The sequence below is a fragment of the Pelomonas dachongensis genome, from assembly GCF_043555865.1.
In the GTDB taxonomy this organism is placed as follows: Bacteria; Pseudomonadota; Gammaproteobacteria; order Burkholderiales; family Burkholderiaceae_C; genus Pelomonas; species Pelomonas dachongensis.
In genome coordinates, this window is the sequence record NZ_JBIGHY010000002.1 from 970,202 (window position 1) to 1,021,674 (window position 51,473).

47 protein-coding genes and 1 pseudogene (1 of these 48 cut by a window edge) are annotated in these 51,473 nt (G+C 67.6%); 13 read left to right on the plus strand and 35 right to left on the minus strand.

The window, feature by feature from the left end:
- Together ACG02S_RS08995 and ACG02S_RS09000 are read left to right on the plus strand one after the other, a co-directional pair.
- Positions 1-938, plus strand: partial view of a quinone-dependent dihydroorotate dehydrogenase gene (locus tag ACG02S_RS08995; protein WP_394470098.1) — the 3' portion only. 103 nt of this gene lie to the left of the window's left edge; 938 of the gene's 1,041 nt are visible here — the last part of the coding sequence; the start codon falls outside the window, past its left edge; it ends in the stop codon at positions 936-938.
- Between the two features lie 8 nt (positions 939-946).
- The gene (locus ACG02S_RS09000) at positions 947-1,453 is read left to right on the plus strand and encodes a hypothetical protein (protein ID WP_394470099.1); all 507 of its coding nucleotides are present in this window, start codon (positions 947-949) and stop codon (positions 1,451-1,453) included.
- A gap of 165 nt (positions 1,454-1,618) precedes the next feature.
- Here the strand turns inward: ACG02S_RS09000 and ACG02S_RS09005 are convergent.
- The 7 genes and pseudogenes from ACG02S_RS09005 to ACG02S_RS09035 all read right to left on the minus strand — a co-directional run.
- Positions 1,619-2,068: pseudogene (locus ACG02S_RS09005) on the minus strand (FxDxF family PEP-CTERM protein); the annotation flags it as partial.
- A gap of 208 nt (positions 2,069-2,276) precedes the next feature.
- The gene (gene parC / locus ACG02S_RS09010; RefSeq protein WP_394470100.1) at positions 2,277-4,631 is read right to left on the minus strand and encodes a DNA topoisomerase IV subunit A; all 2,355 of its coding nucleotides are present in this window, start codon (positions 4,629-4,631) and stop codon (positions 2,277-2,279) included.
- Positions 4,628-5,287, minus strand: a complete 660-nt coding sequence (locus ACG02S_RS09015) for a lytic transglycosylase domain-containing protein (protein WP_394470101.1) — start codon at positions 5,285-5,287, stop codon at positions 4,628-4,630. The genes parC and ACG02S_RS09015 overlap by 4 nt, the downstream gene beginning before the upstream one ends.
- Complete coding sequence (locus ACG02S_RS09020) at positions 5,284-5,811, minus strand: GNAT family N-acetyltransferase (protein ID WP_394470102.1); 528 nt, start codon at positions 5,809-5,811, stop codon at positions 5,284-5,286. Before ACG02S_RS09020 ends, ACG02S_RS09015 begins: the two co-directional genes overlap by 4 nt.
- Complete coding sequence (locus tag ACG02S_RS09025; protein ID WP_394470103.1) at positions 5,808-6,224, minus strand: PIN domain-containing protein; 417 nt, start codon at positions 6,222-6,224, stop codon at positions 5,808-5,810. The genes ACG02S_RS09020 and ACG02S_RS09025 overlap by 4 nt, the downstream gene beginning before the upstream one ends.
- On the minus strand, positions 6,221-6,472 hold the full coding sequence (locus ACG02S_RS09030; RefSeq protein ID WP_394470104.1) for an AbrB/MazE/SpoVT family DNA-binding domain-containing protein: 252 nt from the start codon (positions 6,470-6,472) through the stop codon (positions 6,221-6,223). The genes ACG02S_RS09025 and ACG02S_RS09030 overlap by 4 nt, the downstream gene beginning before the upstream one ends.
- Positions 6,473-6,515: 43 nt before the next feature.
- Positions 6,516-8,510 (minus strand): DNA topoisomerase IV subunit B, encoded by a 1,995-nt coding sequence (locus tag ACG02S_RS09035; protein WP_394470105.1) that lies wholly within the window; start codon positions 8,508-8,510, stop codon positions 6,516-6,518.
- 76 nt (positions 8,511-8,586) lie between these two features.
- Between ACG02S_RS09035 and ACG02S_RS09040 the strand changes: the two genes are divergently transcribed.
- From ACG02S_RS09040 to ACG02S_RS09070, 7 genes are all read left to right on the plus strand, one after another.
- On the plus strand, positions 8,587-10,023 hold the full coding sequence (locus ACG02S_RS09040) for an amidohydrolase family protein (RefSeq protein ID WP_394470106.1): 1,437 nt from the start codon (positions 8,587-8,589) through the stop codon (positions 10,021-10,023).
- Positions 10,024-10,036: 13 nt separating this feature from the next.
- Positions 10,037-11,251, plus strand: a complete 1,215-nt coding sequence (locus ACG02S_RS09045) for an MFS transporter (protein ID WP_394470107.1) — start codon at positions 10,037-10,039, stop codon at positions 11,249-11,251.
- Positions 11,248-11,373: a hypothetical protein gene (locus tag ACG02S_RS09050; RefSeq protein ID WP_394470108.1), complete on the plus strand. Its 126-nt coding sequence runs from the start codon at positions 11,248-11,250 to the stop codon at positions 11,371-11,373. The genes ACG02S_RS09045 and ACG02S_RS09050 overlap by 4 nt, the downstream gene beginning before the upstream one ends.
- Positions 11,370-11,876 (plus strand): class I SAM-dependent methyltransferase, encoded by a 507-nt coding sequence (locus tag ACG02S_RS09055; protein WP_394470109.1) that lies wholly within the window; start codon positions 11,370-11,372, stop codon positions 11,874-11,876. The genes ACG02S_RS09050 and ACG02S_RS09055 overlap by 4 nt, the downstream gene beginning before the upstream one ends.
- 30 nt (positions 11,877-11,906) lie before the next feature.
- Complete coding sequence (gene dapA / locus ACG02S_RS09060) at positions 11,907-12,788, plus strand: 4-hydroxy-tetrahydrodipicolinate synthase (protein ID WP_394470110.1); 882 nt, start codon at positions 11,907-11,909, stop codon at positions 12,786-12,788.
- A gap of 76 nt (positions 12,789-12,864) precedes the next feature.
- The gene (bamC, locus tag ACG02S_RS09065) at positions 12,865-14,046 is read left to right on the plus strand and encodes an outer membrane protein assembly factor BamC (protein ID WP_394470111.1); all 1,182 of its coding nucleotides are present in this window, start codon (positions 12,865-12,867) and stop codon (positions 14,044-14,046) included.
- A gap of 28 nt (positions 14,047-14,074) precedes the next feature.
- Positions 14,075-14,863, plus strand: a complete 789-nt coding sequence (locus ACG02S_RS09070) for an MBL fold metallo-hydrolase (RefSeq protein WP_394470159.1) — start codon at positions 14,075-14,077, stop codon at positions 14,861-14,863.
- Between the two features lie 118 nt (positions 14,864-14,981).
- On the opposite strand, the gene ACG02S_RS09075 is transcribed toward ACG02S_RS09070, so the two are convergent.
- The 3 genes from ACG02S_RS09075 to ACG02S_RS09085 all read right to left on the minus strand — a co-directional run bounded on the left by ACG02S_RS09075 (position 14,982) and on the right by ACG02S_RS09085 (position 17,579).
- Positions 14,982-15,125 carry a hypothetical protein gene (locus ACG02S_RS09075; RefSeq protein ID WP_394470112.1) on the minus strand — a complete coding sequence of 48 codons (144 nt, stop codon included), beginning with the start codon at positions 15,123-15,125 and terminating at the stop codon, positions 14,982-14,984.
- A gap of 847 nt (positions 15,126-15,972) precedes the next feature.
- Positions 15,973-16,467, minus strand: coding sequence for a hypothetical protein (locus tag ACG02S_RS09080; protein ID WP_394470113.1), 495 nt, complete (start codon positions 16,465-16,467; stop codon positions 15,973-15,975).
- Positions 16,464-17,579 carry a JmjC domain-containing protein gene (locus ACG02S_RS09085; protein WP_394470114.1) on the minus strand — a complete coding sequence of 372 codons (1,116 nt, stop codon included), beginning with the start codon at positions 17,577-17,579 and terminating at the stop codon, positions 16,464-16,466. Before ACG02S_RS09085 ends, ACG02S_RS09080 begins: the two co-directional genes overlap by 4 nt.
- A gap of 31 nt (positions 17,580-17,610) precedes the next feature.
- Here ACG02S_RS09085 and ACG02S_RS09090 point away from each other — a divergent pair, with 31 nt between their 5' ends.
- Positions 17,611-18,129 (plus strand): FKBP-type peptidyl-prolyl cis-trans isomerase, encoded by a 519-nt coding sequence (locus ACG02S_RS09090; RefSeq protein WP_394470115.1) that lies wholly within the window; start codon positions 17,611-17,613, stop codon positions 18,127-18,129.
- Between the two features lie 31 nt (positions 18,130-18,160).
- Here the strand turns inward: ACG02S_RS09090 and dut are convergent, their stop codons facing one another.
- The 12 genes from dut to ACG02S_RS09150 form a co-directional block, all read right to left on the minus strand.
- Positions 18,161-18,610, minus strand: a complete 450-nt coding sequence (gene dut / locus ACG02S_RS09095) for a dUTP diphosphatase (protein ID WP_394470116.1) — start codon at positions 18,608-18,610, stop codon at positions 18,161-18,163.
- A gap of 3 nt (positions 18,611-18,613) precedes the next feature.
- Positions 18,614-19,825 carry a bifunctional phosphopantothenoylcysteine decarboxylase/phosphopantothenate--cysteine ligase CoaBC gene (coaBC, locus tag ACG02S_RS09100; RefSeq protein ID WP_394470117.1) on the minus strand — a complete coding sequence of 404 codons (1,212 nt, stop codon included), beginning with the start codon at positions 19,823-19,825 and terminating at the stop codon, positions 18,614-18,616.
- Complete coding sequence (gene trmB, locus ACG02S_RS09105) at positions 19,825-20,532, minus strand: tRNA (guanosine(46)-N7)-methyltransferase TrmB (RefSeq protein ID WP_394470118.1); 708 nt, start codon at positions 20,530-20,532, stop codon at positions 19,825-19,827. The genes coaBC and trmB overlap by 1 nt, the downstream gene beginning before the upstream one ends.
- Positions 20,532-21,842, minus strand: coding sequence for a thymidine phosphorylase (gene deoA / locus ACG02S_RS09110; protein WP_394470119.1), 1,311 nt, complete (start codon positions 21,840-21,842; stop codon positions 20,532-20,534). The genes trmB and deoA overlap by 1 nt, the downstream gene beginning before the upstream one ends.
- Before the next feature lie 2 nt (positions 21,843-21,844).
- Positions 21,845-22,609 carry a deoxyribose-phosphate aldolase gene (gene deoC, locus ACG02S_RS09115; protein ID WP_394470120.1) on the minus strand — a complete coding sequence of 255 codons (765 nt, stop codon included), beginning with the start codon at positions 22,607-22,609 and terminating at the stop codon, positions 21,845-21,847.
- Positions 22,606-23,442, minus strand: a complete 837-nt coding sequence (locus tag ACG02S_RS09120) for a purine-nucleoside phosphorylase (RefSeq protein ID WP_394470121.1) — start codon at positions 23,440-23,442, stop codon at positions 22,606-22,608. The genes deoC and ACG02S_RS09120 overlap by 4 nt, the downstream gene beginning before the upstream one ends.
- An 8-nt stretch (positions 23,443-23,450) precedes the next feature.
- Positions 23,451-23,867: a cytidine deaminase gene (gene cdd, locus ACG02S_RS09125; protein WP_394470122.1), complete on the minus strand. Its 417-nt coding sequence runs from the start codon at positions 23,865-23,867 to the stop codon at positions 23,451-23,453.
- 10 nt (positions 23,868-23,877) lie between these two features.
- Entirely contained in the window at positions 23,878-24,852 is a 975-nt protein-coding gene (locus tag ACG02S_RS09130) for an ABC transporter permease (protein ID WP_394470123.1), read from the minus strand.
- Positions 24,852-25,964, minus strand: a complete 1,113-nt coding sequence (locus ACG02S_RS09135; RefSeq protein ID WP_394470124.1) for an ABC transporter permease — start codon at positions 25,962-25,964, stop codon at positions 24,852-24,854. The genes ACG02S_RS09130 and ACG02S_RS09135 overlap by 1 nt, the downstream gene beginning before the upstream one ends.
- Before the next feature lie 85 nt (positions 25,965-26,049).
- Positions 26,050-27,594 carry an ABC transporter ATP-binding protein gene (locus ACG02S_RS09140; RefSeq protein ID WP_394470125.1) on the minus strand — a complete coding sequence of 515 codons (1,545 nt, stop codon included), beginning with the start codon at positions 27,592-27,594 and terminating at the stop codon, positions 26,050-26,052.
- A gap of 78 nt (positions 27,595-27,672) precedes the next feature.
- Entirely contained in the window at positions 27,673-28,656 is a 984-nt protein-coding gene (locus tag ACG02S_RS09145) for a BMP family lipoprotein (protein ID WP_394470126.1), read from the minus strand.
- 80 nt (positions 28,657-28,736) lie between these two features.
- On the minus strand, positions 28,737-30,086 hold the full coding sequence (locus ACG02S_RS09150) for an MATE family efflux transporter (protein WP_394470127.1): 1,350 nt from the start codon (positions 30,084-30,086) through the stop codon (positions 28,737-28,739).
- 98 nt (positions 30,087-30,184) lie between these two features.
- Here ACG02S_RS09150 and acnA point away from each other — a divergent pair, with 98 nt between their 5' ends.
- Positions 30,185-32,884, plus strand: coding sequence for an aconitate hydratase AcnA (acnA, locus tag ACG02S_RS09155; protein ID WP_394470128.1), 2,700 nt, complete (start codon positions 30,185-30,187; stop codon positions 32,882-32,884).
- A 106-nt stretch (positions 32,885-32,990) separates the two neighbouring features.
- Complete coding sequence (locus tag ACG02S_RS09160; protein WP_394470129.1) at positions 32,991-34,142, plus strand: mechanosensitive ion channel family protein; 1,152 nt, start codon at positions 32,991-32,993, stop codon at positions 34,140-34,142.
- A 94-nt stretch (positions 34,143-34,236) separates the two neighbouring features.
- On the opposite strand, the gene ltrA is transcribed toward ACG02S_RS09160, so the two are convergent.
- The 5 genes from ltrA to ACG02S_RS09185 all read right to left on the minus strand — a co-directional run bounded on the left by ltrA (position 34,237) and on the right by ACG02S_RS09185 (position 39,620).
- Positions 34,237-35,628 carry a group II intron reverse transcriptase/maturase gene (gene ltrA / locus ACG02S_RS09165; RefSeq protein ID WP_394470160.1) on the minus strand — a complete coding sequence of 464 codons (1,392 nt, stop codon included), beginning with the start codon at positions 35,626-35,628 and terminating at the stop codon, positions 34,237-34,239.
- A gap of 464 nt (positions 35,629-36,092) precedes the next feature.
- Positions 36,093-36,458 (minus strand): hypothetical protein, encoded by a 366-nt coding sequence (locus ACG02S_RS09170; RefSeq protein WP_394470130.1) that lies wholly within the window; start codon positions 36,456-36,458, stop codon positions 36,093-36,095.
- Between the two features lie 107 nt (positions 36,459-36,565).
- Entirely contained in the window at positions 36,566-36,853 is a 288-nt protein-coding gene (locus ACG02S_RS09175; protein ID WP_394470131.1) for a hypothetical protein, read from the minus strand.
- Between the two features lie 131 nt (positions 36,854-36,984).
- A complete protein-coding gene (locus tag ACG02S_RS09180; protein ID WP_394470132.1) occupies positions 36,985-38,637 on the minus strand; it encodes an ATP-binding protein in 1,653 nt (550 codons plus the stop codon).
- Positions 38,638-38,645: 8 nt separating this feature from the next.
- Complete coding sequence (locus ACG02S_RS09185) at positions 38,646-39,620, minus strand: hypothetical protein (RefSeq protein ID WP_394470133.1); 975 nt, start codon at positions 39,618-39,620, stop codon at positions 38,646-38,648.
- Between the two features lie 197 nt (positions 39,621-39,817).
- Here ACG02S_RS09185 and ACG02S_RS09190 point away from each other — a divergent pair, with 197 nt between their 5' ends.
- Positions 39,818-41,929, plus strand: a complete 2,112-nt coding sequence (locus ACG02S_RS09190) for a TonB-dependent receptor plug domain-containing protein (RefSeq protein WP_394470134.1) — start codon at positions 39,818-39,820, stop codon at positions 41,927-41,929.
- On the opposite strand, the gene ACG02S_RS09195 is transcribed toward ACG02S_RS09190, so the two are convergent.
- The 8 genes from ACG02S_RS09195 to ACG02S_RS09230 all read right to left on the minus strand — a co-directional run bounded on the left by ACG02S_RS09195 (position 41,926) and on the right by ACG02S_RS09230 (position 51,214).
- The gene (locus ACG02S_RS09195) at positions 41,926-42,762 is read right to left on the minus strand and encodes a citrate synthase family protein (protein ID WP_394470135.1); all 837 of its coding nucleotides are present in this window, start codon (positions 42,760-42,762) and stop codon (positions 41,926-41,928) included. The two genes, ACG02S_RS09190 and ACG02S_RS09195, sit on opposite strands and share 4 nt — an antisense overlap.
- The gene (locus ACG02S_RS09200; RefSeq protein ID WP_394470136.1) at positions 42,759-43,562 is read right to left on the minus strand and encodes a citrate synthase family protein; all 804 of its coding nucleotides are present in this window, start codon (positions 43,560-43,562) and stop codon (positions 42,759-42,761) included. Before ACG02S_RS09200 ends, ACG02S_RS09195 begins: the two co-directional genes overlap by 4 nt.
- A complete protein-coding gene (locus tag ACG02S_RS09205; RefSeq protein WP_394470137.1) occupies positions 43,559-45,403 on the minus strand; it encodes a thiamine pyrophosphate-binding protein in 1,845 nt (614 codons plus the stop codon). The genes ACG02S_RS09200 and ACG02S_RS09205 overlap by 4 nt, the downstream gene beginning before the upstream one ends.
- A 310-nt stretch (positions 45,404-45,713) precedes the next feature.
- Positions 45,714-46,964, minus strand: coding sequence for a M20/M25/M40 family metallo-hydrolase (locus tag ACG02S_RS09210; RefSeq protein WP_394470138.1), 1,251 nt, complete (start codon positions 46,962-46,964; stop codon positions 45,714-45,716).
- Positions 46,913-47,947 (minus strand): DUF6929 family protein, encoded by a 1,035-nt coding sequence (locus ACG02S_RS09215; RefSeq protein ID WP_394470139.1) that lies wholly within the window; start codon positions 47,945-47,947, stop codon positions 46,913-46,915. Before ACG02S_RS09215 ends, ACG02S_RS09210 begins: the two co-directional genes overlap by 52 nt.
- Before the next feature lie 51 nt (positions 47,948-47,998).
- Positions 47,999-48,439, minus strand: a complete 441-nt coding sequence (locus ACG02S_RS09220; RefSeq protein WP_394470161.1) for a hypothetical protein — start codon at positions 48,437-48,439, stop codon at positions 47,999-48,001.
- Positions 48,440-48,969: 530 nt separating this feature from the next.
- Positions 48,970-49,842, minus strand: coding sequence for a GTPase family protein (locus ACG02S_RS09225; RefSeq protein ID WP_394470140.1), 873 nt, complete (start codon positions 49,840-49,842; stop codon positions 48,970-48,972).
- A gap of 445 nt (positions 49,843-50,287) precedes the next feature.
- On the minus strand, positions 50,288-51,214 hold the full coding sequence (locus ACG02S_RS09230) for a hypothetical protein (protein ID WP_394470141.1): 927 nt from the start codon (positions 51,212-51,214) through the stop codon (positions 50,288-50,290).
- Between the last annotated feature and the right edge of the window lie 259 nt (positions 51,215-51,473).

Genomic DNA, 51,473 nt, shown 5'->3' on the forward strand with positions numbered 1-51,473 from the left:
CGCCGCTGCAATGCCTGTGGAGCGGCGCCCGCGTCAGCGACCCGGTGACCGTCGCCGGCCTGCGCTTCCCGAACCGGATCGGCCTGGCCGCGGGCCTCGACAAGAACGGCCGCTGCATCGACGGTCTGGGCGCGATGGGGTTCGGCTTCATCGAGGTGGGCACGGTGACGCCCAAGGGCCAGCCCGGCAACGACAAGCCGCGCATGTTCCGCCTGCCGCAGGCCAACGCGCTGATCAACCGGCTGGGCTTCAACAACGAGGGGCTGCAGAGCTTCATCGCCAACGTGCAGCGCGCGCGCAGTTTCCGCGCCGCCGGCGGCGTGCTGGGCCTGAACATCGGCAAGAACGCCGCGACGCCCATCGAGAACGCCGCCGACGACTACTTGCTGGGGCTGGCGGGTGTGCACCCGCATGCCGACTACATCACCGTCAACATCTCCAGCCCCAATACCAAGAACCTGCGTGCCCTGCAGAGCGACGCCGCGCTGGACGCGCTGCTGGGCACGCTGCAGAGCGCCAAGCAGCAGCTCGACGCGCAGAGCGGCCGGCGCGTGCCGATGTTCGTCAAGATCGCGCCCGACCTGGAGGAAGACCAGGTCGCCGTCATCGCCAAGACGCTGACCGCCAACGGCATCGACGGCGTCATCGCCACCAACACCACCATCGCGCGCGACCAGGTGCAGGGGCTTGCCCATGCCGAGGAAACCGGCGGCCTGTCCGGTTCGCCGGTGTTCGAGGCCAGCAACCGCGTCATCCGCCTGCTGCGCGCCGCGCTGCCGGCGGGCTATCCCATCATCGGCGTGGGCGGCGTACTGAGTGGCACGGATGCGCGCGCAAAGATCACCGCCGGCGCGGACCTGGTACAGGTCTACACCGGCCTCATCTACAAGGGTCCCGCGCTCGTCACCGACTGCGCCCGAGCCCTCGCCGCGCGCTGAAGCACACCATGCGATTCGCCGCCCTCGCCTCGATCACGCTGTGCACCGCGCTGCTGCTGACCGCCTGCGCCACGCCGGACCGCGACGCGCGACTGCAGCCTGGCGTCAGCCGCGGCGAGGACGTCATCGCGCTGTATGGCACGCCCACGCGCATCTGGCCCGAGGCCGACGGCGGACGCACGCTGGAGTACGCCACGCAGCCGCGCGGCGAGCATTGCTACATGGTCCGATTGGCGCCGGACGGGCGCCTGATGGGCATCGAGGACGGCCTGTCCTATGCCAACCGAGCCCGCATCGTGCCGGGCATGACGCCGGAGCAGGTCAGCCGCATCCTCGGCACCGAGCGCAGCCGCGTGTTCTACAAAAACAGCGGCGAAGACGTCTGGGACTGGACCATCAAGCCCGACATGACCGGCTACGGCATGCGCTTCAACGTGCACTTCAAGGACGGCGTGGTGCTGAAGGCCTCGCAGAGCATGGTGTTCCCGAACCGGCTGTTCCCGTTCGACGACTGAAGGCTTCCCTCTATCGGGTGCAAGCACTGGTTCAGGGAGGTGGCAGCCAACCCTGACTGCCCCGGCCCTCCCCAGACGCAAAAACGCCCCGGTGCCTGCACACCGGGGCGCTCAAAGGTCCGTCTTGCCTGGGACCTCCGACAAGGCGGAGATCCCCGGCTTCGATCAGTCCTGGCGACGACGACGCGAGGCCACGAAACCGACGATGCCCAGACCGGCAGCCAGCATGGCGTAGGTCTCGGGTTCCGGCACCGGAGCGGCGACAGCGCTCGAAGCGATGGCGTAGCCACCCGCCGAGAACGCGTTGCCGGAGACAGCGTAGTAGTAGCTGCCGGCGCCCAGCGTCAGGCTGGTCGTGCCACCGAAGGCGGCGCCGCCGATGCCGAAGTCATCGGACGTGCCGATGTTGCCGTCGCTGCCCTTGTCCCACAGGGTGAAACCGCCGATCAGGCTGCCGAAAGACTCGACCTTGCCGGTCACGATGGACTGAGCGCCCAGCGTGAAGGAGAAGGTGTCGAAAAACGAACCCGACGGCAGGGTCTTGATTTCGAGTTCCAGCGGGGCGTGAACACCCCAGGACGCGTCGGCGGCCTGGCTGCTGATTGCGGTGAGAGCCGCCACAGCGGCGACGATGGTTTTGAACTTCATTGCGTTAGCTCCTGACTTTGGGACGGTCAAGCACAACCGCCGATGGTCATTGTGCAGTGCAGCGAAGCCGCGTGAATTGAGTCACACCCTTTGGTTTAGGGGGGAACAGGCGGTTACTTGTAGCCGCATGTAAAGCCGTAGTTACCCGGTGTACCTTCTTGGGGCGACAAGAGGCTCATTCGGTGCTCAGACGCACCACTTTCTGCAGCCCTTCGACCGCCTTGCCCTTGCGCGCGCGTTTGCCGGCGTGGGCGGCCAGCGACTGGTTCTTCAGCAGCTCGTCACGCGGCTTGGCGCCGCGGCCAGTGCCGTGCACGCGCAGCTGTGTCGAGCAGCAGGCCAGCGACAAGACCTGATCCTCGGCCTCCAGGTCCATCAGCATCAGACCGCGGCCGCCCTTGGGTTGGTGCTTCAGCTCGTCCAGCGGGAAGGTCAGCAGCCGCCCCTGGACACTCAGAACACCCAGTTGCAGGCTCAGCGCGTCGCCCGGCACGGGCGCCAGCAGCGGCACCTCGCCGGCCTCCAGCGCCAGGAAGGTCTTGCCGGCCTTCTGACGGCCGACCAGATCCCCCAGCTGGGCGATGAAGCCGTAGCCGCCGCTGCCGGCCATCACCAGGCGCTGACCTGCGGCCCCGGCCAGGTAATGGGCGATCTGCGTACCGGTCTCCAGCTCGATCATGGTCGTGATGGGCTGGCCGTCGCCCCGACCGCCAGGGAGCGTCGACACCGGCACGGAGTACACCCGCCCGGTGCTGCCGACGACGATCAGCGGGTCGACGCTGCGGCAACGGAACGCGCCCCACAGGCTGTCGCCGGCCTTGAAGGTCTGCGCGGCGACGTCCACCTCGTGGCCCTTCAGCGCCCGCACCCAGCCCTTCTGGCTGACGATGACGGTGACCGGCTCGTCGACGATCTTGACCTCGGCGACGACGCGCTTCTCGGCTTGGATCAGCGTGCGACGGTCGTCGCCGTACTGCTTCGCGTCAGCCTCGATCTCCTTGATGACCGTGCGGCGCAGCGCGGCGACGGAGCCGAGGATGTCCTCCAGCTTGGCGCGCTCGTCGCGCAGCTTGGACAACTCCTGCTCGATCTTGATGGCTTCGAGCCGCGCCAGCTGGCGCAGGCGGATTTCGAGAATGTCTTCGGCCTGGCGGTCCGACAGGCTGAAACGCTCGATCAGCGCCGCCTTGGGCTCGTCCGACTCGCGGATGATGCGAATCACCTCGTCGATGTTCAGCAGCACCAGTTGCCGGCCTTCCAGCACATGGATGCGCTCGTTGACCTTGGCCAGCCGGTGCTCGGTGCGGCGGCGCACCGTCGTTTGCCGGAAGCCCACCCACTCGGTCAGCACCTCGCGCAGGCTCTTTTGCGTGGGCCGGCCATCGGCGCCGATCATGGTCATGTTGACGGGCGCACCGCTCTCCAGGCTGGTGTGGGCCAGCAGCGTGTTGATCAGGTCCTGCTGCTCGACCGTGCGGCTCTTGGGCTCGAAGACGATGCGCACCGCGGCGTCCTTGCTGGACTCGTCGCGCACGCCATCCAGCACGGCCAGCAGGCTGGCCTTGAGCTGCAATTGCTCGGGCGTCAGCGTCTTCTTGCCAGCCTTGACCTTGGGGTTGGACAGCTCCTCGATCTCTTCCAGTACCTTCTGCGCACTGGTGCCGTGCGGCAATTCGGTGACGACGAGTTGCCACTGGCCGCGCGCCAGGTCTTCGATCTTCCAGCGCGCACGCAACTTCAGGCTGCCGCGGCCGGAGGTGTAGGCAGCACGGATGTCTTCCGGCGCGCTGATGAGCTGGCCGCCGCCGGGGAAGTCCGGGCCGGGGATCAGGTCGAAAAGCGCGTCATCGGACAGCTTCTCGTCCTTCAACAAAGCCACGGCCGCCGCGGCAACTTCGCGCAGGTTGTGGCTGGGGATCTCGGTAGCCAGGCCCACAGCGATGCCGCTGGCGCCGTTCAGCAGCGCAAAGGGCAGCCGCGCGGGCAACTCGACCGGCTCCTGCGTGGTGCCATCGTAGTTGGGGCGGAAATCCACCGTGCCTTCGTCGATCTCGTCCATCACCAGGCGGGCAATGGGCGCGAGGCGGGCTTCCGTGTACCGCATCGCGGCGGCACCGTCGCCGTCCCGGCTGCCGAAGTTGCCGTGGCCGTCAATGAGCGGGTAGCGCAGCGAGAAGTCCTGCGCCATGCGCACCAGCGCGTCGTAGACCGACTGGTCGCCGTGCGGGTGGAAGCTGCCCAGCACGTCGCCCACGACCTTGGCGCCCTTGACCGGCTTGGCGCCGGACGTACCGCTCCAGCCCAGGCCGAGGCGGTGCATGGAGTACAGGATGCGGCGCTGCACCGGCTTCTGGCCGTCGGCGTAGCTGGGCAGCGCGCGGCCCTTGACGACGCTGAGGGCGTATTCGAGATAGGCCTGCTGCGCGTAGGCGGCCAGCGTCAGCGCATTGGGATCGCCGCCGCCGTCGGCGCCGTTGTCGCCGCCGTCGTTGGGGCCGTTGAAGTCGATGGTGGTCTGTTCGGAACTCATGGATGCAGGGTCAATCGCTGCGCACGGGCCGGCTGGCTCTGCTGCAACAGGGCCCAGTACAGCTCGAGCACGAGATGCACATGGGCCTGGGTTTCTTCAATTTCGGGCATGCGGTTGCCAGCACGGCGCACGCGGCCCTCGCCGGCGTTCCACGCGGCCAGCGCCACGTCGATGGAGCGGAAGCGCCGGATCAGGTCCGCCAGCATGCGCGCGCCGGTGTGGATGTTGATGCGCGGGTCGGTCAGCCGCGAGGCGTCGGCGGGCGTTGCGTAGCGGGCGGCGGTCTCGGGCGTGATCTGCATCAGGCCCATCGCGCCACGCGGCGAGACGGCGTCCTTCTGGTAGCTGGATTCGACCGCAATGATGGCCTTCAGCAAGTCGGCGTCCACACCGTGCTGACGGGCTGCCTCACGCACCCAGGGCTGCACGGCCTTGACCTCGGGCGCGATGTCCAGCCAGGCCAGCATCGTGGCGCCGGTGTCGGTCTTGCCGGGCACGCGGAGCACATCGGTGCCGCTGCCCAGCACCGGCGCGAAACGGGCGTCCAGCTTGCGCGACGCGAAGTGCGCCACGCCCGCGGCGTCCACATAGCCCCACAGCTCGGCGCGCGCAGGCAGCGCCAGCGCCAGCAGCAACATCGCGAACCAGCGCGTCATGCCGCCTCCGACCCCAGCGCCACGCGCGCTTGGTACTCGCGGTCCAACAGCGACATGACGATCAACGAGTCGTAGCCATCCTCGCCGTCGGTGGTGACGCGCACGCTCTCGCGCAGGCGGCCTTCCTCGACGAAGCCCTCGCCCTGGTATAGCTTGAAGGCGCGCGTGTTCAGCGCCTTCACGTCCAGCCAGAAACGGTGCGCCTTCAACTGCGTGAACGCCATCGCCTTCAGCTGGCGCACCGCCGCGCGACCCAGGCCACGCCCCTTGGGCTGCAGCACCAGGCGCTTCAGCTCGACCGAACCATTGGGGTTGCGGCAGCCCTGCAGGATGACAAAGCCGACGCGCTCCAGTTGATCGCCTTCCTCAAGAATGAAATGCCGCGAATCGGGAAAGCGGATGGCACCTTCGTGCTGCGTCCGCTCCCAGGCCGTGATGAAGGGCAGGTTCGCAGCGTCGCGCTCGACCGAGACCACCCAGTCGAGGTCCGACAGCATCGTGGGGCGCAGGCGCAAGGCTGTCATGCGGCCTCGAACGGGTTGACCAGGCGCAGACCGTCGAACGCGCGGCCGCGCTGCATGTCCTCGGTGTAAAGCGTGTGCGCGCCGGCCCGCTGCGCGGCGGCGACGATCAGCGCGTCGTACCAGGGAAGCTGGTGCAGCCGGGCCAGCAACAGCGCCTCCTGGTGCATCAGCATGTCCAGCGGCAACACGTCGCAATGCGCGTGCACGACGGCCAGCACCGTCTCCACCGACTCCCAGTCGAAGCGGAACTTGCGGCGCAGCACCGACACCAGTTCGTTCAGCACCTGCACGCTGACGATACCGCCCTCGCGCAACAGTGCGCCCGCGCGCGCCGAGCGCTGCGGGTCGGCGGAGGCGACGTAGACCAGCACGTTGGTGTCGAAAAACACCGCCGGTGACAGCGAGTTTTTCAACGCGCGGTCGCCCCATCGCGATCACGCCCATTGGCATCCTCGCGGTCGAAGCGAAAATCGGCCGGCAGCTTCTCGCGCAGCGCATGCAGCCTCGCCCACAGCTCTTCGGTTCCGGGTGTGCGCTGCAGCGTCAGTTGACCGTCAGCGGCCTTGATCTGCACCTCATCGCCCTCCTGCAGTCCCAAGGCATCCACCACCGCCGCCGGCAGGCGAACGGCCAGGCTGTTGCCCCACTTCGCGACCTTCATGTTGCGCCCTTGATATACAGAATAAAATTGTATATCCACACCGTCAGATGTCGATCTCCACGGCGTCGCCGTGCAGCTCCATCAGCTCGCGGCGCGAGGCGGCTTCGCCCTTGCCCATCAGCTTGTTGAAGGCGTCCACCGTGGCCGCGAAGTCGAACTGGCCGTAGGCCACGCGCGACAGACGGCGGGTCTCCGGGTTCAGCGTCGTGTCCCACAGCTGTTCGGCATTCATCTCGCCCAGGCCCTTGAAGCGGCTGATGCTCCACGAGCCCTCGCGGGCGCCTTCCTTGCGCAGCTTGTCCAGCGTGGCGGTCAGTTCGCCGTCGTCCAGCGCATACAGCTTGGCGGCCGGCTTCTTGCCGCGGGCCGGCGCGTCCACGCGGTAAAGCGGCGGGCGCGCGACGAACACATGGCCCGTCTCGACCAGCTTGGGGAAGTGGCGGAAAAACAGTGTGAGCAGCAGCACCTGGATGTGCGAGCCGTCCACGTCGGCGTCCGACAGGATGCAGACCTTGCCGTAGCGCAGGCCAGACAGGTCCGGCGTGTCGTTCGGGCCATGGGGGTCCACCCCCAGCGCCACCGAGATGTCGTGGATCTCGTTGTTCTTGAACAGCAGGTCGCGCTCGACCTCCCAGGCGTTGAGCACCTTGCCGCGCAGCGGCAGGATGGCCTGCGTCTCCTTGTCGCGGCCCATCTTGGCGCTGCCGCCAGCGGAGTCGCCTTCGACGAGGAAGACCTCGTTGTGCAGCAGGTCGCGGCTCTCGCAGTCGGTCAGCTTGCCGGGCAGCACGGCCACGCCGGAGCCCTTGCGCTTCTCGACCTTCTGGCTGGCGCGTTGCCGCGTCTGCGCCTGCTTGATGACCAGCTCCGCCAGCTTCTTGCCGTGGTCCACATGGTGGTTCAGCCACAGCTCCAAGGCGGGCTTCACGTAGGCAGACACGAGCCGCAGCGCGTCACGCGAGTTCAGCCGCTCCTTGGTCTGCCCCTGAAACTGCGGGTCCAGCACCTTGGCGCTCAGCACGAAGCTGGCACGGGAAAACACGTCGTCGGGCATCAGCTTGACGCCCTTGGGCAGCAGCGAATGCATCTCGATGAAGCCCTTGACGGCCCCGAACAGGCCGTCCTTCAAGCCCGACTCGTGCGTGCCGCCGGCCACTGTCGGGATCAGGTTCACATAACTCTCGCGCAGCGGCGCGCCGTCTTCCGTGAACGCCACGCACCAAGCGGCTCCCTCGCCCTCGGCGAAGTTCTCGCTCTCGCCAGCGGTCGCAAAGCCCTCGCCCTCGAACAGCGGGATCAGCGGATCGCCGTGCATGGACTGCGACAAATAGTCGCGCAGGCCGGCCTTGTAGAGCCAGGTCGTCGTCTCGCCGGTCTTCTCGATCCTCAGCGTGACGGTGACGCCCGGCATCAGCACGGCCTTGGAGCGCAGCAGGTGCACCAACTCGTGCTTGGGCAGTTCGGCGCTCTCGAAATACTTGGCGTCGGGCCACACGCGCACCGTGGTGCCCTGCTTGCGGTCACCGCTGGCGGCCGGGCGGGTCACGACCTGTTGCACCACATCGCCGTTCTCGAAGGCGATGCCGGCGACCTGTTTGTCACGCCACACAGCCACTTCCAGCCGCTTCGCCAGCGCATTGGTCACGCTGACGCCCACGCCGTGCAGGCCGCCCGAGAAGCTGTAGGCGCCGCCCGAGCCCTTGTCGAACTTGCCGCCGGCATGCAGCCGCGTGAAGACGATTTCGACGACCGGCACGCCTTCTTCAGGGTGCAGGCCGAACGGAATGCCGCGACCGTCATCGGCGATGGAGACCGACCCGTCGGCATGCTGCGTGACATCAATGCGCTTGCCGAAGCCGCCGAGCGCTTCGTCGGCGGCGTTATCGATGACTTCCTGGATGCAGTGCAGCGGGTTCTCAGTGCGGGTGTACATACCCGGCCGCTGTTTGACGGGCTCCAGGCCCTTCAGAACGCGGATGGAGGCTTCGCCATAAGCGGCTGATGCCGTGGCGGGAGTGGCAGGGGAACGGCTGGACATAGGGGCGGGATTCTAAGAAGTAGGATTCGCGGCCCCCGAAGACGAGTTCCGCCGCTTGAGATTCCTGATCGCTTGCTTGGCTCTGACCTGTAGTTTTTCACAGGCCCAGACCTCCCCCTCTCCGCAACAGCCCTACCAGGCCAGCGCGCCGCTGTCGTGGGAGCTGAAGAACGCGCGCTGGTTCGACGGACAGAAGATCCAGCGCGGCAGCCTCTACGTCGAGAACGGCGTTTTCGTCGCGAAGAAGCCCGCCAAGGTCAACCGCAAGATGGACTTGCGCCACCAGCAGGTGCTCATCAACCCGCTGGCCGAGGCGCACAACCACAACCTGCAGACCGCCTGGGGCTGGGGCCAGTTCGCCGACAAGTACATCGACGAAGGCGTGTTCTACGCGGCCATGCTGTGCGGCGATCCGGCCGGCGTCGCCGAGGTGCAACCGCTGGCCGCCTCGCCCGCCGCGCCGGACGTCAGCTTCGTCACCGCCTGCATCACGTCGCCCGACGGCTACCCGCTGGCCGCCGTGCTGCCCGAGCCCAGCCCCGAGGCCGCCGCCGCGCAGCGGCAGATCGTCCTCGTCGGCAGCCCGGAGCAGGCGCGCGACCAGTGGCCGGCCATCAAGGCCCGCGGCGGCGCCTGGATACGCGTGGTGTTGGCCCACAGCGAGCGGCCTGAACTGCGCCAGCAGCCCGGCATGTTCGGCCGCCTCGGTCTGACGCCCGAGACCGCCACCGAGTTGACGCGGCAGGCTCATGCCGACGGGCTGCGCGTGGTGGCGCACGTGGAGACCGCCGCCGACTTCGCCGCCGCGCTGGCCGCAGGCGCCGATGCCATCGCGCACCTGCCCGGCTATGCCAACACGCTGAACGAGCCCGCGGGTACGTTCGCCATCTCCGAGGCCATCGCCGCGCAGGCCGCCCGACAGCGCACCGCCGTCATCACGACGACCGCCGCAGCGGGTCTTTTCAAGCTGGAGCCTGACGCGCAGGCCGCCCTGCGCGAGGTGCAGCGCACCAACCTGTCCCGGCTACAGGCCGCCGGTGTGGCGTTGCTGGTGGGGTCCGATGTCTTCGTGGGCACGGCACGCGTGGAGTTGCACGCGCTGGACGATCTCGGCCTGGACCGAGCCACGCTGCTGCGCCTGGCCACGCAGGACACGCCGCGGGCGCTGTTCCCGGGCCGCAAGATCGGCTGCTTCGAGCCCGGCTGCGAGGCCAGCTTCCTGGTGCTGGGCGACGACCCGCTGACCGACATGGACACGCTGGACATGCCGCTGCTGCGCGTCAAGCAGGGCCGGTTGCTGACTCGCCTGGCCGAGGTGGCCGCGTCCAGTTCGCAGGCCAGCGCCTCCACCGCCGATGTGCCGGTCAAGAAGGCGGCTGCGAAGAAGAAGGGCAGCGCCAAATCCAAGGCATCGAGCAAAGCGCCGGCCAAAGCGTCCGGCAAGAAGGCGACCCAGGCGGGCAAACCCGCCAAAGCGCAAACCAAGGCGACAGGCAAGGCCAAGCCGCGCTGACTACAGTCCGCAGATGAACACGCCCCGCCCGGCCCCAGCCGGCTTGTCCGTCCAGCAGGTGCTGCTGTGCGGCGCCCTCATCGTCACGCTGTCGATGGGCATCCGCCACGGCTTCGGCTTCTGGCTGCAGCCCATCATCACGGAGCGCGGCTGGACGCGCGAGACCTTCTCGTTCGCGATGGCCGTCCAGAACCTCGCCTGGGGCATCGCAGGCCCCATTGCGGGCATGGCGGCCGACCGTTTCGGCGCATGGAAGGTGCTGATCGCGGGCGGCGTCTGCTACGCGCTGGGCCTGCTGGCGATGGCCGTCACCAGCCACCCGCTGACCTTCACGCTGGGCGCGGGCGTGCTGATCGGCATCGCGCAGTCAGGCTCCACCTACGCCGTCATCTACGGCGTGCTGGGTCGCACGGTGTCGCCCGAAAAACGCTCCTGGGCCTTCGGCGTGGCGGCCGCCGCAGGTTCGCTCGGCCAGTTCGTCATGATCCCGGTCGAAACCTGGCTCATCAGCCACCTTGGCTGGCAGGCGGCGTTGTTCCTGCTGGCCGCCACGGCGCTGCTCATCGCCCCGCTGGCGCTGGGCATCCGCGAACGACAGGCGCAGGGAGCGTTCACCGGGCACCAGAGCATCGGCCAGGCGCTGCGTGAGGCCTTTGGCTATCGCAGCTTCCAGTTGCTCATGCTGGGCTACTTCGTCTGCGGCTTCCAGGTCGTGTTCATCGGCGTGCATCTGCCCAGCTACCTGAAGGACCACGGCCTGGGCATCGAGGTGTCCACCGGCGCGCTGATGCTGATCGGCCTGTTCAACATCTTCGGCACCTACGCGGCCGGCCTGCTGGGCCAGCGGTACCCCAAGCGCTACCTGCTGTCGGCCATTTACGGGCTGCGGGCCGTGGCCATCCTGGCCTTCATCTCGCTGCCGCTGACACCGCTCAGCGTCTACTTGTTCGCCGCCGTCATCGGATTCCTGTGGCTGTCCACGGTGCCGCCGACCAACGCCGTCGTCGCGCAGATCTTCGGTGCCCAGCACCTGTCCATGCTGGGCGGCTTCGTGTTCCTGAGCCACCAGGTTGGCAGCTTCCTGGGCGTCTGGCTGGGCGGCAAGCTGTACGACGCCACCGGCAGCTACGACGTGGTTTGGTGGCTGGCCATCGCGCTGGGCGTCATGGCCATGCTGGCCAACCTGCCGGTGCGCGAGTCGGCCATCGTTCGGGCGCAACCGGCATGAAATCGCGGCGCCTGATCGTCCCCGTGTTGGTCGCCGCCGTGCTGGCGCTGACCGTGCTGGCCTACGGCCACCCGGCGGTCATGGTCCAGCTCAGCGAGCAGATCTGGGCCTGCTTCGGATGAGCGGCGCACCGTCGGCCTGGCTGCAGCGCTTTGCCCCTGCCACACCGGGCACCGCGCTGGACGTCGCCTGCGGCTCGGGCCGCAACCTGCGCTGGCTGGTCGAGGCCAACTGGCAGGTGACGGGCGTCGACCGTGACGCCGCCGCCACGGCGCCCTTGCAAAGCCTTGCAAAGATCGTCGAGGCGGACGTCGAGAACGGCCCCTGGCCGTTGACCGGGCAGCAGTTCGACCTGGTCGTCGTCTGCAACTACCTGTGGCGCCCGCTGTTCGACACCATCCGGTCAAGCGTCAAGCCCGGCGGCCTGTTGATCTGGGAAACTTTTGCCGATGGCCAACAGGCGATAGGGCGCCCGTCGCGCCCCGATTTCCTGCTGCAACGAGGTGAACTGCTGCGCGTCTGCCACGACTGGCGCATCGTGGCTTACGAAGACCTGTTCGAGGACGGCGTCAACGCGCGCTTCGTCCAGCGCGTTGCGGCCGTCCGGCCGCTGTCAGCGGCCTAAAATCGCCCGAATCCCTCAATACAAACCACCATGAAGCCCATCCTCGGCAGCATCGTCGCCCTCGTCACGCCCATGAACGAGGACGGCAGCATCGACTACCCCGCCCTGCGCCGCCTGATCGACTGGCATGTCGAGTCCGGCACCGCCTGCGTGGGCGTCGTCGGCACCACCGGCGAGTCGCCGACGGTCAGCATGGAAGAGAACCGCGAAATCATCCGTGTCGCGGTCGAGCATGCGAAGGGCCGCATCCCGGTGCTGGCCGGCACCGGCGCCAATTCCACCGCCGAGGCGATCGAGCTGAGCCGCTACGCCAAAGAAGTCGGCGCCGACTGCACGCTGTCCGTCGTGCCTTACTACAACAAGCCGTCGCAGGAAGGCATCTACCAGCACTTCAAGGCCATCGCCGAGACCGTGGACATCCCCATGATGCTCTACAACGTGCCCGGCCGGACGGTCGCAGACATGTCGCCCGAGACCGCACTGCGCTGCGCCTCGCTGCCCGGCGTGTTCGGCGTCAAGGAAGCCACCGGCAACATCGAACGCGCTGCCTTCCTGATCAAGCACGCACCGGCGGGCTTCCACATCTACTCCGGCGACGACGGCACCGCCGTGGCGCTGATGCTGCTGGGCGGGCATGGCAACGTCAGCGTGACGGCCAATGTCGCCCCCGCCGAGATGGCCGAGCTGTGCCGCCTGGCGCTGGCCGGCAACGCGATCGAGGCCCGCAAAATACACCTGAAGCTGCTGGACCTGCACAAGCAGCTGTTCTGCGAACCCAGCCCCGGTCCGGCCAAGTGGGCGCTGTCGCGCCTGGGTCGCTGCGGGGCCGCACTGCGCCTGCCCATCACCCCGCTGACCCCCGTCGGCCAAACCGTCGTCGGTCAGGCCATGGTCGAAGCCGGCCTGCTCTGAGCCCCCGACCGCCTCTGGTCTAATGCGCGGCTGCGCCGGCCAGGTCCGGCGCTCTTGTTCCCCGGAGAGTTCCAGCGTGACGTCCCTTTCCCTGATTCGCTCGCTTCGCCCCACGGCGACCCGTCTGGCCTGCGCGGCCTTCGTCCTGTCGCTCGCCGGCTGCACGTCCCTGAATCCGTTCGCAGCGGACAAGGTCGACTACAAGACCGAATCACGGCAGACCCAGGGCCTGGAAGTCCCGCCCGACCTGACCCAGCTGGCCAAGGACAGCCGCGCCCAGGTGCAAGGCGGCTCCATCACCGCCTCGGCACTGAACGCCAACCGCCCTGCCACGACGCCCGTCGTCGCCACCAGCGCCGCCAACACGGTGGCCCTGAATGCGGCCGGCGATGTGCGCATCGAACGCAGCGGCAACGAGCGCTGGCTGCACACCAACGCCACGCCCGAGCAGCTGTGGCCGGCCCTGCGCAGCTTCTGGGAAGAGCGCGGCCTGCAGCTCGTCAAGGAACAGCCCGAACTGGGCATCATGGAAACCAACTGGGCCGAGAACCGCGCAAAGCTGCCGCAGGACATCATCCGCCAGACCATCGGCAAGGTGTTCGACGGCCTCTACTCGACTGGCGAGCGCGACATGTACCGCACCCGCATCGAGCGCAGCGCCAACGGCACCGATGTCTTCATCAGCCACCGCGGCATGCAGGAGGTCTACACCTCGCAGAGCCGTGACTCGACCTCCTGGCAGCCGCGTCCCAGCGACGCGTCGCTGGAAGCCGAGATGCTGTCGCGCCTGATGCTGAAGCTGGGCGGTCACGAAACCGCGGCCAAGGCCGTCGTTGCCGAGACTCCCGTACAGCCGGCCACCCAGGCTTCCAAGCTGGCCGTGGGCGCCGAACCGAACCGCCCGCGCCGCCCGCTGTCGGAAGTGCCGGACAGCCTCAGCGTCAACGACGCCTTCGACCGTGCTTGGCGCCGCGTGGGCCTGTCGCTGGACCGTCACGGCTTCACGATCGAAGACCGCGACCGCGCCGCCGGCCTGTTCTACCTGCGCTATGCCGACCCCGAGAAGGCCGGCCAGGAAGAGCCCAACTTCTTCCAGCGCCTGTTCGGCGCCAAGGTGTCGGAGCCGGTGCGCTACCGCGTGTCGGTCAAGTCGCAGGGCGACAAGAGCACGGTCAGTGTGCTGAACGACAAGGGCCTGGCCGTCACCGACGACAACGCCAAGCGCATCCTGAACCTGCTGATGGACGACCTGAAATAAGGTCTCCACCCCGAAGAGCGCTGCCGTGATGCGCTTTTGCAGCCTCGGCAGCGGCAGCGGCGGCAACGCCACGCTGGTCGAGGCCAGCCAGGGCATCACGAGCACCCGCGTTCTCATCGACGCGGGCTTCAGCGAGCGCGAACTGACGCGTCGCCTGGCGCGGGCCGGCTGCACGCCGGCCGACGTCGACGCGATCTTCATCACGCACGAACACGGCGACCACGTCGGCTGCGCGCCGAAGTTCGCGCAACGCCACCGCATCCCGCTGATCACCAGCCGCGGCAGCTGGCGCGCCATCGGCGGTGCGAAAATTGCGGATTTCGATGAACGCCTGCTGCGCATCGCGCGCGGTGGCGACGCCATCGCGCTGGGCGATATGGAATTGCAGCCCTTCGCCGTCCCGCACGACGCGAACGAGCCGCTGCAGTTGTGCGTCAGCGACGGCAACGCCCGCCTGGGCGTCATCACCGACCTGGGCAGCGCGCCCGACTCCGTGGCCGCCGCCCTGCAGGCCTGCCAGGCCTTGCTGCTGGAATGCAATCACGACGAGGCGATGCTGCGGGCCGGCCCCTACCCGCCGATGCTGCAGCGGCGCATTCTGGGCACGCATGGCCATCTGTCCAACGAATCCGCGGCCGATCTGCTGTCACGCTGCCGGCATGACGGCCTCGCCACCGTCGTCGCCGCCCATCTGAGCGAGCGCAACAACACGCCAGAACTGGCGCGCGCCGCACTGGCCGCGATCCTGGGCGATCAGCAGGATGCGATCCGCATCGCCGACCCCTTGCTGGGCTTGGCCTGGCTGGACGTGAGCTGAAGCGCAGATCGGGATAGGGGTCAGTCATTGTCGGCTGAGCCCCTCCCACACCACCCGGCATGCGGGTCCGCACCGGGCGGTTCGAGAGCTTGAGGTCCTTGACCTCGCTTCTGGCGAATCACATATGCCCCGCCATCGGCGCGATCAACCCTGTACCTCGATATTCATGAGGCGGGCCGTTGGCTTCGTCGCTGAAGAGATCACCCGCGGCTTCACCGCGCGCTACGCCCTCCCGCCCGGATTGCTCCAGCATCTGACGCATGGCCTCTGACATCCTCATGTCCTTGGTCACTCACTCTCGTTCGGCCCTTCGCTCTTGCCTTGTGGCCTCGTCGGCCTCGGCGCCAGCTACTACGACCTCGGCTGACTTCTCGCTCCGATTTGCACCGTCGCCCTTTCAGGCATGAGGCGAGATCTCCCCAGGTAAGAACGCACTCCTTCGCTGCACGACCGCCGGATTTACGCCGCCTGACCTTTGATCACGAGAGCTTCGCGGTTTCGTGCCCGCTCGCCCTGGTCGGCACCGCCTTCTATCCGGTTCTTGTCCATCGGCCCGCAGCTTCGCTCCACGCTTCCTCCCCACACTCGGTCGCCCTCATGCAGTTGCGCTTCGCTTCGTTCGTCGTGACCAACTTACGGGAGGACTTTCACCTCCAAGAGTGCGCCCATGCTGGGCGCACACGAGAAAAAGCCGTCGCTGCTTGCGCAGCGACGGCTTTCTCGTACGGACGAAGCGATTACTTCGAAGCGGCCGAAGCGGCGTCGACAGCAGCCGAAGCAGCGTCAACAGCAGCGCTGGCGGCGGCCGAAGCAGCATCAACAGCGGCCGAAGCAGCGGGCTCAACCACCGGTGCCGGGGGGGCCGTGACTTCGGGTTCCTTCTTGCTGCAAGCGGTCAGCGCGGCAACAGCAACCAGGGAAGCCAGCAGGATCGACTTATTCATACTTGTCCTCAAACGTTTAAACGACGGTGCACACCATAATTTTGGGGTCGTGCGTCAGTGTTTCTTTGCTCACCAACGGCCGACCCCGACAGAACAAGACGCGGAAAACCTCGAGCGCTTCCCTCGCCTAGCCCGAAATTATAGGGCTATCAATGGCAACAAGTTTCACAGCCCGAGAGTCGTCGGCGCAAATGATTCGCTGGACCGTTGCGCCAGGGCATCAAACCATTCCAGGCAACGTTGGCGCTGCGCCGTCTCCAGGCTGAGTTCGCCACGCCACAGGTGGCGGTCGAACAGCCGCAGGCTCACCGAGCCCTGCGGCCCGAGCGCCAGCAGCAGGCTTTGCGGCGCCTCCTCCAGTCTCAACTCCGGCTCCACAGCGCGGGCCGTCACGCAATGCGCCCAGTCGCGCCGCCAGCGCACGAAGCGGGGGTGCACGCGCACCACGTCGTCGTACTGCAGCGCCAGCAGGTGCAGCTGCCGCCCGGCCCGCGCCCAGGCAGTCAGCGCGGTCAAGGCGTCAGCCTGCGACAGCGGCCAGTCCGCGAAGCTCTCGTCCCACGCATGCAGTTCGCGGCAGCCCTGCTCGGCCGCCCAGCCCAGCGTGGCGATGAGCGCGCGATGGAACTCGGCACGGCCGGCAAAACTCTGTGCGTTCATGGTGTCTGCGGCTGGATCCAGCCATCCTCGGTCCACTGATCCAGCAGTTCGCGAGCCTCGGGCGACAGCCGACCAACCTCTGCGGCCGTCAGCGCGCGATGGTCCGCCAGGCGGCGCATCAGCATCGCATCGCGTCCGCCGGCACGGAAGCTCTCGCCGTTCAGGAACACCTGCGCGTCGTCGTAGAGCATGCGGCTGCGGCGATCCAGCGTGCAGGCCATGCCCGCAGGCAGCTGCTCGCCCGGCTCGAACCAGACATTGGCCTTGGGCTCGGTCAGCGCCTCGCCGAGTGCGCGCTCCAGCGCGAGTGGCCGCTGCACGGCCGCCTCGATGGCGCGGCGGGCGAAGGCCAGCAAAGCGGCTGGCACGCGGGCCGGTTCGGTCGCAGCCTCCTGGCGCGGGTCGGCGTACAGCTTGCCAGCACCGTCGACGTCATCCAGCAGGCGCGGCAACAACTCCGCCGCCAGGCCCTCCAGCGTGGAGGCACGAAAGCCCACCGACCCCGTCACGCAGCCAGGGCCGACGGCGACGCCGTCGTGCGCCCAGCCCGGCGGCAGGTAGAGCATGTCGCCCGCGTCCAGCACAAACTCTTCCTCGGGCTGGAAGTTGGCAATGATCTTCAGCGGCACGTCGTCGCGCAGCACTGCGTCCTTCTGCGCCCCGATGCGCCAGCGGCGCTGGCCGGCCAACTGGATCAGGAAGACATCGTAGGAGTCGAAGTGCGGGCCGACACCGCCGCCGTCGCTGGCGACGGACAGCATCAGGTCGTCGAGCCGCGCCGCGGGAATGAAGCCGAACCGGTCCAGCAACGCTCGCGCGCCGGCCAGGTGCTGGTCCAGCCCCTGCACGAGCAGCGTCCAGCCGGGTTTGCTCATGGGGGGCAGTCGGGCGATGGGGCCGTGCTTGAGCTTCCAGTCGCCGTCGAAGGCCGTGACGAGGCGCGATTCGACATCGTCTCTTGCGGCCAGGGCGGCCAGGTCTTTCAACGAGGCAGGCGGGCTGATGCCGTGAAAGGCCTGGCGCGCCAGCAGCGGCTTCTTCTGCCAGTGCTTGCGCATGAACTGCGCCGGGCTCAGGCCGGCGAGCATGGGGGTCGGGATGTCAATCTGCATGCAGGCATTGTGCCGATGCGAAAATGCGCGGATGCAAGTGACCCGCCCCTGTGTCGTCTCCCTGCGCTGGAGACTCGACGATGCCCAGGGCCAGCTCATCGACGAGCTGGCCGAACCGATGGAATTCCTGCTCGGCGGAGAGGATTTGTTCGCCAAAGTCGAAGCTGCACTGGAAGGCCAGGAAGTCGGCTTCGAGACCGACCTGGCGCTGCAGCCCGAAGAGGCCTTCGGCGACTACGACTCCGGCCTGGTCTGCTTCGAGGCCCGCGCCCTGTTCCCGTCAGACGTGGAGCCTGGCATGCAGTTCGAGGGTCTGCCGGAAGGCGCGGCGACCGAAGCCATGCCGGAGGCGGTCTACACCGTCACCGAGGTCTACCCGGAGCATGTGGTGCTGGACGGCAACCACCCGCTGGCCGGCATCGGCTTGCGCATGCACCTGACGTTGCTGGACGTGCGTCCGGCGACGGAAGCCGAGATCCAGGCCGGCTCGGTGGGCGAGCCCATCTTCATGGTGCAGACCGGCGCACCGCCGGACGAGTCGCTGCACTGAACACCAAAGGCGCCGCACGGCGCCTTTGCTTTCATGCCTTGCCGGTGGAGCCGAATCCGCCGGCACCTCGCGACGACGTGTCGAAGCTGTCCACGCGGCGGAAGGCCGCCTGCACGACGGGCACGATGACCAGCTGGGCGATGCGCTCGAACGGCTGGACGGTGAACTCGGCCTGGCCGCGGTTCCAGCAGCTGACCATCAGTTGCCCTTGGTAGTCGCTGTCGATCAGCCCGACGAGGTTGCCGAGCACGATGCCGTGTTTGTGGCCCAACCCGGAACGCGGCAGGATGATGGCGGCCAGGCCCGGGTCGGCGATGTGGATGGCCAGGCCGGTCGGGATCAGCGTCGTCTGGCCGGGTGCCAGCGTGATCGCTTCGTCGAGGCAGGCGCGCAGGTCGAGGCCGGCGCTGCCGGGGGTCGCGTAGGCGGGAAGCTGCTCGGCCATGCGGGCGTCGAGCACTTGCAAGTCGATCTGGTGCATTGATTAAAGGCGTTTGGAGAGTTCGGCGATCAGCTCGCGCGCCAGGCTGAGCTTGTCCGCACGGGGCAGTTCGCGCTGGCCCTGCTCGTCGATGAGCAGCAGCGCGTTGTCGTCGCGACCGAAGGTGGCCGGGCCCAGGTTGGCGACGATGAGCGGGATGCCCTTGCGGCGGCGCTTGGCCTCGGCGTGCTCGGCGAGCTTCTCGCTCTCGGCGGCAAAGCCGACGCAGTACGGCGGCTGGGGCAGCTTCGCGACGGCGGCGAGGATGTCGGGGTTCTCGGTCATCGCGAGGGTCGGTGCCACACCGCCCAAATTGGCACCGCCTTCCGCCTTCTTCAACTTGTGCTCATGCGTCTGCGCCGGACGCCAGTCGGCGACGGCGGCGCTGGCGATGAAGGCGTGCTGGTGGGCGGCCATCGGCAGCACCGCATCGAACATCTGCTGCGCGGACTGCACGTCGATGCGCCGCACGCCGCGCGGCGTCGGCAGGTGCACCGGGCCGGACACCAGCGTGACCTCGGCGCCCGCCTCGGCCGCGGCACGAGCGATGGCGAAGCCCATCTTGCCGCTGCTGTGGTTGGTGATGCCGCGCACCGGGTCGATGGGCTCGAAGGTCGGGCCGGCGGTGATGAGCAACTTCTTGCCGCGCAACGATTTCGGCGCCAGGAAGGCCTCGAGGTCGTCGAAAATCTCCTGCGCTTCCAGCATGCGGCCGTCACCGATCTCGCCGCAGGCCTGGTCGCCACTGGCGGGGCCGATGACAGTCGCACCATCGGCTGTGAGCTGGGCCACATTGCGCTGCGTGGCTGGGTGGGCCCACATTTCGCGGTTCATGGCCGGCACGACGAGCAACGGGCATTCATCGATGCGGCGGGCCAGCGCCGTCAGGCTGACAAGGTCGTCCGCCCTTCCCTGCGCCAGCGCGGCGATGGCGTCGGCGCTGGCGGGCGCCAGCAGCATCACGTCGGCCTCGCGGCTGAGGTTGATGTGGGCCATGTTGTTGCCGGGCCGCGCGTCCCAGGGGCTGGTGTAGACGGGGCGGCCGGACAGCGCCTGCATCGTAACGGCGGTGATGAAGGCTTCGGCGCCCTCGGTCATCATGACCTGCACGGTCGCGCCGCCCTTCACGAGCAGCCGCGTCAGCTCTGCGATCTTGTAGCCGGCGATGCCGCCGGTCATGGCCAGAAGGATGTGTTTGCCGTGCAGTGGACTCATCAGCGTTTCCTGAACACCAGGTCCCACACGCCATGTCCGAGCTTGATGCCGCGGTTCTCGAACTTGGTCAGGGGGCGGTAGGCGGGCTTGTCAGCGTAACCCGTTGCAGCGGCCGCGGTGTTCAGGAGATGGGGCTCGGCCGACAGCACATCAAGCATCTGCTCGGCGTAGGGTTGCCAGTCGGTGGCCAGGTGCAGGTAGCCACCGGGCTTGATGTGCTTCACCAGGTTGGCCACGAAAGGTGCCTGGATCAGGCGGCGCTTGTTGTGGCGCTTTTTGTGCCAGGGGTCGGGGAAGAAGATGTGCACGCCGTCCAGGGCGGCCTCGCCGACCATGTCGCGCAGCACCTCGACCGCGTCGTGCTGGACGATGCGGATGTTCCCGATCTCGCGCTCGCCAATCAGCTTCAGCAGTGCGCCGACGCCGGGCTCGTGCACTTCGCAGCCGATGAAATCGTGGTCGGGCAACGTAGCGGCGATGTCGGCGGTAGCGGCACCCATGCCGAAGCCGATTTCAAGCACCAGTGGCGCGCTGCGGCCAAAGATCGCGGCGGCATCGAGCCGCTCGACCTTGTAGGGCAGAACAAACTTGGGTCCCAGCTCGGTCAATGCCTTGATCTGGCCCGTGCCCATGCGGCCGGGCCGCGTGACGAAGCTTTTGATCGCGCGGCGTGGCGGCTGGACCTGCTTGACCTCGTCGTCGCTCATCAGCCCACCTCGGCCATGATCATGGGCGTGGCGGCCACGTCGACATCGCCCAGCGTGCAGGCGGCCAGGTAAGCGCCGATGGCGCGGTCGGCAGCGGCATCGTCGGCGGCGTGGATCAGCGCCAGCGGCTGACCGGCCGCCACGCGCGTGCCCAGCGGCTGCACGCCGGAGAAGCCCACGCGCATGTCGATGGCATCGCCCGCCTTGCGGCGGCCACCGCCCAGCTCGACGATGGCCACACCCAGGTCGCGCGTCGACATGGTCGTGATGACGCCGTCACGAGGCGACGGCACGGGCTTCACGACGGGCGCGGCCGTCAGATAGGCGTCCGGGCGTTCCATCAGGTCGGCTGGGCCTCCCAGGGCCACGACCATCTGGGCGAACTTCTCGGCGGCGGCGCCGGAGTCCAGCGCGGCCTGCAGCTTCACGCGCGCGGCGGCGGTGTCGGCAGCCAGGTTGCCCAGCACCAGCATTTCGGCGCACAGCGCCAGCGTGACCTCGTGCAGGCGCGGCTCGCGGTGCTTGCCGGTCAGGTAGTGGATGGTCTCGATGACTTCCAGCGAGTTGCCGACATCGGTGCCCAGGACCTGGTTCATGTCGGTGATCAGCGCACGCGTCCTCAGGCCTGCGCCGCCGGCGACCGCGACGATGCTCTCGGCCAGCTCCTTCGCGAACTCGGGCGTGGACGCGAAGGCGCCGTTGCCGCACTTGATGTCCATGGCCAGGCCTTCGAGGCCCGCGGCCAGCTTTTTGGACAGGATGCTGGCGGTGATCAACGGCACGCTCTCGACCGTGGCCGTCACGTCGCGCGTCGCGTAGAAGCGCTTGTCGGCCGGAGCCAGGTCAGCGGTCTGGCCGATGATGGCGCAGCCGAGGGAACGGACGATCTGGTCGAAGCGCGCCGGGTCGGGCGTCGTCGTGTAACCGGGAATGGCTTCCAGCTTGTCGACCGTGCCGCCGGTGTGGCCCAGGCCGCGGCCGGCGATCATCGGCACATAGCCGCCGCACGCGGCGACCATGGGCGCCAGCATCAGGCTGACCTTGTCGCCCACGCCGCCGCTGCTGTGCTTGTCCAGCACCGGGCCGGGCATGTCCGGCCAGCGCATCACGCGGCCGGAGTTCATCATCGCGCGCGTCAGCAGCACGGCCTCGTCGCGGCCCATGCCGCGCAGGAACACGGCCATGCCGAGCGCGGCGACCTGGCCTTCGCTCCAGCTGTTGTGCGTCAGGCCATCGACGAAGTTCTGGATCTGAAGCGCGTTGAGCGCGTGGCCGTCGCGCTTGGCGCGGATGATTTCTTGGGCAAGCATGGTCAATACGTGGAGTTCGTGGCGACGGAGTCGGCACCGGCGAGGACGGATTCGATGTCGGTCAGCAGGCCGCTGGCGCCGAAGCGCAGGCGCTGCGGGTTCAGCGCCGCGTCGCCGAGAGCAGCGCGGGTCTGCGCGATGTAGCCGGCGGCATCCGCCACGGAGCGCACGCCGCCCGAGGCCTTGAAGCCGGCGGCGGACAGGCCGCTGGCCTTGATTTCCTTCAGCATCGCAGCAGCCGCAGCCGGCGTGGCGCCCACCCGGGACTTGCCGGTGCTGGTCTTGACGAAATCGGCGCCAGAAGCGAGCGCCAGGCGCGTGGCCTGGGCGATGCGGTCGGTCGTCACGAGTTCGCCGGCTTCGATGATGACCTTCAGGGTCAGCGGGCGGCTCGCGAACCGAACTTCGGACAGGAACTCGGCGACGTCGGAGGACTGGTCCGCCAGCAGCGTCCGGTAAGGCAGCACGACATCGACCTCGTCACCGCCGGCTAGGGCGATCTCGGCGATGTCGCCCAGCGCGCGCTGCAAGTCGAGCGCGCCGTCGGGGAAGTTGGCGACGGCTGCCACCTTGATGGACGCCGGCAGGGTTTCACGCGCCTGCGCCACGAAGCGCGGCCAGACGCAGACTGCGGCTACGTTGCCATGGGGCGTCTGCGCGCGCCGGCACAGCGCCTCGATGTCGGCGGCTGTGTCGGCGTCGTTGAGGCTGGTGAGGTCCAGGCAGGCCAGCGCCGTGCGGGCCGCGGACTGCAGGTCGGTGGTCACAGCGCTGCGTCCTTGAAGCTGCTCACCAGCGCGGCCAGGAACGCGGAAGCGCGCTCACCGGACAGCTGCGCCTGCTTGAGCGTCAAGTCATGCGTCAGCGCCTCGGCAGACAGGCCAGCGGCCATGTTGGTCATCAGCGCAATGCCCATGACCTTCAAGCCGGCATGGCGGGCCAGGATGGTCTCGGGCACGGTGCTCATGCCGACGGCGTCGGCGCCCCAGGCCGCGAACATGCGGATCTCGGCCGGCGTCTCGAACTGCGGGCCCAGCGCCCAGCAGTAGGTGCCCTCGCCCAACATCAGATTCTCGTGCTTGGCCAGCGCCAGCGCGTGCTTGCGCAGGTCGGCGTCGTAGGCGTTGACCATGTCGACGAAGCGGTGGCTGCCCTGCTCGCCCACCAGCGGGCTGCGCTGCGGCGCGTTGATGTGGTCGGCGATCAGCATCAGGCTGCCAGGCGGCATGTGGCTGCGCAGCGAGCCGGAGGCGTTGGTCTGCACGAGCAGCTTCACGCCCCAGCGCTTCAGCGAGCGCAGCGCACCGGCCATGCCGGTGCAGTCGCCGCTCTCGTAGGTGTGGGCGCGGCCGCGCAGGAAAATGACGCGCTGCCCGCCGATGTGGCCCACGACGATCTCGTTGACGTGGCCTTCGACCTTGGGCTGCGGGAACGCCGGCAGCTCGGTGTAGGGCAGATGCTTCGCGTCCTGCACATGGCTGACCGCGCCGGCCCAGCCGGAGCCGAGCACGACAGCAACTTCAGGCGCGTGGCCGAACAGGGATTGCAGCTTCTCGACGCTCGCGGTGATCGCGGGGTCGAGGGTCTTGTTGTCGATCATGGGGAACCTCAGATGTTCAAGTGAGCAGGCCCGAAGCTGTGCGGGAGCAGCTCGGCCAGGGTCCAGCGTTGGCGGATACCGCCAGGATCGCCGGCAATGATGACAAGCTCTTCCGGCACGGAGAACTCGCGGAGCTTCTGGCGACAGCCGCCGCACGGCGTGATGATGTCTGGCCCGGGGCCGGTCACCAGCGCCACCCGGGCCTGCTTGCCGCCGGCCATCAGCATGGCCGTCAGCGCCGAGGGCTCGGCGCACCATCCCTGCGGGTACGACGCGTTCTCAACGTTGGCGCCGATGTGGATGCGGCCCTGTTCGTCCAGGATGGCGACGCCGACCTTGTATTTGGAATACGGCGCGTGCGCGAGCTCGCGGGCACGCAGCGACTCGGCGAGCAGGCGATCCAGCAGATCTTGGGAGAGGTCCATCGGCGTTCCTTCACCGTTCTTTGACGTAAGGCCGGCCCAGCGCCCTCGGGGCGATGGCAGAGCCGATGAAGCCAGCCAACAGAACGACCGTCAAGATGTACGGCAACGCCTGGATCAGCTGCACGGGAACTTCGCCCCCGCCCAATGCCGCGGGCAACGCCACGCCCTGCATGCGGATCGCCACCGCATCCAGAAAACCGAACAGCAGGCAGGCGCCCATCGTCGGCAGCGGCTTCCACTTGCCGAAGATCATCGCGGCCAGCGCGATGAAGCCGCGCCCGGCCGTCATGTTGGGCGAGAAGGACGCGTTCTGCGCCAGCGTGAGATACGCGCCCGCCAGGCCGCACAACACGCCGTTCATCAGCAGCGCCCGATAGCGCAGCCCTTGCACCGACATGCCCGCCGCTTCGACCATGGCCGGGTTCTCACCCACCGCACGCAGGCGCAGGCCGGGGCGCGTGCGCTCCAGGAAGAACCACACCGCCGCAACCATCAGGAAGGCCGCATAGACCAGCGCGTTGTGGCTCAGGAAACCGTGGCCAAAGACGGACGCGAACCAGTGGCCGGGCTGCGGCTCGGCAAAGCCGGGCACAACCGCCGTCAGGCGCACGTCGGATTCGATGGGCGGCGTCTGCCCGCCCTGCTGGAACCACGCGATGCCCAGCACGACAGTGAGGCCGGCGGCGATCATGTTCAGCGCGACGCCGGACACGACCTGGTCGCCCCGGTTGGACACGCAGGCGAAGCCGTGCACCAGCGACGCGAGACAGGCCACGCCGACGCCCGCCAGCAAGCCGTAGGCGGTGGAATGCGTGACCGAGGCTGCGGCCGCCGCGGCGAAGGCCGCGAACAGCATCTTGCCCTCCAGACCCAGGTCCACCACGCCGGCACGCTCGGACAGCACACCCGCCATCGCGCACAGCAGCAGCGGCGCGCTGACGCGCAGCGTGGACGCCAGCACCGAGGCGATCAGGACTTCATCCATCAGCGGCCTCCCTCTTTGCGTTTCATGACCGCATAGGCCTTGGCGAACAGCGGTGCGCTGACGGTGGCCATCGCGCCGGAGAACAGCACGATCAGGCCCTGCGCCGTGACGACCATCTCGCGGCTGAAGCCCTGCAGCTCGAACGACACCTCGACGCCGCCCTGGTACAGCACGCCGAACAGCAGCGACGCCAGCACGATGCCGACCGGATGATTGCGCCCCATCAGCGACACGGCGATGCCGGTGAAGCCGGCGCCGGCGACGAAGTCCAGCGTCAGCTTGCCCTGAACGCCGGAGATCTCGTTGATGCCCACCATGCCGGCCAGGCCGCCGGAGATGGCCATGGCCAGCAGCACCTGCAGCCGCGGGCGGATGCCGGCATAGTGCGCGGCGCGCGGCGCACTGCCCACCGCACGCACGGCGTAACCGGCAGCGCTCTTCCACAGGAACCAGCCGACGAACACGCAGGCGACCAGCGCAATAACGAGGCTGAGGTTCAGCGGCGACGACGGCAGCTCGTAGCCCATCGCGGCGGCGATCTGGTGCAGGCCGGGCATGCGCGCCGACTCGGCGAACTCGGCGGACTCGACCGCCATGCTGCCGGCCGGGCGCAGCCAGTTCACCAGCAGGTAGCCGTTCAGACCGGCCGCCAGGAAATTGAACATGATCGTCGTGATGACGATGTGGCTGCCGCGCCAGGCCTGCAGGTAGGCCGGCACGGCGGCCCACAGCATGCCGAACAGCGCGCCGGCGATGACCAGCAGCGGCAGCATGACCGCCGCCGGCAGCGAGGCGCCCAGCCACAACGCCACCAGCGCCACACCCACACCGCCCAGCGTCGCCTGGCCTTCGCCGCCGATGTTGAACAGCCCGGCATGGATGGCGACCGCCACAGCGAGGCCGGTGAAGATGAAGGTCGTCGCGTAGTACAGCGAGTAGCCCAGGCCACGCGCACTGCCGAGCGCGCCGTTCAACAGCACCGTCAGCGCCTGCCAGGGGCTGTGGCCGATGACCATGACGACGAGGCCTGCCACAACCAGCGCTATGGCGAGATTCCACAGCGGCAGCAGGCCGATGTCGATCCAGCGGGGAAGTTGCAACGGCTGGCTCATGTCTGCCCCTCGCCCGCGACTTCACGCAGGCGATTCCCCGAGGGGATACGAGCCAGCTCGGGAGCGGCCCAGCGCTCGGCTCGCTTCATGCAGCAGCCCTTTCTTCTTGTGCGGCCATCAACAGGCCAAGGCGTTTCTCGTCGCACTCGTCGATGGCGAGTTCACCGGTGATGCGGCCGGCGTTCATGACCAGCACGCGGTCGGCCAGCGCCAGGATCTCGTCCAGCTCGCTGCTGACGAGCAGCACCGCGCAGCCGGCGTCGCGCAGCGCGCGCAGCTGGCCGTGGATGAACTCGATGGCGCCGATGTCGACACCGCGCGTGGGCTGGCCCACCAGCAACACGGTCGGCTGCTCGCCGATCTCGCGGGCGAGGATGAGCTTCTGCTGATTGCCGCCGGAGAACTTGGACGAGCCCAGGTTCTCGTCGCGCGGGCGCACATCAAAGCGCTGCTGCATCTGCTTCGTCGCGTCGCGCATCGCGGCGTGGTTCATCGCCGCACCGCGGCGGTACTTGGGCAGGTTCTGGTAGCCCAGGACCGCTGATTCCCAGGCCGGAAAGCTCATGACCAGACCGACCGCGTGGCGGTCTTCGGGCACGTGCGCGAGCCTCAGCCCGCGGGCCTGCGCGGTGTCTAGCCAGGCTTGCGGCGCGAACGGCTGCCCGCCCAGCTCCATGCGACCGCCCTCAGGCGCGCGCAGGCCCGACAACACCTCCAGCAGCTCGCTCTGGCCGTTGCCGGACACGCCGGCCACACCGACGATCTCGCCCGCCTTCAGCGTCAGGGTGACGTCCTTTAGCGCTGGCACGCCGTTGGCATGCTTCAGGCTGAGGCCGGACGCCTGCAGGCGGACCTCGCCGGCACGGACTTCCAGACCCTCGGGCCGGCCCAAGGTGACCTTGCGACCGACCATGGACTCGGCCAGCGCCCCCTCGCTCCACAGCGTGATGTCGCGCGTCTCGACCACCTGACCCGCGCGCATCACCGTCACGGCGCTGCACAGGCTCATCACCTCGCGCAGTTTGTGCGTGATGAGGATGATGGTGGTGCCGCGCTCCTTCAGCTTGCGCAGCGTGACGAAGAGTTGGTCCGTCTCCTGCGGGGTCAGCACCGCCGTGGGCTCGTCCAGGATCAGGATCCGCGCGCCGCGGTACAGCGCCTTCAGGATCTCCAGCCGCTGCAGCTCGCCCACCGGCAGTTCGCTGACTCGCGCGTCCAGGTGCACCTGCAGGCCGGTCTCGGCCATCAGCGCGTCGAGCTGGGTCCTGACCCTGGCCTTGGACGGCGTCAGGAAGAAGCCGCCCTCGGCGCCGAGCATGATATTTTCCAGGCAGGTCAGCGTCTCGACCAGCATGAAATGCTGGTGGACCATGCCAATGCCCAGCTGAATGGCCTGCTGAGAGTTGGCGATGTGGACGGTCTGGCCGTTGACCTCGATGGTTCCCGAGTCGGCCTGGTAGTAGCCGTACAGGATGGCCATCAACGTGCTCTTGCCGGCGCCGTTCTCGCCGACAAGGCCGTGCACGCTGCCCGGCGCGATATCGAAAGACACCTCGCGATTGGCCTGCACGGCGCCGAAGCGCTTGGAAATGCCTTGAAGGCGGACAGCGGGTTGGGCTTGCTCTGGCATGTCAGCGCGAGATCGCTCTTGAGTCAGTTGAGGGCAAGCTGCCGGCGGGTCCGCCGGCAGCTTCGCCCCGCAAGGCCATCAGTACTTGCAGGCGTTGTCCGCCATGTAGTCGGCCACCTTGACCTTGCCGGCAATGATGTCGGCCTTCACGGCGTCGACCTTGGCCTTCAGCGCCGGGTTCAGCAGCTTGGCGTTGTTCTCGTCGACCGCATAGTCCACGCCGCCTTCTTTCAGGCCCAGCACCTGCACGCCGGGCTTGGCGCCCTTCAGCACGTTGTAGACGGCCACGTCCACGCGCTTGACCATCGAGGTCAGCATGACGCCGGGCTGCAGGTGGTTCTGGTTGCTGTCCACGCCGATGGCCAGCTTGCCGGCGTCCTTGGCCGCCTGATAGACGCCCACGCCGGTGCCGCCGGCAGCGGCGAAGACGACATCGGAGCCCTTGGCGAACTGCGCCTTGGCGAGTTCACCGCCACGCGTCGGGTCGTTCCACGCCGTGGACGTGGTGCCGGTCATGTTGGAGAAGACCTCGATCTTCGGATTGGTCTTCTTGGCGCCCTGCTCGTAACCGCACTGGAACTTGCGGATCAGCGGGATGTCCATGCCGCCAACGAAGCCGACCTTGCCGGTCTTGCTGACCATGGCCGCCATGGCCCCGACGACGTAGCTGCCCTCGTGCTCCTTGAACAGCACGGACTGCACGTTGGGCAGGTTCACCTGGGCGTCGATGATGGCGAACTGGGTCTTGGGGAAATCCTTGGCCACCTGCTGCAGCGCCGAGGCCTGGGCGAAACCGATGCTGATGATGGGGCTGGCGCCCTTCTCGGCCATGCGGCGGATGGCCTGCACGCGCTGGGTGTCGTTGCTGATCTCGAACTCGAGGTACTTCTTGCCCGACTCCTTGGCCCAGCGCTCGGCCCCCTGGTAGCCGGCCTGGTTGAAGGACTTGTCGAACTTGCCGCCCATGTCGAAGATCACCGCGGGCTGGGACTGGGCCAGCACCGGGGCGGCGCCGCAGGCGAACGTCAGGGCCAGGGAGAGTCGAGTCAGGGTGGACTTCATGGGGCGGGTGGGGTTGTTCCGGCGAAAGGGGCGCATTGTAGAAAACATCCCTCAAGTTCTACTGGCTAGAAAAATACGGATTACCCTGCCTTCGCCCGACGCAACTTTCGATGCGCCGCACGGGCGTGGGGGAGCCAGCCCAGTGTCGCCCAGCGGCGCCACATCAACAGGCCTCGAATCCATTCGTCAGCAGCATAAGCAATCCACACGCCAACCAGACCCCAGCCCAGGTACACCCCCAGGAACCAGCTTCCCCCGGCCAGCACCAGCGCCATGGAGGCCGCCCCTGCGATGACGGGGTAGCGCGCGTCGCCCGCAGCGCGCAGCGCGTTGATGACGACCATGTTGAAGACCCGCCCCGGCTCCACCAGCACCGTCCACCACAGGAGCGTGCAGCCCAGTTGGATGATGTGAGCGTCGGAGGTGAACTGCCTCAGCAGCCAGGGGCCGGACAGTGCGAACGCGCCGGACACCACCAGCGCAACGACGACGCCCAGCCCCAGCGACTTGCGCACCAGCTTGTGCGCCGCGTGCAGCTGGCCCGCCCCGATCATGTGGCCGACGAGGATCTCCACCGCAAAGGCGACCGCCAGTCCGAACATCAGGATCACGTGCAGAAACTGCATCGTGTAGGCGTGCGTGGCCAGCGCCAGTGCACCAAGCTGGGCCACGGCGGCCAGACTGGTCATGAAGGCCAGGCGCCAGGAGATGTTTTCGGCCGCGCCCGGTATGCCGATGTGCAGCACCGTCGCCAGCGGCGCGCGCTTGAGGCGCCACCAGTCCGGCGCCTTCAGCCGCAGGTTCAGCCGGGCGCGCCACAGCACGATGTGCAGCGCCAGGCCCACGCCACGCCCGCACATGCACGCCAGCGCGTAGCCCACCAGCCCCAGGTGCGGCATGGCCAGCAACGCCACCACCAGCGTGACGACCTGGATGGCGATGACGACGACCAGCGCCTCCCGGCTGCGCAGGTGCGCGCGCATGACGCTGGCCATGGTGGCGTTCCATGCATCCAGCATCAGCGCGGGTGCCAGGGCTTGCAGCAGCGTGGCCGCGAGCGGCGCGACCTCGGGCGGTGCATTGACCAGCGTCAACAACGGCCCCGCGGCCAGCAGCGCCGCCGCGGCACCCCCGACACCCAGCCAGGTGCTGGCGCCCACGCTCGCGCGGGCGACGGCATCGGCCTGGGTGCGCCGCCCCGCCCCCAGCGCCTGCGTGACGGCCACGCTGACACCTGCGCCAATGACACGGAACAGCACGAACAGCGCCGCGAACACCTGGTTGGCCAGCCCGAACGCCGCGCCCGCGTCGTCCGACAGGCGTGCCGCCAGCAGTGTGCCGATGACGCCGATGCCGATGCCCAGCAGCAGTTCGAGCAGCAGCGGCCAGGTCAGCGGAAACAGGCGCGGGCGAGCGGACAAGGCGGTCATGACCAAGGCCTAAAGGCGGAATTCACACAAGTCACGACAAGCTCGCCAGAATGGCCCGGAATCGTATAGGAGTAACCATGCCGAAACCCGAGACCGCTATGCCTTCCCACGCGTTTGCCAGCACCGCCTCCAGCTTCACGACCGCCTCCGGCAAGGCCGGCAGGTTCTATTCGCTGCCCAAGCTCGCCGAGGCGCTTCCCAACGTGGCGCGCATGCCGGTCTCCCTGCGCATCGTGCTGGAGAGCGTGCTGCGCAACTGTGACGGCAAGAAGGTGACGCCGGAGCATGTGCAGCAGCTGGCCAACTGGCAGCCCAACGCCGCCCGCGTGGACGAGATCCCGTTCGTCGTGGCCCGCGTGGTTCTGCAGGACTTCACCGGCGTGCCGCTGCTGGCCGACCTGGCCGCCATGCGCAACGTGGCCGCCGGCATGGGCAAGAACCCCAAGGCCATCGAGCCGCTGGTGCCGGTGGACCTGGTGGTGGACCACTCGGTCATGATCGACCACTACGGCACGAAGAAGTCGCTGGACCTCAACATGAAGCTGGAGTTCGAGCGCAACCGCGAGCGCTACGAGTTCATGAAGTGGGGCATGCAGGCCTTCGACACCTTCGGCGTCGTGCCGCCCGGCTTTGGCATCGTGCACCAGGTGAACCTGGAGTACCTGGCACGCGGCGTGCACCAGGGCAAGGACGGCGTGTACTACCCGGATTCGCTGGTGGGCACCGACAGCCACACGACCATGATCAACGGCATCGGCGTGGTCGGCTGGGGCGTGGGCGGTATCGAGGCCGAGGCCGGCATGCTGGGCCAGCCGGTCTACTTCCTGACGCCGGACGTCGTCGGCTTCGAGCTGACCGGCCAGCTGCGCGAAGGCGTGACAGCCACGGACCTGGTGCTGACCGTCACCGAGATCCTGCGCAAGCACAAGGTGGTGGGCAAGTTCGTCGAGTTCTTCGGCGAGGGCACGCGCACGCTGGCGCTGCCCGACCGCGCCACCATCGCCAACATGGCGCCCGAGTACGGCGCGACGATGGGCTTCTTCCCGGTCGACGAGAAGACGGTCGATTACTTCAGGGGCACCGGCCGCACCCAGGCCGAGATCGAGGCCTTCGAGGCGTACTGGAAGGCACAAGGCATGTTCGGCGTGTCCGGCAGGGGTGAGCTGAACTTCACGTCCGTCGTCACGCTGGACCTCGGCACCGTCGCGCCCAGCCTGGCCGGCCCCAAGCGCCCGCAGGACCGCATCGAGATCACGCACCTGGCGCGCACCTTCGGCGAGTTGTTCAGCAAGCCCGTGGCCGAGAACGGCTTCAACCAGCCTGCAGAAAGGCTGGCGCAGGGCTTCGTCACCGAGTCCGGACTGCCGGTCAAGAACGGCGACGTACTCATCGCGGCCATCACGTCGTGCACCAACACCAGCAACCCCGGCGTGCTGCTGGCCGCCGGCCTGCTGGCCAAGAAGGCGGTGGAGGCCGGGCTCACCGTGTCGCCCCATATCAAGACCTCGCTGGCCCCGGGCTCGCGCATCGTCACCGAGTACCTGGGAAAGGCCGGCCTGCTGCCCTACCTGGAGAAGCTGGGCTTCAACGTGGCCGCCTACGGCTGCACGACCTGCATCGGCAATGCCGGCGACCTGACGGCCGAGCTGAACCAGGTCATCCAGGACAACGATCTGGTGTGTGCAGCCGTGCTGTCGGGCAACCGCAACTTCGAGGCGCGCATCCACCCCAACCTGAAGGCCAACTTCCTGGCCAGCCCGCCGCTGGTGGTGGCCTACGCCATCGCCGGCACCGTGACCAGGGACCTGATGACCGAACCCGTCGGCTACGGCAAGGCGGGCAAGCCGGTGTTCCTCGGCGACATCTGGCCGTCCAGCGACGAGATCTACGCGCTGATGAAGTACGCGATGTCACCCCAGGCCTTCAAGGCCAACTACGACCAGGTCGCCAAGAAGCCCGGCAAGCTGTGGGATGCCATCAAGGGCGTGAAGGGCCAGGTCTACAACTGGCCCAAGAGCACCTACATCGCGCAGCCGCCGTTCTTCGCCGACTTCACGATGGAACCCAAGCAGCTGGTTTCGGGCGTCAAGGGCGCCAAGGTCATGGCGCTGTTTGGCGACTCCATCACCACCGACCACATCAGCCCGGCCGGCTCGTTCAAGGAGACCACGCCCGCCGGCCAGTTCCTCCTTGCGAACGGCGTGCAAAAGGCCGACTTCAACTCCTACGGCGCACGCCGCGGCAACCATGACGTGATGATGCGCGGCACCTTCGCCAATGTGCGCGTGAAGAACCTGATGCTGCCCGCGCTGCCCGACGGCTCGCGCGAGGAAGGCGGCTACACGCTGAAGGGCGGCGTCAAGACCACCATCTACGACGCGGCGATGGCGTACATCCAGGAAGGGACGCCCACCGTCATCTTCGCCGGCGAGGAATATGGCACCGGCTCCAGCCGCGACTGGGCCGCCAAGGGCACGCAGTTGCTGGGCATCAAGGCGGTCGTCGCCAAGAGCTTCGAGCGCATCCACCGCAGCAACCTGATCGGCATGGGCGTGTTGCCGCTGCAGTTCAAGCCGGGCACGAGCTGGGAAAGCCTGGGCCTGACCGGCGCGGAGACTGTCGACATCGCGCTGGCCGACGAGATCAAGCCGCAGGGCGATGCAGTCATGACCGTCACGCGCGCCGATGGCAGCGTGGTGCAGGCGCCGCTGACGCTGCGCATCGACACCGCCATTGAGGTGGACTACTACTTCCACGGCGGCATCCTGCCGTTCGTGCTGCGGCAACTGCTGGCCTGACATCAGCGGCTGTCGGCTTCGGCCCACAGCACCGACGCGCCGCCGGCCGACAGACAGTCGGCGTGCGCACGGCTACGGTCATCGCATTTCAATTCTGTTGACTGCGATGACCTGGGAAGAATTTGTTGATCGTGTCGCCCGCTCCCTGCCCGACGTGGGCTGGGCGGACGTGATGCCGGCCCTGTTTGCCGGGCTGGTGACCGTGCTGGTGCTCAAGCTCGGCTTGAAGTTGCTGATCCGGCGTCTGCAGGTCATATCGCAGCACACGCGCACGACGGTGGACGACCACCTGCTGAATGTGCTGCGCCGGACCAACACCGGCCTCATCGTCGCCGTGGGCGTGCTCGTCGGCGTGGGCCTGTTGCCGCTGGATGACCGCTGGCATGACCGCGTCAGCCAGCTGTGGTTCGTCGTTGTGGCGCTGCAGATCGGCCTTTGGGGCCAGCAGGCCATTGCGCAGGTGCTCGACGCCCAGCAGCACCGGGCCAACGCCGCTGGACCGCTGTCGGCCACCGCCACGTTGATGGGCTGGGGGCTGCGGGGCGCGCTATGGGCCGTAATCCTGCTGGCCGTGCTGTCCAACATGGGCGTCAACATCACGGCGTTTGTCGCATCTCTGGGCATCGGCGGCATCGCCGTGGCGCTGGCGGTGCAGAACATCCTGGGCGACCTGTTCGCCTCGCTGGCCATCGCGGTGGACAAGCCCTTCGAGGTGGGCGACTCCATCACCGTTGGCGACGTCACCGGCACCGTGGAGCGCGTGGGCCTGAAGACCACCCGCATCCGCGCGCTGGGCGGTGAGCAGATCGTCATGAGCAACGCCGAACTGCTGAAGCGCACGGTGGCCAACTTCAAGCGGCTGCAGACGCGCCGCGTGTTGCTGAGCTTCGGCATCACGGCCGACGCCAGCGCCGACCAGGTGGAAGCCATCCCGCCGCTGATCAAGGCGCTGATCACCGCCGACCCCCTGCTGGAACTGGCCCGCGCTCACTTCAAGGGCTTCGGCACCAACTGCCTGAACTTCGAGGTGGTCTACCGCGTGAAGGACGCCAGCTACGACGTCTACATGGACCGCCAGGAGGCGCTGCACCTGGCGCTGATGCGCGCGCTGCAGCAGCGCGGCATTCAGATCGCGTTCCAGACACAGACCGTCAACCTGGTCAGCACGCCGGCCCAGCAGGTCGCCGGTGTGGCGCCGGCCCCCGCCCCGGCACAGCCCACCTCGGGCGCCGGCCAGGCGTCGACCGCGAACGCCTGAGCGGTGATCGGCATAGGGGGCCTCCATCTTAGGAGGCGCCCCTGCCACACCACCCGGCATGCGGGTCCGCACCGGGCGGTTCGAGAGTTTGAGGTCATGAGAGGCGAGGCAGGCCCAGTTGGTCGAACCAAGCAAGGGTGAGCACGCTGTTGAGTCCTGTCGTGCTGTTGCGCCACCAGCGCCGGCTGTTAGCCGCCACTCGGTGAGCCACTTCGGCCCGAGCGCCCATCGACAGCAGTTCGCGGTGCATGGTTGTTCCGCGCTTCCACTGCTTGAGCTGTAGGGCTCTGAGTCGATGGCGCAGCCACTCATCCAGCTCGCGCCAGACTTTGGGCGTTTGCGCCATTCCGAAGTACCCCTTCCAGCCCAGCAGGTAGGGCCTGAGCCCAGCCACCACTTGCGCCATGCTGCGTCCGCCTGAGCGGCCCGTGAGTGCCCGGATGCGCGCCTTGAAGTTGTCCATGGCCTTGTGGGCCACCTTGCACTTCACCTCGCGCCCCTTGGCCACCCACAGCTCGTAGCCCAGGAACTTGCGCCCGAAGGCGCTGCACACGGCACTCTTGGCCTCATTGATCTGAAGCCTCAGCTTGCCGTACATCTTCCTGAGCCACACCATCACTCGCTCGCCGGCTCGTCTGCTGCGGACGTAGACATTGCAATCATCGGCATACCTCGCGAAGCTGTAGCCCCGCGCTTCCAATGCCTTGTCCACCTCGTCGAGCAGCACGTTGGCCAGCAACGGGCTCAGCGGCCCGCCTTGCGGCGTGCCCTGTTGGCGCTCCACCACCACCCCGCCATCCATGATGCCGGCGTTCAGATACGCACGGATGAGCCGTATGACGGCGTCGTCCGGAATGCGTCTCTTGAGCCGATCAACAAGAATGTCGTGGCAAACCCGGTCAAAGAATTTGGCCAAATCCACGTCTACAACTACGCGCTTGCCTGACTGGACGTACGCCCGCGCGGCCTTCACCGCATCGTGCGCCCGCCGCCCCGGCCGGAACCCGTGGCTGTGTTCGCTGAAGGTGGGGTCGATCAGCGGTTGCAGCACCTGCAGAAGTGCCTGCTGGATCAGTCGGTCCGTCACCGTCGGGATACCCAGCTCGCGCTGGCTTCCGTCCGGTTTGGGAATCATCACCCTGCGTACCGGGTTTGGCCGGTACGTCCCCGCCAGCAGCTCTTGGCGGATCTGCGGCCACCTCGTTTGCAGCAGGTGCTGGGTGCGCTCGATGTCGAGCCCATCAACTCCCGCCGCGCCCTTGTTGGCCTTGACCCGCTTCCATGCAGCTTGTAGGTTCTCTCTCGTCAGCGCCGCCTCCAGCAGGGTGCCAGCCCCCGCCTCTTGCATTGCTGACCCTGTGCCCTGGTGTTCCTGGGACGGGCCGCGGGCTTCGTCGCTGGCAGGTTGGAGCGCGGCTTCACCGCGCCCTTCCCCCGCCCGCCCGGATGGCTCCGGCATCTGACGCATGGCCTTTGACATTCCCAGGTCCTCGGTCACTTGCTCTCGTTTGGTCCTTCGCCTCTCGCTGGTGGCCCCATCGGCCCCGCTACCCGGCTACTACGACCGCTGCTGACTCCTCGCTCCGGCATGGCCGTCGCCCTTTCAGGCATGAGGCGAGGTCTCCCCAGGTAATTGCGCACTCCTTCATCGCACAACCGCCGCATCTACGCCGCTTCGCCTTGGTCACAAGAGCTTCGTGGTCTTGAGCCCACTCGCCCTGCTCGGCAGCGCCTTCTATGCGGTTCTTGTTCATCGGCTCGCGATTTACGCTTCACGCTTCCTCCCCACACTCGGTCGCCCTCGTGCAGTTGCGCTTCACTTCGCTCGCTGTGACCAGCTCGCGGGAGGACTTGCACCTCCAGGATGTGCGCCCATGCTGGGCGCACACAAAGCAATGGCCCGGGCACCTCGGCGCCCGGGCCATTGCATTTGGTATTGATGTGTCGGGATCAGGCCGCGTCGAACGCGGCCACCAGGTGCGGGCGACCGCCGGATGTTGCGACGACACGGCGCGGCAGGCAGGTCAGCGGCGTGGTGCCGGCCCGCGTTGCACGCGCGACGGCGGCGCGGGCGGCGTCCAGCAACGCGCCCAGGAGCGGCCGCTCACCACGGCATTTGGAGCGGGGAATGACGAGCGCGAGGTCCATGCTGCTCGCTGCGCCGGCATCCGACGCCGCCACTTCCAGCATGGCTTTCACGACCAGCGTGGACGGCGTGCTGAGGCACAGGTCCAGATCCGCATCGACGACGTCGTCGCACGCCACCGGCAGTGCCTGCAGCGGCGGCAAGGAGGAGGAAATGTTGTTGTATGACATGGGGCGTCATCCTGCTTGTGGGGTCGTGCCGACGCCGTCGGGCGCACTGCTTCGTCAACGTAGGACGAAGCCTATTCCGCGTTTGTGACGGTTGTGGGGTCGCCGGCTCAGCCCCGCGCCGACAAGCGAGGCACCACCCGCACCGTCGGCGCCGCAAACAGCCGGCCGACCAGCCGTCGGGCGAAGAAGTAGTCGTTGCGCAGCCGGTCGCCCAGCGCATCCAGACCCACGCGCCCCTGCGGATCGCAGGGCACGTCCAGGCTGGCCTCGCCGGCCGTCAACGGCTCGAAGTGCAGCAGGTGCGTGGCGGGGGTGTTGCGCTGTTCAGCACCCTGCCCACCAAACGCATCGGGGAGCCGGGCCCAGGCCATCAGTGCGGGCGGATTGCGTGACATCGTGACCTCCATGAGTCATCGAACGCGGTGATATCAATATGCGCTTGCCGGCCACGGCACCCTGTAGGCACGCCCGCGCTGCCGCGGTGTGCGGCACCGCTTGTGTTTGTAGGACAGCCCCTGCAGCAGGGCTAGGCCAGCGGCAAGCTGATCTCGAACCAGAAGCAGCTGCCCTGCCCCAGCCGGCTCTCCAGGCCGATCTCGCCGCCCATCATGCGCACGAGCTGGCGGCTGATGGCCAGGCCCAGGCCCGTGCCGCCGATGCGCTGCTCGGCGCTGCCAGCCTGCTCGAACGGCTCAAACAGCCGCTCGGCCTGGTCCTCCGCGATGCCCACGCCGGTGTCATGCACCTCGAAGCGCAGCGGCACCATGCCGGCCTGCAGGTCTTGCTGCTTCAGCAAGTGCACCTTCAGCGTGACGCCGCCGACCTGCGTGAACTTGACGGCATTGCCCAGCAGGTTCAGCAGGATCTGGTTCAGGCGCTTCTCGTCGACCAGCACGGTGGCCGGCAGCCGGTCGTCCAGTTGCAGGTCCAGTGCAATCTGCTTCTCCTGGGCCATCACGCGCAGGATGTCGACAACAGCGTGCAAACGCGTGGCCAGGTCCACTGGCGCCACGCGCAACTCGGCCTTGCCGGCCTCGATGCGCGACAGGTCCAGAATGTCCACGATCAGCGTCAGCAGGTGCTGGCCGCTGCTGTGGATGATGTCCAGCCCGCTGCGCTGCTTGGGCGTCAGCCCGTTCTCCATCTTCAGGATCTGCGCGTAGCCCATGACCGCGTTCAGCGGCGTGCGCAGCTCGTGGCTCATGCGTGCCAGGAACTGGCTCTTGGCACGGCTGGCGACCTCGGCACGCTCCTTGGCAACGCTCAGCTCCAGCGTGCGGTCGCGCACCAGGTCGCCGAGATGGTCGCGGTGGGCGGCCAGCTCGGTCTCGCGCTCCTGCAGCGAGCCGATCATGCGGTTGAAGGTGTGCGCCATCGCGGCGATGTCGCGCGGCCCGCCCACAGGTGCCCGGGCGTCGCTGTCACCACCCTCCACCTTCTCCATCGCCGCAGCCAGCGCCGCCAGGGGCCGGGTCAGGCGCAGCGCCAGCAGGCGAACGGCGAACAGGAACAGGGTGGCCAGCAGCAGCGCCACGCCGAAGTTGGACAGGAACAGCTCCGCCTGTGTGCGCTTGAGCGTCTCCTTGCTGAGGATGACGCGCACATGGCCCAGCAGTTGCGGCGGGCGCTGCTCGACGTCGAACGGCGACGCCTCGGGGCGGGTCCACACCGGTGCGGCAAACGCCCAGTTGTCGTCGTTCTCCTGGTCCAGCCAGGGCTCGCTGGCGGCACCCGCAGGCGCGACCGGGGCCGGCAGCTTATTGGCGCCGGTGCCCAGTGCCAGCAGCATGCGACCGCGCGTGTCGCGGATCTCGATGCCGGTCACGTCCGGGAAGGCCAGCGACGCGCGCACGGCCTCCTCGGCGTTGTCGGCCGCCGCGTAGATCAGCGCCAGCGTGCTGTTGGAGGCCAGGTTGGCAGCCACGCGGCCGCCCTGCTCCAGCAGCGTGGCGCGCAGCACGCGGCTGCCCTGCCAGGCATTGACGGCCGCCATCAGCAGCGCCAGACACAGCGCCCCCAGCGTGACGGCCACGCTGAGATGCCGCCGGAACGAGGTCTGGCGCAGCCAGCGCACATAGACATTCAGCGGCCACGGCCTGTGGGTGATCGCCTCGGGTGCGACGGCCTCGTCGCGCAGGAGGCGCGGCGGCTGGCTGTCCAGGGGATGGGATGCAGGCAAGGCAGTCCTCAGTTGGACGGGTAGACCAGGTCGAACCCAGACTGCGCCGCCGCCACGTCCATGCCCAGGTGGGCGGCCGTGCGGATGTTGATGGCGGCCAGCGCCTGGCGCAACGGCAGCACCCCGGGCGCTGCCGTGCGGGGCGCCGCAGCGAGCCGCTGCGCTGTGGTGGCGAGGGCGCGGCCCAGCTCGCGGTTGTCAGGGTAGAACGAGAACAGCGCGCCGCGCTTCACATGCGCGACGTGGCTGGAGAACACGGTGATGTTGCGGTTCCAGCCCTCGCGCAGCACCAGCGGCAGCACCGCGTTGTCATCCACGGTGGTTGGGTCCTGCGGCAGCCACAGCGCGTCGCGTGCGGGATCGACCCCCGCCAGCAGCTGGGTGTAGGTGCGCAGCGCATCTGCCTGGTCGTTGGCGTCCTGCGCCATCAGCTCCAGTCCCTCGGCGCGCGCCGCTTCTCGTGCCAGCTTCACCAGCCAGCCGTTCAGCCGCGGGTCGAACACCACATGCACACGCCGCGCTGCCGGCATCAGCCGCTTCAACCTGGACAGCAGCAGCGCCGGGTCGGGCGCTAGCGTGTAGATGGGGAAGGCGCGCGCCTCGGACTCCTGCACGGAGGCGACACAGCCCACCATCACCGACAGCTCGCCGGCCAGAGCGGCAGCGATGCGCATGCCACCGCGGCCCAGGCCGATCAGCACCTTGATGTCCCGCCGGCGCAGATCGTCCGCGACGCTGGCCGGCGTGGCGCTGTTGCGCACCGGCAGGCTTCTCACCGGGCTGCGCAGCCGCTCCTCGATGCCTTCGATGATGCTGGCGAAGATCTGCTTGAACGGCTCACCCAGCTCGGGATAAACGACCGCGACGCCGCTGCCCCCCTCCGCTGCCAGCGCACCGCCGGACGCCAGCACGGCAACGCCACCAGCCACCTGCCTCAGCAGGTCACGGCGAGTCGCGTCGGAAGGGCAACCGGGGGCGTTCAAGTGGGAAGGTCTGACAGGGCTACGCCAGGCGCGGCGTGGCGCATTATGCAGACCGCTACCGCGTGGAACAGGCGCCGCGACCGACCAGGCGCCACCGCGCCGGTCAACCGTCTGCGCGACTTGCACGAAGCCTCGGCGCGCACCTCCGCAGACCGCACAATCGGCGCCCAACACCATCCCACTCGGAGAAGACGGACATGGGTCTTTTGTTGCGCCTGGTGGTTCTTGGCAGCGCGTGCTGGACCGCGGCGCTGCCGGCGGCGCTCGCGCAGGCGGCACCCAGCGAAGAAGAAGAGCTCGCGCAGGTCTACGGCGACAAGTCCACCATCAGCATCGCGACCGGCGCGCCGCTCGCGCTGCGCCGCGCGCCGGCCGTGGCCAGCGTCATCACCGCGCAGGACATCGCGGCCATGGGCGCCACCGACATCGACCAGGTCCTGGCCACCGTGCCCGGCATCCACGTGGGCCGCAACAACGGCGGCTACAACCCGCTGTACGTCATCCGCGGCCTTTACAGCGAGTTCAACGTGCAGACGCTGGTGCTGTTCAACGGCGTGCCGATGACGACAATGTTTGTGGGCAACCGCGGCACCGCCTGGGGCGGGCTGCCGGTGGCCAACATCGCGCGCGTGGAGGTCATCCGGGGGCCGGGCTCCGCGCTGTACGGCGCCGACGCCTACGCGGGCGTCATCAACATCGTCACCAAATCGGCGGCCGACCTGGACGGCCTGGAGCTGGGCCTGCGCGCCGGCTCGTTCGGCAGCCGCGATGCCTGGGCGCAGTACGGCGGGCAGGTCGGCCCGGTGAGCCTGGCGGCCTACCTGCGCACCGGCCGCACCGAGGGCTTCAAGGAGACCGTGCAGGCCGACGCCCAGACTGGCCTGGATGCCGCGTTCGGCACGCAGGCGAGCCTCGCCCCCGGACCGGTGAACACCGGCCATGACGCCATCGACGCGCATGTGGAAGCCCAGTACGACCGCCTGCGCGTGCGGGCCGGCTACCTGCTGCGGGACAATGTCGGCACTGGGGCCGGTGCCGCGGGCGCCCTGGACCCTGTCGGCAGGGGGCGCAACGAGCGCTGGATGGCGAACGCGTCGCTGTCCGATATCAGCCTCGCGCCGGCCCTGAAGCTGACCCTCACGGGCAGCTTCTTCCATTTCGTCAACCGCTTCCCGCAGGCCTTGCAGCTGTTTCCGCCGGGCGCGTTCGGCGGCAGTTTTCCGCAGGGCGTGCGCGGCGCGCCCAACACCTGGGAGCGGCAGCTGCGCACGGCCGCCATCGCTTCCTACACCGGCTGGAGCGGCCACCAATGGCGCGTCGGCGTGGGCCACGACGACCTGGACATGTACCGCACGCAAGAGTTCAAGAACTTCACGCTGATTGACTCGGGGCCGCTGATCGGTGTGCCCATGCCGACGCCCGGCGGCCAGCTGGCCGAGGTGCCCGCCGACAAGTCTTTCGTGACCCCGCAGCGCCGCCGCGTGAGCTATGCCTACCTGCAGGACGAGTGGAGCCTGGCGCCGGACTGGACGCTGACCGCCGGCCTGAGGCGCGACCACTACAGCGACTTCGGCAGCACCACCAACCCGCGCATGGCGCTGGTGTGGGACGCCAGCCTGGACGTGACCGCCAAGCTGCTGATCGGCCGGGCCTTTCGGGCGCCGTCGTTCTCGGAGGAGTACAGCATCAACAACCCCGTCATCCGCGGCAACCCGGGGCTCAAGCCAGAGACGATCAGCACGGCGGAGGCGGTCGTCAGCTGGCAGCTGGGCCATCAGGCGCACCTGCAGGCGAGCGCGTTCCGCTACAACATGAGCGACATCATCCGCTCCGCCCCCATCGGCGGCGGCATCGCCGAGTACAACAACGCCGGCTCCCAACGCGGCCATGGCTTCGAGCTGGAGCTGACGGTGGACGTCACACGCAACCTGCGCCTGGCCACGCACTATGCCTACCAGCGCGCGAAGGACCTCGGCACCGGCACGGATGCCGGCCACGCGCCGCACCAGATGGTGTTCGCGCGCGCCGACTGGAGCTTTGATCGCGACTGGGCGCTGAGCGGCCAGGTCAAGCGCGTGGCTGGCCGGGCCCGTGCGGCGGGCGATGCCCGCCCGGCAGTCGACGACTACACCAGTGCCGACCTGACCCTGCGCACTGGGCTGCGACAAACCGGCTGGGATCTGTCCGTCTCGGTCCGCAACCTGTTCGACGCGGACATCCGCGAACCCAGCCTGGCCAGCACCGGCATCCCCGACGACCTGCCGATGGCCGGCCGTGCGCTGGACGTGCAGCTGGCCTACCGGTTCTAGTCCAGCGAATCAGGTAGAGCGGTGGACTCCGCGCCCCAGCGGCGCGGTGCGGCGCCCTCGTAGCTGATGTTGTCGCAGGCCAGCGGCAGCAGCGTGCCAGCCGGCTTTTCGCTGGCCTCGGTGTAGCAGGGCTGCATGCCCGCGAGGAACGCCGGAAAGCCGTACTGGTAGTGCTGGCGCGGGGTGAAGCCCATGTCGGACGTCAGTGCCGCCGTGAGCGCCGCGTAGTTCATGCGCAGCCGCCAACGCCCCCCCTGCAGGTGTTGCTCGACGGCCAGCGCGGTCTGCACGTGAGCGCCGCCCGCCAGACCTTGCTGCTCGACCAGGCGCAGCATGGGCGCGATGCGCTCGTCACCCGCCGCGATGGGCCGACCATAGCCGGCGATGGCACGGTGGCGCTTCAGCTCCTCGCGCACGCAGTCGTCCAGGCTGTCACCGGCTGCCCTCGCCTGCTGCGCTCGCTGGATGAAGGTGGCGGCGCGGATGTCGATGCCGCGGCCGTAGATCTCGGCCTCCGACACGGCCAGCGCGGCGGCAACGCCCAGGTTGCCCGAGCTGCGCGCGCTGCCGGCCAGCGCGGCCACGCGGTTGTTCCAGATGCGGGCGTCCGGGTAGCTGGTGTAGACCCAGATGGCATGCAGCACCTTCAGCTGGGCCGGCGTGTAGCGCTGGCCAGTGATGCCGAAGACGTACAGCGCCATCCAGTCCATGCCGCCCAGGTCGGCGTGCAGGTCGTGGCCGCGGAACACCGCGCGCTCGCCGACGAAGGCGCCGCCCATGCGGCTGCGCAGCCGCCCGGCGTGGTGCTCGAGCGGAGAGGTCAACGCCGTCATGCGGCCTCCTTCAGTGGGTCGTCCTGCAGTTCGAGCGCGAAAAACGGGAAGTCCTTGTAGCTCGCGCCGCGTTGCTCCAGCGCATGTGCTGCCGCACCCGGCAGGCGCAGCAGCAGGTGCAGCATCTCGCCCTGCTCCGGGCTGAAGCCCAGGTCGGCCAAGGCCGCCGCAGCGACGCCGGACAGCGCCAGCGGCAGCCCCATGGCCGCCTCGACGTCGGCGCGCTGCGCCGCCAGCCAGCACAGCCGCGGGCCGCTCCCGATTGCCGCCAGGCGCGCCAGCGCATCGCGCACGATGCCGGCAGTCACCACGCCGTTGGGCTCGAAGCCCGGTGGATGGTCGGCCTCGGGCCAGATGGCCGATGCCGGCGCGGCGGCCGCAGACCAGGCCTGCGCCCAGGCGGCCACGCTCAACGCATCGGCCTGCGGCGCACGAGCCCAGCACGCCATGGCTGCGGCCACCTCCTGCGCACCGCCGTGCCGGCCGGCGCCCACGGCCAGGGCGGCCATCAGCGCCGCTGCGGCGGGCGAGCGGCCCAGGCCGGCGCACATTGCGGCATGCACCGCGGCGTCGCGCGGCCCCGCGTTGGCCAGCGCCACGGCCAGCGCGTCGAGCAAGGCGGCCTGCGGCGGCGACGGCGCCTCGTCGCGGAACAGCAGCCACAGGACGTCCACCCAGCGGACCTGGCCCAGCAGGTCGTTGTAGACGTCGTAGCCGCGGCAGCGGGCAGCGCGCGTCGCGAAGCGGTCGGCGGGCTCGGGTTGCTCGTCCCAGATGCGGGTTCGGATGGGCGTCGTCACTTCGCCGTCCCCAGCGTCTTCATGCGCACATTCATCGGCGGCGCTTCCTCACCGTCGATGCGCACGTCCAGCAGCGTCGGTCCCGGGCGGCTCAGCAAGGCCTTGAAGTCGAGCGCGTCCAGGTCCTCGGGTGAGCGAATCACATTACCTGGAATGCCCATGGACGCAGCCATCATGGCGAAGTCCACCTGGGGCAGTTCGAAGCCGATGGGCTCGGCCCCCGCCAGGCGCTGGCCGTGCTTGACCATGCCCAATGCGCCGTCATTCAGCACCACGTACAGCACCGGCAGACCCAGCTCCGCGGCGACGGTGATCTCCTGGCCGTTCATCAGGTAGCTGCCGTCGCCGGTCAGGCAGACCACCGGGCAGCGCCGGTTGGCCATCGCGATGCCCACGGCCGAGCCGATGGCCCAGCCCATGGGCGCGAAGTCCATCGTCACGCGCAGCCAGCTGGAGTTGCGCAGGCGCCGCTCCTGGCCGGCGGGCAGGTAGGTGCCGCCCGGCAGGCGCCCGCTGCGCTGTTCACGTGGCGCCAGGTAGTGCACCGCCCACGCCGCGCTGTTACCGGCGTCGGCAACGAAGCGCGTCTGCGGCGGGCAGCGTTCGCCCAGCGTGGCCACCAGGCGCTGCGGCTTGACGGGTGACGCGTCGCTGCGCGCTGCCTGCGCGCTGTCCACCATCGCGCCATACGTCTGGCGCGCCACCTGCGGATGCAGGAAGGGCAGCAGCTGCGCGTCCGGCCCTTGGTTGGCCGGAACCAGCAGCGCGATCAGCTGCTCGCAGACCGACTTGACGTGGCCGCGCACGTGCAGCCTCGCCATCGGCGAGCGCATCAGGTTCTCGTCGCTGTCGTCCACATGCACCAGCCGGCTGTTCAGCAGCGCGCCGGACCAGCCGCCGCTGTTGAACTCGCCGAAGCCCGTGCCCAACGCGATGACCAGGTCGGGCCCGTCCTGCAGCAGTGCCGCCGCGCTGGCGTGGCCGCCGAAGCCGAACACGCCGCGAAAGCGCGGGTGGTGCGGATTGATGAAGCCCTTGCCGTCCGGCGTCGTGATGAAGTGGCCGTCGGTGCGCTGCACCAGCTGCATCAGCTCAAGGGCCGCCTCGCCACAGCCATCACCGATCAACCAGACCGGCTGCTGGGCCGAGAACAGCAGCCGCGCCAGCTGGCGCACGGCCGGCAGGTCCACCAGCGCGGGAGCGCGGCGCAGCAGGCCCGCGAAGTCGGGCGTCTCGATGTCGTCCGGCAGCGGCGTGCGCATGATGTCCACCGGGATGGACAGGTGGCTCGGCCCGCTGGGTGCGCGCTGCGCCTGCATCAGCGCGTTGAACAGCTTGGTGGGCAGCTGCTCGGCATGCGAGACCAGCGAGTTGTAGCGCGTGCACGGGCGGAACATCGCCATCGTGTTGATGCCGGTGCAGCTGGACTCCTGCAGCGCGCCCTTGCCGAAGTTCTTGATCGGCGGCTGGCCGGTGATGACCAGCAACGGCACGTTGTTGTCGTACGCGCAGGCCACACCGGTGATCAGGTTGGTAGCGCCCGGCCCGGAGGTGGCAATGCACACGCCGATCTTGCCGGTCTCGCGGGCATAGCCGTCGGCCATGTAGGCCGCGCCCTGCTCGTTGCGGGCCACGATGGCCTGCGGCCCGCCGCGCCGGCCGCTGCGTGCAAGCGCGTTGTACAGCGGCTCGATGGCGCCACCGGGCACGCCGAACACGTACTCCACGCCCAGCGCGGCAAGGGCATCGACGATGAGGTCGGCGGCGTCGCGCACCTCGTGCACGGGCGTCGGGGCGAGGGTCGGGGCAAAGGTCGGAGCGAGGGCGGTACAGGCTTCCACGGCGTAGCTGGCGATGTCTGCCCACGGCGCGGCCGTGCCACGCCGCTTGGGCGCCGCACCAGCTGTCCGCAGGACGGGGGTGAGAACAGGCCCGTCACGACGGACCCACGAACGGCCTGACGGCCTTGTCTCCCCCTGCGTTCGCTTCAGGCCATAACAAGACCCGGCGAAATCTCTCGTCTGCGCATGAAGCCGTTAGCACCGCGCAGTGGCAGCAACTGTAACGAGGTGAAAGTTCACGACATCCCCGCGAACGCGGGAAAACGACAGCCCCGTGCCGGCAGTTCGTGAACTAGTGCACAACGTGGGGTCAGGGCTTGCCCCGCGCGCCAGTCAGCTGCGCCACGGCGGCCAGCGTCGTCTGCGCGGCGTTCAGGCCCAGCAGGAAATCCTTGTCCGAGTAAGTCGCGTAGAGGTCGGTGGGCTGATGCCAGTGCGGGTTCCAGCCCGCGCCGATCTGCATGCCACGCTCGTTCTCGCGCACGGAGATGGCGGCCACCAGGTCCATGAAGGGAACGGAGTCGGTGTTGGTCATGCGGTTGCCCACCGCGACCGGGTAGTCGGTCGCGTACTTCTCGTTGGCCCCGCGCATCGCCCATGCCAGCTTCGCGGACGCGTCGGCCTGCTTGCTGTTGATCTGGAACTCGACATTCACATCGGCCTCCGCCCGCTGCTCCCGCGGTGCCGTGTAGACCGGCTGCCCGCGCGCGTCCAGCACCGGCTTGCCGGCGGCGTCCAGCTTCGGCGTGGGCATGCCGTGGTCGAACAGCAGCATGTCGTGCTGGATCACACCCAGCCACGTCGGCTCCGGGTAGCGGCCCGACCCCTTGGGCGACTCGATGCCCTGCAAGCCCTGGCGCTGGGCGATGTAGGCATGGGCGCCGTTCAGGCCGGTCTCCTCGTTGTTCCAGAGGATGAAGCGGATGGACCGCTCCGTCGTCACGCCCGGCGCGTTGAACACCCGCGCCAGCTCCATCACCAGCGCCGTGCCCGAACCGTCGTCGTTGGCCGCCTCGCCAAAGCCGATGCCGTCCATGTGGGCCGACACGATGACCATTTCGTCCGGCCGCGTGCTGCCCACCTTCGTGCAGTAGAGGCTCTCGCGCGGCGACGTGCCCAGCGGCGTCTGTTCCGCATTCAGCGCGCGCAGCTTCTCGTCGGGCTGGGCCAAGGGTTCGGTGTTCACGCCGGTGGGCGCTCGCCTGCCGAACAGCGTGCCACCGCCCTGCGCCGCCGGGCCGCCCGCACGCAACGGCTGCAACTGCGCCGGCCCGCGCCTGGCCGGCTCGGTGAACTCGTAGCGCAGCCGCTCGGTGTTCGTGCAGCCGTGAGCCTTCAGCTGCGCCTCGATCCAGTCAAGCGCCGCCCGGTTACGCGCCGTGCCCTGGCGCCGGTCCCCGAACTGCGTCAGGCCCTTGATGGTGGCCTTGTAATTGTCGAGATCGAGCTGGTTGACGAGCGGGGCCACCGGATCGGCGGTGTCGACGGGTGCCAGCTGGGCAAAGGCGGTCAGGCAGGCGGCGGCAAGCGCGGCCGCAGCAAGAGCGTGTTTGGGTTGCATGGTGAGCAAACGGGGTGTGGGGTGCGGCGCATCCTAGGCCCCGTGTCAGCAGCGCCCGGCGGACCTGGTCGAAGGCGCGGATCGGCCAGACTTGCCGACAGCAGCAACGCGGGCTCGTCGCGGTCGTCAGGGTCGGTCACCAGCAGCAGTCGCAGCACACCGTTTTCGACCGTCGCCGCGATGCCCTCCGCCTTGCAGCGCAACGACAGCGGCCACACGCCCAGCAGGCGCCCGTCCGCCGCCACCGCACCGACGGCCGACCCTCGGCAGGGACCGTCCGCATAGTTGTCATCGCTCGCCTCCGCCGCCGCGCAGAACACCCAGCAGCCATCCGGCAGCGCCGCGCCGTCGGTGAAGCACAGCGGCACGCCGTCGATATCGCCGAGGTCATGGCGCGTGGTGGAGAGCGGCTCGGGCGCCTGCCCAGCACCGTCCAGCCAGCCCTGGATCGCCCGCCAGTCGTAGCTGATCAGCCCATTGACCGGGCTGGCCTGGTTGCCCCGCTGCAGCAGGCAGAAGCAATCCGCCACGACAAAGGCGCCTTCGATGTTCAGCTGCGCATGCCGTTCGTGCAGCGGCGCGTACAGCGGCGAGAGGTCGACGTCGCGCACGGCGCCCTGGATCTCACCCGCCGCGTCGAACGCCAGCAACGCCGCACGCTGGCGCTGCGGTCGCGATCCGGAGCCCAGCGCCAGCAGCGCGCCCTGCGGGCAGCGCGGCCAGGGCGGCAGATGGGCCAGCGCTTCCAGGTCGGGCTTGGCGGCCTTGCGGACCTTGGGCTCGTCGGGCAGCTCGCCGCTGAAGAGGCGGTGCCACGTGCCGGGACGCTCGCCCGGCAGGTCAAACACGGCCAGCGTGTGCTCGTCATCGGCAACGACGAACAGCCGCTGCCCCAACCGAACCAGGCCGCTGGCAGCGCTGAGGTGGCTCAGCGCGACATCTGACTCGACGGACAGAGTTCGGACGACTTGGACATCCAGCATGGCAAAGCTCCCGGCAAGCGTGCGAACCTGATCACTGCAAGGTTCAACCTCTCAGACCTTGGCGAGGAAGGCCGCCGCATCACCCGCTTCACACCGCCAGTCGGCGAAGACGCCGACCAGGTTGCATTCCACGCAGCGGCAGGCGATGTAGTACCAGCGCACGTCATGGGTGCCCGGGTACACAGAGACGCCTGACATCAGCTCGAACACCTCGTTCTCGCAAATGCACTCATGCCCTTCTGGCGCGGCATCTTCAACGCGGTAGGCGCTGTCGCCCATCAGGTGTTCCAGCCCGCAGTCGGTGCAGGTGCGGATCGCCACGCCGGCGTCTTCATCCGTCTGCAGCGCGAAGGTCCGGCCCCCGCAATCGCATTTGGACGCGGCAAACCGGACGGCCTCATGGCGATTGGCAACGCTGTAGCTGCGCAGCTCGGCTTGGGTATCGCCAGACGTGGTGCCGTACCAAAACTCGCCCTTCCTCGTCAGTGCCATTGATGCTGCTCCCTGCTCCAAGTTGGACTGCCCGGCAGGCCTGACGCCAGGCTCGCGCCGATCGATTGGATTTTGCACTGGGGGCACGTCGAGTCGTTGTCAGGGAGCCGGGCAAGGCGTGGTCGCGGAAAAGAGCTGCTACGTTCTGCAACGCCAACACGGGAGGTTGTAGCCGCCCACCTCTCTGGATCCCAGCTGCTTCATCGGCCACGCGTCACATGTCGGCCTTGCAGCGGTTGCTGTCCGTCGCTACCACCCGCCGAACTCACTCTGACCGCCATCAAGCGGACGGTGCCGCAGGTGACCGTTGGACGCAGGAGTGGCAGCTATGCGATGTGCAGCGGTCTTTGGCTCCGTTCGCGAAGAACAAGGCCACTCCACCGACCGCTCCTCCGGGTAGCGAACAGGAGCTCTCGACCCGTTGCAGACTTCAGTTTGACCTGAATCACCGCCGGAAAGCGGGCGCTCAACGATTGCGTTGAGCCGCGCCACTAAGCGTCGCCTGGACCTGCGGGTTGGCACCGCTGTATTTAACTGCGCCACCACTTTACGAGCCACTTGACTGCGGCAACTATTTCAGGAATGTATGGCCTGATTTCCGCATATATTTCCTTAACGTAGTTAACGATGCCCTCTACGACGGATATGCGGCTCTTTTCAGTAACCACCTGCTCGTCCATTTGATTCAAAAAACCCAGCTTCTTTTCGTTTGGGACAATGTCAATTATTGCCTCCACCAATGCTCCCATGTTATATTTTTCAAACGCGGAGAGCGCCACAATTTGATCCGAGGGTATCGCAAACTTTCCGGCCGCCCATTGTGTACGCTCACCGATGATCTTCATCTGAGAATGCCCAGGCCTTCTATTGGATTCGTCCCATTCGCGTATGGGGTTTATCTTATCGACTTGATTGATGACTACCAAGAAGGGGGTCTTTGCGGGATCTACGTGCTGTTTGACAATATTTTCGTAAAAGAATTCATCAACGGAAAATGTTCGATCATCTGCACGAATAACCCAAATGACCAAATCAAGTTTTGGAACCCATTGTCTATACAATTCAGAATATTCTGAATCTCGCAGCTTGTCTTCCCCTACGCCGGGGAGATCTATTAGTTTTATGCCGGAGCCGGATTCGCTAATCTTTACGAAAATCTCTTGAGGTTCGCGAGTGCAAGCATTGACATCGTCTACTTTTGCGGTGTCCTTTCCAAATAACGCATTGCAAAGACTGGATTTGCCAACGCCTGTTTTCCCGAAAATGCCAACAATCGGCACGAACGCTCCGAGTTCCGAAATCTTCTCCTCGAGATTTTGAATCATTTCATCCGAAATTTGATTTTTTCGAAATGTTTCAAATAGATCCTTGGTGAGTGCCTGCTTGATTTTCGACTTATTCATCGCCTCTCCTGTTATCGTTGCGGTGATTGAATATATTTGTTCGTGTGCAGTCGTGATGCCTAACTGCCCTGCGCATGCAATTGCTTGTCGCATATAAATATCTTCCACTCTTCCGCGGCGATATCAGATGCAATCTTTCCGAGCAAATGCCACGCCGGAGTGCCGGCCTGTTTGCCGCTTGGATGTTGCCATAACGAGAGGCGATGGCTCACGCGGAGAACCCTGGCCCCGGGTCGTCGCGCCGGGTCTACACCCGGCGGTGACGACGCCAGATCGATCCAAACTTGGGCGTCAGCGGCAAGACGGGCACCTTGAAGCAGCCCGTCGTCAACGGCCGCACCTGCCCGGGAGCCGTCACGCCGCCGGACCAATCGCGCGACGCTGCCTACTCAGGCGACCACAGATGGCGGTGCCATGAAGCCGACGCTCACCGAATAGGGGCGGACTACCAGGCTCTCAGGGAAGCTCCATCCAGCCCCATGGCTTCAAAGCCCAAGTGGGCATGGCGCGAGTGCTCCGGGCAGAAATTAATCCTGCGGTCTGGGTGCGCCAACGGCAAATAGCGCACGACCGAGCGGCCCACGGGAAGGTCCATCACCTTTCCCATCCACTCATTGGACTTTGCGTGCGCCAAGATGCCGAGTGGTGCCGACATCTCTGGAACTCGCCCGGACAAGGCCTCCCAGCTAGGAACACCATAGGATATGAGGTTGACGCATGGGAATCGGTCACATAGCGACTCGAGAGTCGCCATGAATCCCTCCTCAAGCCTGTCGTAGGACTTGGCAAAGTGCCCACTGCTGTAATTTCCTGGAGGCCGATAATCGGGCTTGAAGTTCAAGAAGAGCATCAACTCACGGCCCTCTCTGACGGCCAATGGGAACGCCCCCTTTCGTTCGTACTTGCCGACCTCAAGAATTCCTCCTTGCCTCCGCAGTGGAGCATCTACGGGGTGGAACTTCTTTCCTCTAGGTAGCGGCACGATGGGGTACCAGTCATGCATCACCATAACGGTGATGCGCCCCTTGTGCCGGTTCGCTTCGTAGGTTTGGTGCAGCGCTGCATCTGCATAGGGGTTCAGACCTATGCAAAGTCCGACACCGGCATCGACTGAGGCTTGCTGTAGTGCTTCGCCTCTTTTGACCGGATCAAAGATTGTTCTCTCGATCTCAAGAGCGCGCTTCGTGAGCGACTCGTAGTTCGAAAAGTTTGCTCTATGGAAATCGGAGGGTAACGAGCACCACGGTCGAATCCGATCAAGGTCCCAGTAAGCCCTCAACTCGGGCGTGATCACGGGAAACAGGTCGCGGTAGGCCGTCAGCAATGCCTGGACTTGATCAGTGCTGTAGAAAGTCTTTTCGTCTTTAGTCATCTTCAAAGGCGCGAATTGCGCTTTCCTGCCAAATGCATTGGCGAGAATACCGGTGCGTCACCTCCCCGTCGGCGGATCGTTCTGAAATCCTACCGAGATGCCAGTATCCAGCCGTTCTCCGACGGCCGCTGATGGCCGAGAGCGTACGAGCATCAAGGCGCCAGAAAGCTGACCTTCGTGGGAGCGGGAGCCTGCACGGTCGGCGTCGCAACGGCGCATGCTGATGGACCCTCAACTCGATGGGAGACCATCATGGGAT

Excerpts from the sequence above, each read along its gene's own strand:
- ACG02S_RS09000 (WP_394470099.1), top strand. The coding sequence starts at position 947 with ATGCGATTCGCCGCCCTCGCCTCGATCACGCTGTGCACCGCGCTGCTG.
- parC (WP_394470100.1), bottom strand. The coding sequence starts at position 4,631 with ATGAGTTCCGAACAGACCACCATCGACTTCAACGGCCCCAACGACGGC.
- ACG02S_RS09015 (WP_394470101.1), bottom strand. The coding sequence starts at position 5,287 with ATGACGCGCTGGTTCGCGATGTTGCTGCTGGCGCTGGCGCTGCCTGCG.
- ACG02S_RS09020 (WP_394470102.1), bottom strand. The coding sequence starts at position 5,811 with ATGACAGCCTTGCGCCTGCGCCCCACGATGCTGTCGGACCTCGACTGG.
- ACG02S_RS09030 (WP_394470104.1), bottom strand. The coding sequence starts at position 6,472 with ATGAAGGTCGCGAAGTGGGGCAACAGCCTGGCCGTTCGCCTGCCGGCG.
- ACG02S_RS09035 (WP_394470105.1), bottom strand. The coding sequence starts at position 8,510 with ATGTCCAGCCGTTCCCCTGCCACTCCCGCCACGGCATCAGCCGCTTAT.
- ACG02S_RS09045 (WP_394470107.1), top strand. The coding sequence starts at position 10,037 with ATGAACACGCCCCGCCCGGCCCCAGCCGGCTTGTCCGTCCAGCAGGTG.
- ACG02S_RS09050 (WP_394470108.1), top strand. The coding sequence starts at position 11,248 with ATGAAATCGCGGCGCCTGATCGTCCCCGTGTTGGTCGCCGCCGTGCTG.
- ACG02S_RS09055 (WP_394470109.1), top strand. The coding sequence starts at position 11,370 with ATGAGCGGCGCACCGTCGGCCTGGCTGCAGCGCTTTGCCCCTGCCACA.
- dapA (WP_394470110.1), top strand. The coding sequence starts at position 11,907 with ATGAAGCCCATCCTCGGCAGCATCGTCGCCCTCGTCACGCCCATGAAC.
- ACG02S_RS09070 (WP_394470159.1), top strand. The coding sequence starts at position 14,075 with ATGCGCTTTTGCAGCCTCGGCAGCGGCAGCGGCGGCAACGCCACGCTG.
- ACG02S_RS09075 (WP_394470112.1), bottom strand. The coding sequence starts at position 15,125 with ATGCGTCAGATGCTGGAGCAATCCGGGCGGGAGGGCGTAGCGCGCGGT.
- ACG02S_RS09080 (WP_394470113.1), bottom strand. The coding sequence starts at position 16,467 with ATGAACGCACAGAGTTTTGCCGGCCGTGCCGAGTTCCATCGCGCGCTC.
- ACG02S_RS09085 (WP_394470114.1), bottom strand. The coding sequence starts at position 17,579 with ATGCAGATTGACATCCCGACCCCCATGCTCGCCGGCCTGAGCCCGGCG.
- ACG02S_RS09090 (WP_394470115.1), top strand. The coding sequence starts at position 17,611 with ATGCAAGTGACCCGCCCCTGTGTCGTCTCCCTGCGCTGGAGACTCGAC.
- dut (WP_394470116.1), bottom strand. The coding sequence starts at position 18,610 with ATGCACCAGATCGACTTGCAAGTGCTCGACGCCCGCATGGCCGAGCAG.
- coaBC (WP_394470117.1), bottom strand. The coding sequence starts at position 19,825 with ATGAGTCCACTGCACGGCAAACACATCCTTCTGGCCATGACCGGCGGC.
- trmB (WP_394470118.1), bottom strand. The coding sequence starts at position 20,532 with ATGAGCGACGACGAGGTCAAGCAGGTCCAGCCGCCACGCCGCGCGATC.
- deoA (WP_394470119.1), bottom strand. The coding sequence starts at position 21,842 with ATGCTTGCCCAAGAAATCATCCGCGCCAAGCGCGACGGCCACGCGCTC.
- ACG02S_RS09120 (WP_394470121.1), bottom strand. The coding sequence starts at position 23,442 with ATGATCGACAACAAGACCCTCGACCCCGCGATCACCGCGAGCGTCGAG.
- cdd (WP_394470122.1), bottom strand. The coding sequence starts at position 23,867 with ATGGACCTCTCCCAAGATCTGCTGGATCGCCTGCTCGCCGAGTCGCTG.
- ACG02S_RS09130 (WP_394470123.1), bottom strand. The coding sequence starts at position 24,852 with ATGGATGAAGTCCTGATCGCCTCGGTGCTGGCGTCCACGCTGCGCGTC.
- ACG02S_RS09135 (WP_394470124.1), bottom strand. The coding sequence starts at position 25,964 with ATGAGCCAGCCGTTGCAACTTCCCCGCTGGATCGACATCGGCCTGCTG.
- ACG02S_RS09140 (WP_394470125.1), bottom strand. The coding sequence starts at position 27,594 with ATGCCAGAGCAAGCCCAACCCGCTGTCCGCCTTCAAGGCATTTCCAAG.
- ACG02S_RS09145 (WP_394470126.1), bottom strand. The coding sequence starts at position 28,656 with ATGAAGTCCACCCTGACTCGACTCTCCCTGGCCCTGACGTTCGCCTGC.
- ACG02S_RS09150 (WP_394470127.1), bottom strand. The coding sequence starts at position 30,086 with ATGACCGCCTTGTCCGCTCGCCCGCGCCTGTTTCCGCTGACCTGGCCG.
- acnA (WP_394470128.1), top strand. The coding sequence starts at position 30,185 with ATGCCTTCCCACGCGTTTGCCAGCACCGCCTCCAGCTTCACGACCGCC.
- ACG02S_RS09160 (WP_394470129.1), top strand. The coding sequence starts at position 32,991 with ATGACCTGGGAAGAATTTGTTGATCGTGTCGCCCGCTCCCTGCCCGAC.
- ACG02S_RS09170 (WP_394470130.1), bottom strand. The coding sequence starts at position 36,458 with ATGTCATACAACAACATTTCCTCCTCCTTGCCGCCGCTGCAGGCACTG.
- ACG02S_RS09175 (WP_394470131.1), bottom strand. The coding sequence starts at position 36,853 with ATGTCACGCAATCCGCCCGCACTGATGGCCTGGGCCCGGCTCCCCGAT.
- ACG02S_RS09190 (WP_394470134.1), top strand. The coding sequence starts at position 39,818 with ATGGGTCTTTTGTTGCGCCTGGTGGTTCTTGGCAGCGCGTGCTGGACC.
- ACG02S_RS09195 (WP_394470135.1), bottom strand. The coding sequence starts at position 42,762 with ATGACGGCGTTGACCTCTCCGCTCGAGCACCACGCCGGGCGGCTGCGC.
- ACG02S_RS09210 (WP_394470138.1), bottom strand. The coding sequence starts at position 46,964 with ATGCAACCCAAACACGCTCTTGCTGCGGCCGCGCTTGCCGCCGCCTGC.
- ACG02S_RS09215 (WP_394470139.1), bottom strand. The coding sequence starts at position 47,947 with ATGCTGGATGTCCAAGTCGTCCGAACTCTGTCCGTCGAGTCAGATGTC.
- ACG02S_RS09220 (WP_394470161.1), bottom strand. The coding sequence starts at position 48,439 with ATGGCACTGACGAGGAAGGGCGAGTTTTGGTACGGCACCACGTCTGGC.
- ACG02S_RS09225 (WP_394470140.1), bottom strand. The coding sequence starts at position 49,842 with ATGAATAAGTCGAAAATCAAGCAGGCACTCACCAAGGATCTATTTGAA.
- ACG02S_RS09230 (WP_394470141.1), bottom strand. The coding sequence starts at position 51,214 with ATGACTAAAGACGAAAAGACTTTCTACAGCACTGATCAAGTCCAGGCA.